A 46,868-nucleotide genomic window follows, 5' to 3' on the forward strand; every position below is an offset into this window, starting at 1 on the left:
CAAACCACCGGTACCACCCGTGACCAGCACCGGACCCTCGACGGGACACACACCGCGTTCGTCCGCACGTTCCACCCGTGCCAGACGCGCGGCCAACAGCTCGCCATCGCGAACCACCAGCTGCGGCTCATCGCAGGACAGCGCGCGCTCAAGCAATGATGCGTCCACCGACTCGGTGTCCACGTCCAACAGCACGAACCGCCCCGGATGCTCCGACTGCGCCGACCGCACCAAACCCCACACCGCCGAAGCCGCCACATCAGCACCCGAAACCGCACCCCGCGTCACGAACACCAGACGCGACCCCGCGAACCGCTCCTCGACCAACCACTCCTGCACCAGACCCAACACGCGCGAAGTGGTGGCGTGAGCGGAGCTGGCCACGTCACCGGCGTCGCCGATTACCGGGACCAGCACCGCATCGGCTGAAACCGTGGTCAGGTCGTGGTGGACGGTGCCCGGAAACCCGAAGCCGTCCGGGCCGAGGACCGCGCACTCCCGCGCGACTTGCTCGGCCGCCGACCGCACGGCGGTCCACCGCAGGCCGAACAACGCGTCGTGTTCCGCGCTCGCGGCCTGCAGGTGATCGGCCGATACCGACCGCACGACCAGCGATTCCACCGACGCCACCGGCACACCGGCGGGATCGGCCAAAGCGATCGACATCGAGCCGTCGGCCCGCTTGGACAGCCGCACCCGCAGTTCCGCGGCCCCGGAGGCGTGCAACGAGACACCCGTCCACGAGAACGGCAGTCCGGCCGCGCCGTCTCCGGCGAGCCCGGCCGCGTGCAGGCAGGCGTCGAGCAGGGCCGGGTGCAGCCCGAAACCGCCGGTCTCCACACCCTCGGGCAGCGAGACCTCGGCGAAGACCTCGTCTCCGTGCTGCCAGGCGGCGCGCAGCCCCTGGAAGATCGGGCCGTACTCGAATCCGGCCTCGGCGAACAGGTCGTAGCAGCCGGACACGTCCACCGGCGCCGCGTCCGCGGGCGGATGGAGACCGTCGTCGAACGGCAGCGCTCGCTCGTCGGACGCGAGAGCTCCGGTGGCGTGTTCCGTCCAGGGGACCTCCGCGGCGTCCGCGGGCCGGGAGAAGACGGTCACCGAGCGGCGGCCCGACTCGTCCGCGGCGCCCACGGAGACCTGCACCTGGGTCGCGCCCCGCTCGGGCAGCACCAGCGGGGCCGCCATCGTCAGTTCCTCGACCCGGTCGCAGCCGACCTCGTCGCCTGCCCGCAGCGCCAGCTCCACCAGAGCGGCGCCCGGAACGAGTACCTGGCCCAGCACGACGTGGTCGGCAAGCCACGGGTGGGAACGCAGCGACAGGCGATTCGCGAAGAGGAACCCGTCCGAGCCCGCGAGTTCCGCGCTCGCTCCCAGCAGCGGGTGTTCCACGTCCACCAGGCCGAACCCGGCGACATCACCGCGCCGGGCCGGCAGCACCGGCCAGTACCGCCGGTGCTGGAACGCGTAGGTGGGCAGGTCGACGCGGCGGGCTCCGCTGCCCGCGAACGCCGGTGCCCAGTCGACATCGACACCGAAGACGTGCAGTCGGGCCAGCGCCGTCAACAACGCCGGTTCCTCGGCGCGGTCCTTGCGGAGCGCAGGAGTCGCCAGCACGTCTTCCGGTACGGAATCCGCTGCCATGGCGGACAGCACGCCGTCGGGGCCGAGTTCCAGGAAGGTGCTCACGCCCGCATCGGCGAGATCCGCGACAGCATCCGCGAAGCGCACGGTTTCCCGCACGTGCCGCACCCAGAACTCCAGCGAGGACACATCACCCGAGGCGATGACGGGAATGCCCGGGGCGTGGAAGGTCAACTCGCTGATCGCATTGCGGAAGTCATCCAGCATCGGATCCATCAACGACGAGTGGAACGCATGGGAAACCTTGAGCCGCGTCGACGTCCAGCGCTCGGCAACGGTGAGCACCGCGGTCTCATCACCGGCCAGCACCACCGACGACGGCCCGTTCACCGCCGCGACCGACACACCCTCCACCAGATGCGGCAGCACCTCAGCCTCACCAGCCTCCACCGCCACCATCACGCCACCCACCGGCAACGCCTGCATCAAACGCGCCCGCGCACTGATCAACGCACAGGCGTCCTCCAGCGAGAACACACCCGCCACATGCGCAGCCGCGACCTCACCGATCGAATGCCCCGCCAAATAATCCGGCCGCAGCCCAAACGACTCCACCAGACGGAACAACGCCACCTCGACCGCGAACAACGCAGGCTGCGCGACCCCGGTCTGATTCAACGCCTCCGGGTCATCACCCCACATCACATCCCGAACACCCGAATCGAGATGCCCCAGCACCGCGTCCAAAGCCTCCGCGAACACCGGGAACCGATCGTAGAGCTCACGGCCCATGCCGAGCCGCTGCGAACCCTGACCGGAGAACAACGCCGCCAACTCGCCCTCGCGGGCCGTGCCGGTGGCGATGTCGGTGATCTCGGCGTCGCTGGCCAGGAGAACCTTGCGGCGTTCGAACTTGGAACGCGCCGTCACCAGGGAGAACCCAACATCGACCGGGGAATCGTCGAGGGCTCGTAGCCGCGCGACCTGCTCCTCCAGCGCCGCCTCGGACTTCGCCGAGACCACCCACGGCACCACCGACGGCACGTCCTGGGACTCGTCCACCGGCTCATCAGCGGCAGCAGGCGGCTGCTCCAGGATCACGTGCGCGTTCGTACCGCTGACACCGAACGACGACACACCAGCACGACGAACACGACCGGTCCCCGGCCACTCCCTCTCCGAAGTCAACAGCTCGACCGCACCGGACTCCCAATCCACGTGCGAAGAAGGCATTTCCGCGTGCAACGTGCGCGGCAACCGGCCCCACTGCATGGCCACGATCATCTTGATCACACCGGCAACGCCCGCGGCAGCCTGCGCGTGCCCCAGGTTCGACTTCACCGAACCCAGCAACAACGGCCGATCCCGATCCTGCCCATAGGTGGCCAGCAACGCCTGCGCCTCGATCGGATCACCCAACGCCGTCCCCGTGCCATGCGCCTCAACCGCATCCACATCCCACGGGGACAAACCAGCACTCGCCAAGGCCTGACGAATCACCCGCTGCTGCGACGGACCATTCGGCGCCGTCAACCCATTCGACGCACCATCCTGATTCACCGCAGACCCGCGCAACGTCGCCAACACCCGATGCCCGTTGCGCTCCGCATCCGACAACCGCTCCAGCACCAGCAGACCCACGCCCTCGGACCAACCAACACCATCAGCCGAATCGCCGAAGGCCTTGCAGCGACCGTCCTGGGACAAACCGCGCTGCCTGGAGAACTCCACGAACGGCCCCGGGGTGGACATCACCGTGACGCCGCCCGCCAGGGCCAGCGAGCACTCACCGCTGCGCAACGCCTGCATCGCCCAGTGCATCGACACCAGCGACGACGAGCACGCCGTGTCCACCGTCACCGCAGGCCCCTCGAAGCCGAAGGTGTAGGCGACGCGACCGGTGGCGATGCTGGGCGAGCTGCCCTGTCCCTGGTGGCCTTCGAAGTCGCCGCCGCCGAGCAGTCCGCTGTAGTCGCTGTACATCAGACCGGCGAACATCCCGGTCTGGCTGCCCCGCAGCGACATCGGGTCGATGCCGGAACGCTCGATCGCTTCCCACGCGACCTCCAGCAACAACCGCTGCTGGGAATCCGTGGCCAGCGCCTCGCGTGGACTCATGCCGAAGAAGTCGGCGTCGAAATCGCCCGCTTCGTGCAGGAATCCACCTGCTCGGGTGTAGGAGGTCCCGGTGTGGTCGGGGTCGGGATCGAAGAGCGTGTCCAGGTCCCAGCCGCGATCGGTGGGGAACTCCGAGATCGCGTCGACGCCGTCCGAGACCAGCTTCCACAGGTCCTCCGGTGAGGACACGCCACCCGGGTACCGGCAGGCCATGCCCACCACCACGACCGGGTCATCGGCGGCGTTCACCAGCACCGGGACGTTCGCGGCCGCCTGCGCGCCCGCGCCGAACAGTTCGTCGTGCAGGTGCTCGGCGAGCACCGCGGAGTTCGGGTAGTCGAAGACCAGCGTGGCGGACAAGCGAAGTCCGGTCGCGGAGCCGAGGCGGTTGCGCAGCTCCACCGCGGTCAGCGAATCGAAACCGGCGTCCTGGAAGGCCCGGGACGGGTCGATCGCCTTGCCGTCGGCGTGCCCCAGCACTGCGGCGACCTCGCCGCGCACCAGGTCGAGCAGCGCGTCCCGACGTTCCGCGGGGTCCAGTCCGCTCATCCGGGCCACCAGCGATTCCGCCGCGCGGGATCCGGCCAGCGATCGGCGCGACCTGGTCCGGATCAGCCCGCGCAGCAGCGANCACCGACGCCCTCGGACCAACCCACACCGTCGGCCGAATCGCCGAACGACTTGCACCGGCCGTCCGGGGACAAACCGCCCTGCTCGGTGAACTCGACGAACGTCGAGGGGGTCGACATGATCGTCGCGCCACCGGCCAGCGCCAGCGAGCACTCCCCCTGCCGCAACGACTGCGCGGCCAGGTGCATCGACACCAGCGACGACGAACAGGCCGTGTCCACCGTCACCGCAGGCCCCTCGAACCCGAAGGCGTAGGAGACCCGGCCGGAAGCGACGCTGCCCGCGGTACCGGTGGTCCAGTACCCGTCCGTGCCCTCGGGCGCATCGACGAGCCCGGCGCCGTAATCGTGGTACATGATCCCGGCGAACACCCCGGCGTCTTGACCGCGCAGCGACACCGGATCGATTCCCGACCTCTCCAACGCTTCCCAGGAGACCTCCAGCAGCAACCGCTGCTGCGGATCCATCGCCAGCGCCTCGCGCGGCGAGATCCCGAAGAATCCCGCGTCGAAATCGGCGGCGTCGTGCAGGAATCCACCCAGGCGGGTGGCGCTGCTCCCGGGGCCGGAATCGAACAGCTTCTCCAGGTCCCAGCCGCGATCCGCCGGGAACGGGGAGACCACCTCGGCACCGTCGACGACCAGTTGCCACAGCTGCTCAGGTGAGCGCACGTCACCGGGATAGCGGCATGCCATCCCGACGATCGCGATCTCCTCGCCCGCCGTCGGGCGCGACGGTGCCGCGAGCGCGGCCTGCGGTCGCTCGCCCAGCAGCTCGGCCCGCAGGTGGCGGGCCAGCGCCTCCGGCGTCGGGTGGTCGAAGGCGATGGGCGCGGGCAGGTCCAACCCGGTGTCCGCGGTCAGGCGGTTGCGCAGCACGATCGCGCTGACCGAGGTGAGGCCGAGTTCGCGGAACGCGCTCCGCGTCGCCGTCGCACCGATGGACGCGATCCCGAGGACTTCCGCGACCGCATCGCACACCAGGCGCAGCAGGTGGGCGTCCTGCTGTTCCGGCGACATGCCGGCCAGCCGTTGCCGCAGCGCCGACCGATCGTTCTCGTCCGCTCCGGTCATGCCCGGTGCGGTCGCGGTGAAGCCGCGCAGCAGGGCGGGCACCGCGCCGGACGAGTCATCGGCGGCTGCGGCCGCGTCGAGAACGACCGCTCGAGCGAGTTCCGAGGGAGCCGCCACGTCGAACATCGCGACGAGCTCCTGGACGGACGGCGCGCCCGCATCGCCTTCGGGATCGGCGGCCAGGAACAGCGCCGGCAGTCCGGCAGCGCGCCGGTGCTGCGCCAGTCCGGTCAGGAAGGCGTGCGCCGCAGCGCGTTCCCCGCGTCCGGCCGGAGCGAGAGCGTCGGAGGCGGTGCCCACCAGCACGAAGGCTGCGAGATCGAGCCGCCGGGTGAGCTCGTGCAGGTTCACCGCACCGTCCACGGCGGAGCGGAACTCGGACGCGGCCGGGTCGCCCGCGTGACCGTCGGTGCAATGCAGCACCGCGGTGATCGGACGCGGCAGCTCGGCCAGCGCGGCGGTCAGCGCGGGCTGATCGGATACGGCGCAGCCGACGATCGACAGTTCGACGCCCGACCCGGACAGCTCGTCCGCGAACTCGGTGGTCGCGTCGTCGGCCACCCCGGCGGGGGTGACGAGCACGAGGTCGCGGGCGCCGTAGGCGGCCACGAGATGCCTGGCCAGCGCGGCCCCGGACGGGCCAGGGACACCGGTGATCAGCACCGCGCCGTTCGGGTCCAGTCCCAGCGACGAATCCCCCGGAACAGCGGACGGCACCCGCACCAGTTCCGGTGCGAGCGCGGTCCCGGCCCGGAGCGCGAGCTGCGGCTCGGCCGAAGCGACCGCAGCGGGCAGCGCATCGATCGATGCCGAGTGGCCGTCGAGGTCGATCAGCGCGAAGCGGTTCGGGTGCTCGGCCTGCAGCGACCGCACCAGACCGGAGACGGGTGCGTGCGCCAGGTCTTGCGCGGACTCACCGGGTGCTGCGGCGACCGCTCCCCTGGTGACCAGCACCAGGCGGGTGTCCGGCAGCCGGTCGACCCACCACCGCAGCAGCTCCGCGACCCGTTGCGTCACCTCGGCGGCAGCCCGGCCGAGCTGCCCGGCCTCCTGATCGTCCGGGCAGCGCAGCACGGCGACCTCGGGCGCGCGGCCCCCGGCGGTGATCGCGGCGTGCAGCGTCGCGGCGTCCGGGTGGACCTCGACGGGCGCGCCCGCAGCGCGGAGTTCGGTGGCCAGGCCGGGGGAATCGGCGCCGAGCAACGCCCAGGAGGCCACCTGCGCAGCCGTGTCCTGCCGGTCCGGCAGCGGGCTCCAGTCCATCCGCAGCAGTGATTCGTGCCTGCTGTCACCGGCCGCCCGCATCCGGGCGGGCAGGTCGAACAGCACGTGCCGGGTGATCTTGCCCGAGGCGGTGCGCGGAACGTGGTCGATCTCGTAGACGCGCTCGGGGACCTTGAAGCCCGACAGCCGTTCCCGGCACGCGGCGAAGAGCCGCGCGGCGTCGAAGCCGGGCTCGCGTGACACGACGAACGCGACCGGTACCTCGCCGAGCACGTCGTGCGGTCTCCCCGCGACGGCCACGTCCGCGACGCCCGGGACGACGCGCAGCACGTCCTCGACCTCACCGGGGTGGATGTTCTCCCCGCCCCGGTTGATCAGTTCCTTCACCCGGCCGGTGATGGTCAAGTAGCCGGACTCGTCCTGCCGGGCCAGGTCACCGGTGCGGTACCAGCCGCCCGGCAGCGCCTGCGCGGTCGCCTCGGGCTGATTGTGGTAGCCGACCATCAGGTTCGGCCCCTTGACCCACACCTCGCCCTCCTCGCCCAGGGCGACGTCGGCGGTGGTCTCCGGATCGACCAGGCGCACCGCGAGACCGGGCACCGGCAGCCCGCAGGAACCGTCGACGCGAGTTCCGGTCTGCCAGTTCACCGCCATCAGCCCGCAGGTCTCGGTGCTGCCGTAGCCGTCGATGAGCGGAACGCCGAAGGCCTCCTCGAAGGACGTCCGCAGCGAGGCGGGGCACACCGAGCCCGCGGTCAGGCAGCGTTCCAGGCCGGTGATCTCGACGTCGTTGCGCTGGGCGGCGTCGAGCAGGTGGTGGTACATCGCGGGCACGCCGGTGAGGAAGGTGAAGCTCTCCTGCTCGAACGCCCGCAGCACCTCCTCGCCCGAGAAGCCGTCCAGGATGCGCGTGGTGGCTCCCACCGCCGTCGCACCGATCACGCACAGCACGTGCGCCAGGCTGTGGTGCAGCGGCAGCGGCCAGAGCACGCGGTCGCGCTCGGAGAGCCCGACGATCGGCGCGTAGCAGGCAGCCACCGACCACAGGCAGCTGCGCTGGGTGGACAGCACGCCCTTCGGCTTGCCGGTGGTGCCGGAGGTGTAGAGCATCCAGGCGACGTCGTCCAGCGACTGGTCGTCCCGGGCCGGGCGCGGTGGCTCGGACTCGACCAGGTCCGCGTAGCGCACGACCGCCGCCGGGGCGTTCCGGGGCAGCGGGTCGCTACCGGTGACGACGATGCGCAGGTGCGGGCGCTCCGGCAGCAGCCCCAGGACCTGATCGAGCCTGCCGGGATCGGTGATCACGACGCGAGCGCCGCTGTCATCGATCGCGTGGGACAGCTCCGCGTCGGCGGAGTGCGGGTTGAACGGGACGGCCACGCCGCTGGCCCGGATCACCGCGAGGTAGCTCACCAGCGTCTCGACGGAGTTGCCGAGGTAGATCATGGCGCGGTCACCGGGCTGCAGCCGGTCCGCCAGGTGCCCCGCGAGGCGCCCGGTGCACCGTTCGTACTCCGCGTAGGTCAGGTCCCGCCGGGGGTCGCTGAACGCGATCTTGTCCGGCATCCGGTCGGCGTGCTCTCGCAACAGCTCGGACAACGGCCGGATGAGTTCGGTACGTAACACGCCGACGACGCTCCCTCGTCCAGTGCGCTGATCGGGTCCGCCGCCGCTCGGGCCGTCGCACCGGCCACGCGAACCGGGACGGTCGGCGCCGGACGACGCTGCTTGTAACCAGCTGCGACGCTAGCCCGATCAGTAGTGAGAAATTCCCTAGCAAGCGCAGGCAGCGCCGCGCGGGCTCGCGAAACTCTGGGAAAACCACGAGATCTCCGCCCCTAGGGTTGACCCCGCAACGCCGTCCGCCCCTCGGACGGCGCGGTGCACGAAGCGTGGACTTCCCGGCGGAACGCGCCGCGGAGCACGACTGGCCCACGCGGGCCGTCCGCGCGACCGACTTCGACCACACCGAGCGGAAGTGAGATGTCGAACCCAACTGTGTGCTCCAGGTCCGAACGCGACACCGACGCGGACGTGGTGATCGTCGGCTGCGGCCCGGTGGGTCTGGTCCTCGCCCTGCTGCTCGCCCACCGCGGGTGGGAGGTGGCCGTGCTGGAGCGCTACGCCGAGCAGTACCCCTTCCCGCGCGTCGTCACCATCGACGGCGAGACGGCCCGGAACTTCGCCGCCGCCGGGATCGGCGATCAGCTGCACGACCTCGGCGAACCGATGGGCGTGTACGAGTTCCGGAACGCTGACGGGCGAACGCTGCTCAGCTTCGACGCGCCCTACCGGCCCGGTCACCAGGGGTGGCCGAAGGCGGCCGTGATGCACCAGCCGTCGTACGAGGCCGCGTTGCGAGCGCACGCGGAAACGCTGCCCAACCTCCGGATGCTCTACGGGCACACCGTCGATCACCTGGAGGACCGCGGCGAGCACGTCGAGGTCCGGGCGACGGGACCGGCGCTCGAGGACGGCCGGATCACCGGCTGCTGGCTGGTGGGCTGCGACGGCGCGAACAGCTTCGTCCGCGAGCGCATGGGCTCCGGGTTCACCGATTTCGGCTTCTCGCAGGACTGGCTGCTCTGCGATGTGGTCTTCAACGAACCGCGCGAGTTCCACCCGACGGACGTGCAGATCTGCGATCCCGCGCGACCGACGACCATCGTGGCCAGCGGCCGCGGGCACCGCCGCTGGGAGTTCATGCTGCTACCAGCCGAGAGCGCGGAGGAGCTCAGCGCGGTCGAGGCCATGTGGCGGCTGCTCGAGCCGCACGGGGTCACGCCGGAGAACGCCACGCTGACCCGCAACATCGTCTACACCTTCGACGCGGGCATGACCGAGGGGTGGCGCCGGGGACGGCTGCTGCTCGCGGGCGACTCGGCGCACCTGATGCCCCCGTTCGCGGGCCAGGGCATGTGCTCCGGCGTCCGGGACGCGGCCGGCCTGGCCTGGCGGCTGGACCTGGTGCTGCGGGAGGTCGCCGCCGAGCGGCTGCTGGACACCTACCCGGCCGAGCGCGCCAAGCAGGTGCGGCGCACCACCGACGCCTCGATCGAGATGGGCAAGCTCGTCTCCGAACTCGACCCGGTGGCGGCGGCCCGGCGCGACGAGTACCTGATCGCCGCGCGGTCCGAACAGGACCAGCCGGAGGCCGCGCCGCCGTCGTTCCCGTTGGAGGACGGGTTCCTCCGCCGCAACATCGGCCGCGCGATCGTCAAACCGGCCGGTGAGCTCATGCCGCAGGGCCAGGTGGCGCGGGGCGAGCAGCGCGGGTTGTTCGACGACGTGATCGGCAACGGCTTCGCCCTGATCACCTCGCTGGATCCGCAGGAGGCGCTGGACGACGAGGGGCGAGCGTTCTTGGAAGATCTCGGCGCGCACCTGGTCCGGGTCCTGCCCTTCGGCTCCGGGCCGAAGCACGCGCGAGCGCACGAGGTGGTCGACGTCGGCGACGTCTACCTCCCGTACCTGACCGCGTTCAACCAGGTGGCGGTGCTGGTGCGGCCGGACTTCTACGTCTTCGGCGGCGCGCGCGACCGCGCCGACGTACCCCGGCTCGTGCGCGAGCTGCGCTCGCAGATCACCGGAGCGCCGATCCAGCGCCGCCCGGCCGCGGGCGCGGCGTCCCGGAGCCGGAACCAGCAGCGGTGACGGGATTCTCGGCCAGCGGCCTCGCAGCACGCGGTGTGGGACTCAGGTCGGGCCGCGGCGGGTTCTCGGACGTCGCAGGGCGAGGACAGCCGCAGCGCCGAGCAGGCCGCTGCCCGAGTCGCGGATCCCGGATCCTGGCGGCGTTCCGAGGTTCCGCTACCGGCACCGCCACGCAGACCCAAACTGACATATCCCCTGAGCGCAGGCGGCTTCGACAGCGGCCGCGAGGAAAACGACAACGGCGGACGCCGGCACGGAGAAAGTGGGCACAGCAATGACGACGAGCACGCAGGATTCGGCCCCCGAAGACCGGGAAGCCACCGCGGAGGACTTCAACTCGGGCTTCCGCAAGCTCAACGACGAGTCGGAGACCAGGCGGGGCGGTCCCGAACCGGAGCAGATCAAGGGCGCGATCTCGGAGATCTACAACGGGGTCGCGTCGTGGTCGGCGAAGGGCGACTTCTGGAACTGGGGCTTGCACGACGAGGAGGTGCTCGCCGAGATCGACTCGCTGCTGCCCGGCTGCTGCCAGCACGACACCGACGGCCTGTCCGAGCAGTTGTACTACCAGGCGCTGCGCGCGGTCCCGATCCCGGTGGACGGCTACGCGGGCAAGTCGGTGCTCGAGGTCGGCTGCGGCCTGGGCGAGGGCCTGAACTTCGCTTCCCGGCTGGTCAACGCCTCGGAGATCGTCGGGATGGACCTGTCGCAGGCGGCCATCGATCGGGCCAACGCCCGGCTGTCGCGGGGCGAGCAGCTGCGCTTCGCGCAGGGCGACGCGGAGTCCCTGCCCTTCCCGGACAGCACGTTCGACGTCGTGCTCAACGTCGAGAGCTCGCACAACTACCCGGATCTCGGCGGGTTCCTCCGGGAGGCCGCTCGGGTGCTCAAGCCCGGCGGCTACCTCTCGCACGTGGACCTGTTCACCGAGCAGTCGAACGCGCACCTGGTGCAGCTCAAGCAGGAGGACTCCGAGCTGGACTGGATCGAGGAGATCGACATCACCGAGCGGGTGCGGGCGGCCATCCGCAAGCGCCTGGAGCCGGGCAGCTTCTACCGGCAGAACTTCTCGGCGAAGAAGCTCCCGCTGAAAACCCGCATCATGATGGGAAGTGGTGGCAGCCACCTCGCGGGAGCCGACTTCGTGGGCCACCGCGATCTCCTCGACCGGGTGCTGGAGGCGACCCGCATCCGTCCCAAGCGGATCCAGACGGAGTACCACAGCTACCGGCACAACGTCGCCCGGAAGAAGGCGTAGGCGACGACGGGTTCGCTCCGCGGTCCGCGTAGCGGTGCGGGGAGCGCAAGCTCGGACGCCGGGGCGCGCACCTGCGGCAGCGGCTCCGCCACAGCTGAAACATCCCCTCGACGGGGCTTGCAGAATGCGCGCGGAGGACTCAGCTCGCGCCGCGGCGGGTGCTCAGACGTCGCCGGGCGAGGACGACCGCAGCGTCGCGCAAGTCGCTGCTCGAGCAGCGGATCCCGCAGCTCGGCGGCGTCCGAGCTTGCGCTCCCGGCGCCGCCACGCGAGTCCCGAACTGGAATATCCCCTAAGGTGCCCGCGCCTATCGTGACGATCGGTTAGCCCGCAAGGATCGCCCGCAAACGGCAGGAGAGGTCTTGACCGACACCACGACCAAGGTCAGCCAGCTTCCGCTGCTCGAACTGACCACGGGCTTCATGCGCTTCAAGACATTCGCCGCCGCGGTGGAGCTGAACGTGTTCACCCGGCTCGCCGACGGGCGCGAGGTCACCGCGGAGGAGTTCGCGGCCGAGATCGGCGTGCAGCAGCGTCCCGCCGACGTGCTGCTGCCCGCGCTGGTGGCGCTGGAGCTGCTGGAGAAGAACGGCGACCGCTACCGGAACTCGCCGATGGCCGAGGAATTCCTGGTGGTGGGCAAGCCGTACTTCTTCGGCGGGTTCGTGCAGTTCTACGACCGCGCGCTCTACCCCGGCTGGGAACAGCTGGTGAACACGCTGCGCACCAACCGATCGATGTTCGTCGACCCGGACGAGCAGGAAACCGTGTTCGCCCCCAACGACTTCATGATGAACTTCTTCTGGGAGGCGATGCACGCGCTGGCCGGCTACACCGGCAAGGCGCTCGCCGAGGTCTACGACTTCGGCGAGCACCAGCGGCTGCTCGACGTCGGTGGCGGCTCGGGCGGCATTCCGATCGAGCTGTGCCGGCGGTCGCCCGGGCTGACCGCGAGCGTCTACGAGCTGCCGCACGTGTGCGGGGTGATCGAGAAGAAGATCGCGGAAGCCGGCCTCGAAGAGGCCATCGACGCCCTGCCGGGCGATTTCAACGTCGACGAGACGCTGCCCGACGGCTACGACGCGATCCTGCTCAGCCAGGTGATGCACTGCGCCGACGAGGAGTCGAACCGCGCGCTGCTGGCGAAGTGCTTCGACGCGCTGGAACCCGGTGGGGCCGTGCTCATCTGCGAGCTGCTGCTCGACTCCGACCGCACCGGCCCGGCCACCGCCGCGCTGATGGGGATGAACATGCTCGTCAGTCACGCTGGCGGCCAGAACTACTCCGAGGCCGAGTACCGGAATTGGCTGGCCGACGCGGGCTTCATCAACCTCGACGTGGTCCGCTTCGACGCGGCTGGCGCCGACGGCGCGGTCGTGGGCCGCAAGCCCGCCTGAGGGGTCCGCGCAGAATGCGGCGGAGCCGCATGCCGGTTTTGGAGAGGAACGCATGACCGATCCGAACACCGCGAGCACTACCGGCACCGAGGTCGATGTGCCGGTGCTCGTCGTCGGGGGCGGTGTCGCCGGGCTGACCGCGTCGATCCTGCTTTCGCTGCAAGGCGTGGACTCGTTGCTGGTCAGCGCCGCGCCGACGACCTCGGACCTGCCCAAGGCGCACGTGCTGCACCAGCGGACCATGGAGATCCTGCGCGACGCCGGGATCGCCGACGCGGTCTACGAGCGCGGCACTCCACCGGAGAACATGTCGCACGCGGGCTGGTACGTCGAGGGCGACGGGGGCCGGGAGCGCGGGCGCTGCGTGGCCAAGATGGAGCTCTGGGGCGCGGGCGGAAACAACCCGGCATGGCTGGCAGCCAGCGCCTGCCGACCGGCGAACCTGCCGCAGATGCGGCTCGAACCGCTGCTCAAGGAGCGGGCCGAGGAGCTCGCACCGGGCCGGGTGCTGTTCGGCCACGAGGTGATCGGATTCCAGCCGGAGGACGGCGGGGTGATCACCTCGGTCCGCGACGGCTCGACCGGTTCCGCCCTCCGGGTGCGCAGCGACTACCTGCTGGGCTGCGATGGCGGGCGGTTGATCGGCCCGTCCCTGGGAATCGGGATCGAGGGCGTGGACGACATCGCGCGCATGGTCTCGGTGCACCTGTCCGCCGACCTCTCGGAGCGGTTGACCGATCCGGAGGTCCTGCTGCGCTGGCTCTGGCTGCCGGAAACCGGCGTGGGCGCCACTCTCCTGCCGATGGGTCCGGATCACTGGGGCCCGAGCTCCGAGGAGTGGGTCGTGCACACCACCCCGGTGACCGATACCGCCGAGGTGCCCGGCGACGACGCGATACTGGCCGATGTGCGCGGCATACTCGGCATCGGCGAGCAGGACCTGCGGGTGCACCGCATCTCCCGCTGGACGATGGGCGGATCGGTCGCCGACCAGTTCCGCCACGGCCGGGTGTTCCTGCTCGGCGATGCCGCGCACCGGTTTCCGCCGACCGGTGGGTACGGCCTGAACTCCGCGGTGCAGGACGCGCAGAACCTCGCCTGGAAGCTCGCGGCCGTGCTGCGCGGCGACGCGGACGAGACGTTGCTGGACAGCTACGAGCCCGAGCGCAGGAGGGTGACGGCGCGCACCGTCCAGCAGGCGATGGACAACATCGTCAACCACCTGCACGCCATCGATGCCCTCGGCATGGGCCCGGACAGCGCTCCGGAGGACAACTGGGAGGCGTTGCGGAGGCTGTGGAGCGGGCGTCCGGAGGACGCGGAGTTCCGGGATTCCGTGCTCGGCATCGTCGCGAGCCAGTCGATGGAGTTCAACGCGCTCAACCTCGAGTACGGCTACGCCTACGAGTCCGAGGCGGTCGTCCCCGACGGCTCGCCGGAACCGCCGAACCCCGACCCGATCCGCAACTACCAGCCCGGCACCCACCCCGGTCACCCGTTGCCGCACGCCCTGCTCGAGGACCGGGACGGCCACCGGGTTCCGATCATGGACCTGGCGCGGCCGGGCCGCTTCCTGCTCATCGCGGGTGAGGACGACGGGTGGACCGCGGCCGCGACCGAGGTCGGCGAGCGGCTGAACCTGCCGCTGGACGTGCTGCGCATAGGGCACGTCACCGGCGACTACCAGGACCCGCGGTCCACCTGGATCGCGCAGCGCGGTGTCACCGCGAGCGGGGCGGTCCTGGTCCGCCCCGACCGGTTCATCGCCTGGCGCAGCCACGACGCGGTGCAGGACCCGAGCGCGGAACTCACCGAAGTGTTCACCCGAATCCTCGGCGGCACCGGTTGATCCGGCGGCGCGGCAGGTACGACCGGAGCACTGCCGAGGACCCCCAAGGAGCCGTTGATGTCAGAACAGTCGACCATCTCGAACGCCGAAGCGGTCGGCAAGCTCTACGACCGCTTCGCGGCGGAGTCCCGCGACCTGTGGCCCGACGAGGCCGACGTCGCCAACTTCGGTTTCGGCGAGCACCTGCACTTCGGCTACTGGGAGACCCCGGACGAGGACGCGCCGCTCGACGTCGCGGCCCTGCGGCTCACCGACATGGTGATCGACCGGATGCGCGTGGACGAGACGCAGCACGTGCTGGACATCGGCTGCGGAATCGGCGGTCCCGCGCTGCGCGCGGCGCGGCGCACGGGCGCGCGGGTCACCGGGATCACGGTCAGCGAGGCGCAGGCCGAGCAGGCGACGGCGCTGTCCGAGTCCAGCGAGCTCGGCGGCAGGCTCGACTTCCGCCTCGCCGACGCGCTGGACCTGCCGTTCCCGGACGCCTCCTTCGACGCCGTCTTCGCGCTCGAATCCATGATGCACATGCCGGATCGGGTCGCGGTGCTCGGCGAGATCGGCCGCGTGCTGCGTCCCGGCGGGCGCCTGGTGCTGACGGACTTCTTCGAACGGGCTCCCGTCCCGGAGGTCCACCGGCCCTTCGTGGACCTGCTGCGCGAGACCTCGTTGATCAGCACGGCGCGGGTGAAGGACTACCCCTCGATGCTCCGCGCGGCCGGGATGCTGTTCGAGGAGATCACCGACATCAGCGAGCACACGACCCGGCGCACCTTCATCGAGATGTCCAAGCCGTGGACGGAGTGGGCGGCGGCCAATCCCGGCGCGAGTCTGGAAGACGCGCTCGAGGCGTCGATCCCGGCCCCGGGAATGATCGACGTGGACGAGTTCGGGTACCTCCTGCTCGTCGCGCAGCGGTCCTGAACGAGCCGTGGCGCGCCCCGAACGACGGGGCGCGCCACCGCTTTTCGCGCTGCTTGATCACCACGTCACCGGAAGCTCCCGCACGCCGTAGGTGATCGCCGCTTCGCGGTACTCGAGCTCGTGCGGCGGCTTGACCAGCCGGAGGCCGGGGATCCTGCGGAACAGGGTCCCGATCGCGACCTGCATCTCGACCCTGGTGAGGAACTTTCCGACGCAGCTGTGCAGGCCGTGCCCGAACGACAGCGAGTACCCGGTCTCGCGGGTGATGTCCAGCCGGGCGGCATCGGGATGGGCGTCGTCGTCGCGGTCCGCCGACGGCAGCAGCAGGATCACCCCGTCACCTGCCGGGATGCGCCGGCCCGCGATCTCCACGTCCTCCTCGGCGACCCGGCCGACGCCCCACTGCATGATGTTCTGGTGCCGCAGCAGCTCCTCGACGGCCGAGTTGATCAGGCTCGGATCGTCCTGGAGCCGGGCCAGCTCGTCCGGGTTCTCCAGCAGCGTCAGCACGCTCAGCGAGATGGCGCTGGTGGAGGTGTCGTAGCCCGCCGACAGCAGCATCATCGCGATGGCGGTGATCTCCTCGCGGGTGATCTCGCCGTTGGCCAGGTGCTCGGCCGCGAGCCGGCCGAGCAGGTCGTCGGTGGGCTTCTTCGCCTTGGCGGTCACGAGCCTGCGCAGGTACTGGAACAGCGAGCTCGCCGCTCCCTTGTTCACCGAGGGGTTCGCGGTCGGCTCGTTGAGCTTGTTGACCCACCGCCCGAACGCCACGCGGTCGCGGTACGGGACGCCGAGCAGTCTGCAGATGACCGACAGCGGCACCTCCTTGGCGTACTCGGTGACCAGGTCCACCGGCCGGTCGAGCGCGAGCATGGCATCGATGCGCTCGTCCACCAGCTCCTGGACGTAGGGCCGCATCTCCTCGGCGCGCTTCCTGGTGAACTGCCCGACCACCATCCGCCGGTAGCGGGTGTGCTCCGGCGGATCGGACTGGACGAACGCCCCCGGCGGCCCGGGCTCCGGGAAGAACAACCTCGGATATCCCCGCGTCACGCGCGAGCTCAGCCGCTGATCGCTGAGCGCGGCGCGCACGTCCTCGTACCTGCTCACCACCCAGGCGAGGTCGCCGTTCGGCGTCCGGACCCGGCACACCGGCTCCTCGATGCGGAGCCGCCGGTATTCGGGCGGGGGTTCGAGCGGATTCGCACCGTCCCTCGACATCGGGAACGGACATCCCGGGGTGGCCGGGAGCGCTTCGTCCATCATGGGCAGATCTGCACCTTGCTCGTCGGCGTGCGATGGCCCGCCTCTCGGTCTGTCGGGCCAAGCGAAGATTCGGGATCACCAGGAACTGTTCAGGTATGCGGCGGAGCCGCTGCTTCGAGCGCGGGACTCAACTCGCACCGCCGCGGGTTCTGACGCGTCGTGCGGCGAGAACAGCCGCGACGCCGCGTAGGACGGCTGCTCAAGGAGCGGATCCCGCAACCGCACGGCGCGTCAGGTTCCGCCACCCGCACCGCCACGCACACCCACACTCGAGCAGCCACGTCGGAAATCCGAAACCGCGGCGCTCACCAGAGGACCGGGAACCGCTCGAGGCCACCGGCGAGCTTCCCGCCCGCGTGCGTCTCGAGCTCGGCCTCCGGCACCGCGAGGCGCAGCTCGGGCATCCGGGAGAACAGGGCGGTGAAGCCCACCGCCATGATGATGCGCACCAGCGGAGCGCCGGTGCAGTGCCGCATCCCGTGCCCGAACGTGAAGTGCGGGTTCGGCGTGCGGGTGACGTCGAACTTCTCCGGGTCGTCGTAGACCCGCGAATCGAAGTTCGCCAGCGAGAAGTCCAGCATCACGAGGTCACCGGCGGCGATGGTCTCGCCGCCGATCTCGATGTCCTCGGCGGCGTAGCGCGGCAGCACCGGGCTGCCGATGGTCGCCCGCATCACCTCGTCCACGGCGCGCGCCATGATCTCCGGGTCGTTCATCGCCAGCTGGCGCTGCTCCGGGTTCCGCAGGAACAGCAGCACCCCGAAGTCGAGGTGGCTGACCAAGCCGGCCAGCCCGGTGAACAGCAGCGTGACCACGTGCACACCGATCTGTTCGTCGGTCAGGCCGCTCTCCGCGAACCGCGTGATCACATCGTCGCCCGGGTCCTCGCGCCTGCGCCCGGCGACCTCGGCGGCGAACCCGAACACCGCGTCCATGCCGCCTTCGGCGTGCTGCTGATCGACCGCACCGACCCGGTCCATCTGCTCCAGCAGCTTCTGGCGGGAGTCCTCCGGGATGCCGATCATGTCGCAGAGCGCGTTCTGCGCGAACACCGTCGAGAAGGTCTCGTGCAGGTCCGCGGGCTGCTCCGACAGCAGGATCTCGTCGATCTTGGCGTGCGCGATGGCCTCCACCCGGGAGCGGCGATCCAGCACGCGGCGGGCCGCGAAGCTCTTGGTGAACAGCGCGCGCTTCTCCTCGTGCGCCCGGCGCTCGGTCTCGACGTCGACGTCGGTCACGAGCATGTCGAGCATCGGGTTGCGCAGGAACCGGGGCGCGTTGGCCGGGTCCGGGTGGTAGCGGGCCAGCCGGTCGTCCTGCAGCAGCTCCTTCACCTCCGCGTGCTGCGTGACCAGCCAGCCCTCATCGCCCGCGGGAGTGCGGATGCGGCACACGGGTGCCTGCGCCTGCAGTTGGAGGCGGACCTCGCTGAACGTCAGGATGGACGGACGTTCAGCGGTCACCAGGGGGAGTTCTTCTCGCGAAGCAGTCATGACGCCTTCCACGTTTCGCACGCTGTCTGGGGTTTCTCGGTTTCCGACGGGCGCGATGCCCGGATCACGTTTCCGCGGGGACGGTGGTGCCGAGCCAGTCCTCGATCACCTCCGCGGTCAGCGCGGAGTCCTCCTTGACCATCGACATGTGGTCGGTCTGCACGACGCGCATCTCGTCGTGCGGCACCGCGACGTCCTGGCTGGTGATGTCGAGCTCCGTACCGCCGACCTCCTTGGCGCAGCGCACCAGCAGCTTCGGCGCGGTCGTCTGCACGCCGATGTCGACGATGCGGACGAACCAGTGCGCCATCGCCGACAGCCGGGCGCTGTTGAGGCTGACCGCGGGCGATTCCATGGTGCTGAAGTAGTTCGCCGTGACCGCGTCGAAGTCCATGCCCTCGTGGCTGTCGTAGCGCAGGCTCAACGTGTCGAGCATGATCACGGCCTCCGGGCGGACTCCCCAGGTCTCCTCCAGCACGCCTGCCGCGAAGTAGGCCAGCGTCCCGCCCGAGGAGTGGCCGACGAGCACGAACGGGTCACCGTCGCTGGCGTGCAGCACGCTCTCCGCGACCCAGCGCGCCGCGGCCTCGCTGTTCGCGGGCAGGGCCTCGCCCGGTTCGAAGCCCACCAGCGGCAACGCCGAGACGTGGCGCTTGTCGCGCAGCTGAGCCGCCAGGCGCGCGTACATGTGGATGCCCGCGGTGGCCCCCGGAGCGCTGATGCAGATCAGCTTGGGCAGGCCCGGACCGTTCGCGAGCGGGACCGGAGCGGGCAGCTCCTCGAGTTCCGCGGGCGTTTCGAACATCGGGCGCAGCAGCGCGACGTGCTTGAGCATCTGCAGGCCCTGCATCACCTTGCCGGAGCCGACCGCCGCCATGAACAGCCCGTGCAGGGTATCTCCCGGGTCCACGGCCTGCCCGGCGCCCTGCACCGCCACGGCGCTCGGCCCGTCCAGCGCGCCGAGTTCGCCGAGCATTGTCTTGGCCAGCTGCGCGGGCGTCTTGCTGTCGAAGACCACGGAGCTGGACGGCTTCACGCTCAGCTGCTCGGACAGCTGGTTGCGCAGTTCCACCGCGATGAGCGAGTCGAAGCCCAGTTCCAGGAAGTCCCGGTCGGCATCGACCGCGCTCGGATCGGAATTCCCGAGCAACGCCGCCGACATGCCGACCACGAGGTCGCGGATCATGCCTTCGCGCTCCCCCGGTTCGGCCTCGCGCAGCCGATCCAGCACGGTGACCGCGGCCTTGCCGGTCGCGCCCGCGCCCGGTTCCTCGGCGTTGAGACCGCGCAGCAGCGGGGCGACCGCTCCGCGCGAGCCCGTTTCGACCTGGGCGGCGACCACCAGGGCCTCGTCACCGGCGACGGCGGCGTCGAACAGCGCGAGCCCCTGCTCGGGTGCCAGCGGCGGCATTCCGGACCGCGTGATGCGGTCCATCGCCGCATCGCTGAGCCCGCCGGTCATGCCGCCTGCCTGGGTCCACGGGCCCCACGCCAGCGAGACTCCCGCGAGCCCGGCGCCGCGCCGATGGGCGGCGAGCGCGTCCAGGTAGGCGTTCGCGGCGGCGTAGTTGCCCTGCCCGGCACCGCCGAGCACGTTCGCCACCGACGAGTACAGCGCGAAGACGGCGAGGCCGAGGTCGCGGGTGGCGCGGTGCAGGTTCCACGCCCCGTCCACCTTCGGCCGCAGCACGGAGGCGAGCCGCTCCGGCGTCAAGGTGTCCACCAGGCCGTCGTCGAGCACTCCAGCGGTGTGCACCACCGCGCCGAGCGGGTGCTCCTCGGGAATCCCGGCCACCAGGGCCGACACCGAGGCGGGGTCGCAGATGTCGGTGGCGGTGATCGTCGTGGTCGCGCCGTGCGCGGCGAGCTCGGCTTCCAGCTCGGCCGTGCCCGGCGCCTCCGGTCCGCGCCTGCTGACCAGCAGCAGATGCCGCACGCCGCACCGCGTCACCAGGTGCCGCGCGAGCTCGGCTCCGAGCCCGCCGGTCCCGCCGGTGATCAGCACCGTGCGTTCGGGGTCCCAGGAGCGCGCGGCCGGTGTCGTCCGCGGCAGCTCGGACAGCCGCGCTGCGCGCACCGAACCGTCGCGCACCAGCACCTGCGGCTCGTCGGAGGAGACCAGCTTCGGCAACGTCGCGGCCGACATCGGCTCGCCGTCCATGTCGACGAGCAGGAAGCGCCCCGGGCTCTCCGACTGCGCCGAGCGCACCAGTCCCCAAGCCGACGCGGCGGCCAAGTCCTCTCCGGTGGCCGCGCCGCGGCTGACGAACACCACCCGCGAGTTGTCGAACTTCGGGTTCGACAGGCACTCCTGGACGAGCCCGAGCACCCGGGTCGTCAACGCGTGCGCGGAGGCGGCGTCCTCGCCGCCCGTCAGCGTCACGAGGAAGACGTCCGGCGCCGTACCGCCGTCGCCGACGGCGTCGGTCAGCTCCTCGCCGTACCCGGTCACGGTCTGCCCCGCGCTGTAGAGCAGGTGCGCGAGGTCGAGCTCATCGTCGCCCACGACGGCCCAGCGCGCACCGCCGGTGGCCGCGGCGATCTCCGCGGGAGTCCAGTCGATGCGGTACAGGGACGGCTGCTGCCCCTGGAACATCCCGCCGAACGGTCCCCTCGGGTCCGCGGTGGACTCCGGCCAGTACCGCTCGCGGTCGAACGGGTAGGTCGGCAGCTCCACCCGCCGCGCCCCGGTGCCTTCGAAGCACGCCTGCCAGTCCACCGGTACACCGGTGACGTGCAGCCGCGCCAGCGCGGTCAGCAGCGCGACCTCCTCCGACCTGCCCTTGCGCAGCGCCGGGACGCAACCGTCGACCATCGCCGAGAGCGCGCCGTCGGGTCCGATCTCCAGGAACGCGGTGGTCCCGCAGTCCCGCAGCGACGTCACGTTGTCGTGGAAGCGCACCGCTTCCCGCACGTGCCGCACCCAGTAGTCCACCGAGGTGACGTCGCCGCCGGCGACGATCGGGATGCGCGGCCGGGAGAACGAGATCCCGCCGATGGCCGCGCGGAACTCGTCCAGCATCGGGTCCATCAACGGCGAGTGGAAGGCGTGCGAGACGCGCAGCCGCTTGTGCTTCCACCGCTGCGCGACTGCGGACACCTCGTCCTCGGCGCCGGCGAGGACCAGCGACTCGGCCCCGTTGATCGCGGCGATGGACACCCCGTCCGGCAGGTGCGGCCGGACCTCCTCCTCGGCGGCCTCGACCGCGATCATGGCGCCGCCTGCGGGCAGCGCCTGCATCAGCCGCGCTCGGGTGGATACCAGCAGGCAGGCGTCCTCCAGCGAGAGGACACCGGCCACGTGAGCCGCGGCGATCTCGCCGATCGAGTGCCCGGCGAGGTGGTCCGGGACGACGCCGAAGGACTCCACCAGCCGGTAGAGCGCGACCTCGATCGCGAACAGCGCGGGCTGGGCGTGCCCGGTCCGCTGCAGCGGTTCCTCCTCGGCGCCCCACATGACCTCGCGCACCGCGGGGTCGAGGTTGGCCAGCACAACGTCCAGCGCCTCGGCGAAGACCGGGAACCGCTCGTGCAGCTCGCGCCCCATGCCGATCAGCTGCGAACCCTGACCGGCGAAGAGCACGGCCAGCGAAGCACCACCGCTCGCGACACCGCGCGCGGCCTCGGCGACACCGTCGGCACCGGACAGCAGCACCGCCCGGTGGTCGAAGGTCGGCCTGGTGCTCAGCGCCGAATACCCAATGTCGACCGGGTTTCCGTCGACGAGCTCGATCCGCTCGATCTGGGCGTCCAGCGCGGTGCCGGACTTGGCCGAGACCACCAGCGGCACCACGCCGCGCGACGCGGTGGGGCCGTCGGCCGCGGGTTCCGCCGTCTCGGGCTCGGGCGCTTCCTGCAGGATCACGTGCGCGTTCGTGCCGCTGACGCCGAACGAGGAAACCCCGGCGCGGCGCGGTTTCTCCCCGCCCGGCCAGTCGGTCGGTTCGGTGAGCAGGCGAGAGCTTCCCGCCGACCAGTCGACGTGCGCGGAGGGCTCGGTGACGTGCAGGGTCTTCGGCAGCACGCCGTTGCGCAGCGCCAGCACCATCTTGATCACACCGGCCACGCCCGCCGCGGCCTGCGTGTGGCCGATGTTGGACTTGATCGACCCCAGCAGCAGCGGTTCCGCGCGGTCCTGGCCGTAAGTCGCCAGCAGCGCCTGCGCCTCGATCGGATCGCCCAGCGTGGTCCCAGTGCCGTGCGCCTCCACCGCGTCCACATCGGACCCGCTCAACCCGGCGCTGGCCAGCGCCGCGCGGATCACCTCGCGCTGGGCGGGACCGTTCGGGGCGGTGAGGCCGTTGGACGCGCCGTCCTGGTTCACCGCGCTGCCCTCGACCACCGCGAGCACCGGGTGACCGTTGCGCTGCGCGTCCGAGAGCTTCTCGACGAGCAGCACACCGATGCCCTCGGACCAGCCGGTGCCGTCGGCGTCATCGGAGAACGCCTTGCAGCGGCCGTCCGGCGCGAGCCCGCCCTGCCGGGTGAAACCGGCGAAGTTCGAGGCCGTGGTCATCACCGTGACGCCACCGGCCAGCGCGAGCGAGCACTCGCCGCCGCGCAGCGCCTGGGCCGCCTGGTGCAGCGACACCAGGGCCGAGGAGCAGGCGGTGTCCACCGTCACCGCCGGCCCTTCGAGACCGAGCGTGTAGGACACCCGCCCGGAGATCACGCTGGCAGCGGTGCCCATTCCGGCGTGCCCGCCGACGTCCTCCTGCGAACCGATGAGCACGTGCCCGTAGTCCTGGCCGTTCGTGCCGACGAACACGCCGGTGCGGCTGCCGCGCAACGAGGCCGGGTCGATGCCCGCGCGTTCGATGGCCTCCCAGGTGGTCTCCAGCAGCAACCGCTGCTGCGGGTCCATCGCCATGGCCTCGCGCGGCGAGATGCCGAAGAAGCCCGGATCGAACTCCGCCGCGTCGTAGAGGAAACCGCCCTGCAGCGTGGAGCTGTGCCCCTCGGCACCGCCCGCGAGGGTGCCGAGGTCCCAGCCGCGATCGGTCGGGAAGCCGGAGATCGCGTCCCCGCCGGAGGACAGCAGTTCCCACAGGTCCTCCGGTGTGCGCACGCCACCGGGGAAGCGGCAGGCGAGGCCGACGATCGCGACGGGTTCGTGCTTGCCCGACTCGACCTCCTCCAGTCGCTGCCGGGCCCGGTGCAGGTCCGCGGTGACCCACTTCAGGTACTCAACGAGCTTCTCTTCGTCGGGCATGGCAGGTGTGCCTTCCTTCTCAAGACCAGGGATCAGCGCTCGGCATCGCGGCCGAGCTCGTTGTCGATGAACGCCAGGACCTCGTCGGTGCTCGCCGACTGGATCCGTTCGGTCACGGCCGCCTCTTCGGTGTGCGCACCGGATCCGCCGTACTGCGCCAGCAGGTTGCGCAACCGCGCGGAAGCACCGGAGCGCGCCACCTCATCCGGATCGCTGGCGGCCAGCAGCGACTCCAGGCGGTCGAGTTCGCCGAGCAGCCCGGCCGCTTCGTCCGCACCACCGCCGAAGAGCTCGGCCGCCAGGAACTCGGCGAGCATCGCCGGTGTCGGGTGGTCGAACACCAGCGTCGAGGGCAGTTTCCGGCCGCTGGCCGCGGCCAGGCTGTTGCGCAGCTCCACCGCGGTGAGCGAGTCGAAGCCCAGCTGGCGGAACTCCTTGTCCGGCTCGACCGCCTCGGGCGAGCCGTGCCCGAGGACACCGGCGGCGTGGCCGCGCACCAGTCCCACCAGGTGCCGCATCCGCTCCTCGGCGTCCAGCCCCGCGAGGCCGTCGGCGAGGTCGGCATCGGACCGGCGACCCGCGGCGACGCGCTTGCCACCGCGCACCAGCCCGCGCAGCGCGGCCGCCACCGGAGCCTGCGCGCGGCCGGTGTTGATCCGCGCCGCTACCAGCAGCGCGTCGTCCCGGCCCGTCGCGTCGTCGAACAGCGCGAGCCCCTGCTCGATCGACAGCGGCGCCATCTCGGACCGGCCGATGCGATCCGCGGCACCGTCGGCGAGACCGCCTGCCATGCCTGCGGACTCGGTCCACGGTCCCCAGGCCAGCGAGGTCGCCACCAGACCGCGGGCGCGGCGGTGCGCCGCCAGCGCGTCCAGGAAGGCGTTGGCCGCCGCGTAGTTGCCCTGACCGGCCGCGCCCAGCACGCCGGAGACCGAGGAGTACAGCACGAAGGCCGCGAGGTCGAGATCGCGCGTCGCCTCGTGCAGGTTCCAGGCACCGTCGACCTTCGGCCGCAGCACTCCGCTCAGCCGCTCGGGCGTCAGCGACTCGACGATCCCGTCGTCGAGCACACCGGCGGCGTGCACCACCGCGGTCAGCGGCCGCTCGACCGAGGACAGCACCCGCAGCAGCGAATCCCGGTCGGCGATGTCGCACGCGGCCACGCCGACTTCCGCGCCGTGCGCGGCCAGCTCGTCGCGGAGTTCGGCGACGCCATCGGCTGCCAGCCCGCGCCGCGACACCAACAGCAGGTGTCGCATGCCGCGCTCGGCGACCAGGTGCCGGGCGAGCTCGGCGCCGAGACCACCGGTACCGCCCGTGATGAGAACGGTGCCGTCCGGATCCCAGGACACCGGTTCGGCGTCCTCGGTCGTGCGGGCGAGACGGCCGACCAGCGCGGCGTCCTCCCGCACGAGCACCTGCGTCTCGCCCGAGTCCAGCAACTCCGGCAGCAGCGGCAGGACACGCGCCGCCGCATCCGGCTCGTCCAGGTCCGCGAGCAGGAAGGTGCCGGGGTTCTCCGACTGGGCCGACCGCACCAGGCCCCACGCGGCGGCAGCGCCCAGGTCCTCGCCGCCGACGGCCCCGCGGGTGACCAGCACCAGGCGGCTGTCCGCGAAGCGGTCGTCGGCCAGCCACTCCTGCACCAGCCGCAACGCGCGGACCGCCACGTCGTGCGCGGCCCCGGCATCCCCGCGGTCGGCGGCACCGGACAGCGGGGCCAGCACGACATCGGGCACCTCACCGTCCCCGGCAACCGCGTCCGCCAGCCCCGTCGCCGAAACGACCTGCGCACCTGCGGCTTTCAACGCCGCGCCCGCGCCGGCCTCGTCGGCCCCGAGCACGGCCCAGCGAGTCCCCTCGGCGGTGCCGTTCGCCGGCTCCCGCGTCGGCGCGGGAACCCAGTCCAGCCGCAGCAGCGAGTCCCGCTCGGCAGTCGCGGAGAGCGGAGCTCCCAGCGCCGCCGATTCGACGGACAGCACCGGCGCTCCCTCGGCGTCGACCGCGGTCAGGCTCAGAGATTCGCCGCGCACCGTCGTGCGGGTCCGCAACGCGGTGGCCCCGACCGCGTGCAGCGACGCGCCGTGCCAGGACAGCGCGACCAGCTCCTCGCCAGCTGCCGCCCCGACGGCTGCGGTCAGCAGCGCCGGGTGCACGCCGCAGGCCCCGGCGCCGGAGGTCTCCTCCGGCAGCACGACCTCGGCGTAGATGTCGTCGCCGACCCGCCACGCGGCCGGCACGTGCTCCGGATCGGGCACCTCGACGGGCATCGCGTTCTCCGGCGGCCACTGCTCCCCGGTGAGACCGGTCGTGTCGACCGCCGCCGGCTCGCCGCGCACCAGCACTCCACCGGCGTGCTGCCGCCACGGCTGGTCGTCCGAACCCCGCGAATGCACCGAGATGCGCCGGCGCCCGCCGTCATCGGCGGGATCGACCCAGACCTGCACCACGCCAGGCACCAGCGGTTCGGTGACGGTGAGTTCCTCGACGCGCTCGCAGCCGACGTGCTCGGCCGCGGCGAAGGCGAGCTCCAGGAACGCAGCCTCCGGGAGAGCCTCGGTCAGCCGGTTGGTGAACGCGACCGCTTCCGAGCCCGCGACCGCCATCACCGCGCCCAGCAGCGGGTGCTCGGCCGGTGCCAGACCGAATCCTGCGGCATCGCCTGCCGATTCGGCGGGGGTCGGCCAGAAGCGCTCGCGCTGGAAGGGGTAGGTCGGCAGGTTCACGCGTCGCGCGCCGGTACCGGCGTACAACCGTTCCCAGTCGACGCGCACACCGGTGACGAACAACCGGGCGAGCGCGGTCAGCACGCACGTCTGCTCGTCGCGGTCCCGGCGCAACATCGGAACGCAGCCCTCGACCAGGGCCGACAGGGCACCGTCCGGGCCGATCTCCAGGAACGCGTCCGCCCCGGCGGTCTCCAGCGCGGCGACGCCGTCGGCGAAGCGCACCGCCTCGCGGGCGTGCCGCACCCAGTACTGCGGCGAGCACAGCTCGGCTCCACCGGCGATCTCGCCGCTGAGGTTGGACACCACCGGGATCTGCGGCTCGGCGAAGGTCAATCCCGCTGCCGCGGCGCGGAATTCGTCCAGCATCGGCTCCATCAGCGGGGAGTGGAACGCGTGGCTGACCGGCAGCCGCCGCGTCCGGTGGCCCTTCTCGGCGAAGCGATCGGCGATGTCCTGCACGGCGTGCTGCGCGCCGGAGACCACCACCGAGCCCGGGGCGTTGACCGCCGCGATCGCGGCGTCGTCGCTCAGGTGCGGTGCCACCTCGTCCTCGCCCGCCTGGATCGCGACCATCGCACCGCCGTCCGGCAGCTCCTGCATGAGCCGCGCCCGCGCCGACACCAGCGCGCAGGCGTCCGCCAGCGACAGCACGCCCGCGACGTGCGCGGCCGTGATCTCACCGACCGAGTGCCCGCCGACGAAGTCCGGTACGACGCCGAAGGATTCGACGAGCCGGTAGAGCGCGACCTCGACGGCGAACAGGGCGGGCTGCGTGCTGCCGGTCCGGTTCAGCGCATCGGAGTCCTCGCCCCAGATCACCTCCCGCAGCTGCGGGTCGAGCGAGGCCAGCACGTCGTCCAGCGCTTCGGCGAACACCGGGAAGCGCTCGTAGAGCTCGCGCCCCATCCCGAGGCGCTGACTGCCCTGGCCGGAGAACAGCACCGCGAGCGATCGGCGTCCGGCCGCCGCCCTCGCGATCTCCGCGCCGTCCAGCAGCACCGCGCGGTGCTCGAACGCCGAGCGCCGCAGCAAGGAGTACCCGACGTCCACCGGATCCTGCTCGACGGCGGTGATGCGCTGGATCTGATCGTCGAGCGCGTCCGCCGTCTTGGCCGAGACGACCCAGGGCGCGGGAACCGGCCGCGTCCGGTCGGCGTCGATCCTGCTCCGCTCGGTCGCGACGCCTTCCAGGATCACGTGCGCGTTGGTGCCGCTGATGCCGAACGACGACACCCCGGCGCGCGGCGGCCGGTCACCGGACGGCCACTCGGCTGCCCCGGTCAGCAGCCGCACCGCGCCCGCCGACCAGTCGACGTGCGCGGAGGGCTCGGTGACGTGCAGGGTCCTCGGCAGCACGCCGTTGCGCAGCGCCAGCACCATCTTGATCACGCCAGCGGCACCGGCGGCCGCCTGCGCGTGGCCGATGTTCGACTTCATCGAGCCCAGCAGCAGCGGCTCGTCGCGGTCCTGGCCGTAGGTGGCCAGCAGCGCCTGCGCCTCGATCGGATCGCCCAGCGTGGTGCCCGTGCCGTGCGCCTCCACCGCGTCCACATCGGACGCGTTCAACCCGGCGCTGACCAGCGCCTGCCGGATCACCCGCTGCTGCGACGGACCGTTCGGCGCGGTCAAGCCGTTGGACGCGCCGTCCTGGTTGACCGCCGAACCGCGCAGCACCGCCAGCACCTCGTGCCCGTTGCGCTGCGCGTCGGACAACCGCTCCACCGCCAGCACACCGATGCCCTCCGACCACGCGGTGCCGTCGGCGCTGTCGGAGAACGGCTTGCACCGGCCATCCGCGGCGAGTCCGCCCTGCTGGGTGAACTCCATGAACGCGCCCGGTGTCGACATCACCTGGACACCGCCCGCGAGCGCCAGCGAGCACTCCCCGTTGCGCAGCGCCTGCGCGGCGAGGTGCAGCGCCACCAGGGCCGAGGAGCACGCCGTGTCGACCGTCATCGCGGGGCCTTCGAGGCCGAAGATGTAGGACAACCGGCCGGAGATGACGCTCGGCGAGGTACCGGTGCCCGAGTAGCCCGCCATGCTCGCCTGCGACCCGAGCACGAGGTGTGCGTAGTCCTGGCCGCTGGCGCCGACGAACACGCCGGTGCGGCTGCCGCGCAACGCGACCGGGTCGATGCCCGCGCGTTCCAGGGCTTCCCAGGACAGTTCCAGCGTCAGCCGCTGATGCGGGTCCATCGACACCGCCTCGCGCGGCGAGATGCCGAAGAAGGCCGGGTCGAACTCGGCGATGCCCGAGACGAATCCCCCGCACGAGGTGCTGCTGTGCCCGGGGCCGTCGCCGGTGAGCGCGGCGAGGTCCCAGCCGCGGTCGTCCGGGAACGGGCCGATGGCGTCGCGCTCCTCGGTCAGCAGCTCCCACAACGCCTCCGGCGTGTCGACCCCGCCCGGGAAGCGGCAGCTGAGCCCGACGATCGCGATCGGCTCGTCGCTGACGTCGGAGTCCGCGACGGCTTCCTCGCCGAGTTCCGGGTCCGCGCCGAACAGCTCGGCCAGCAGGAAATCGGCCAGCGCCTGCGGTGTCGGGTAGTCGAAGACGAGCGTGGCGGGCAACGTCAGCCCGGTCGCGGTGCCGAGCCGGTTGCCCAGCTCGACCGAGGTCAGGGAGTCGAAGCCCAGCTGGCGGAACTCCCGCTCCCCGTCGATCGCGTCCGCCGAGGCGTGCCCCAGCACGGCGGCGGCCTCGCCGCGGATCAGGTCCAGCAGGGCTCGTGCGCGCTTGGCCGGGTGCGCGCCGCGCAGCTGCGCGGGTTCCCCTGGCCGGTCGCCGCCCGCCGCGGCGGTGCGCCGGCCACCGCGCACGAGGTTGTGCAGCAGCGGCGGCAGCATCCCGGTGGCGGAACCGGTCTTGATCCGCGCGGGCACGACGAGCGGCTCGTCCGCGGCCGTGGCGGCGTCGAACAGCCCGAGCCCCTGCTCGACCGGCAGCGGCGGCATGGTCGATCGCTCGAGGCGCTGCAGCGCGCCCTCGTCCATGGTGCCGGTCATGCCGACCGTCGAGGCCCACGCTCCCCACGCCAGGGACACCCCGGGCAGGCCGAGGCCGCGCCGGTGCGCGGCCAGCGCGTCCAGGTAGCTGTTGCCGGCCGCGTAGTTGCCCTGGCCGGGCGTGCCGAGCAGGCCGGAGACCGAGGAGTACAGGACGAACGCGGCGAGGTCCTGCTCGCGGGTGAGCTCGTGCAGGTGCCACGCCGCGTCCGCCTTCGGTCGCAACGCGGTGTCCAGCCGCTCCGGCGTCAACGAGGCGATCGCGCCGTCGTCGAGCACACCGGCGGTGTGCACCACCGCGGTCAGCGGTCGCCGCACGGCGTCCAGCACCCGCGCGAGCTCGTCGCGATCGCCGACGTCGCAGGCCTCGATCTCCAGTTCCGCACCGTGCCCGGCGAGCTCGTCCCGCAGCTCCGGCGCCCCCGCGGCGTCCGGGCCGCTTCGGCTGAGCAGCAGCAGGTGCCGCACGCCCCGTTCGGTGACGAGGTGCCGCGCGAGCTCACCGCCCAGGCCGCCGGTACCGCCGGTGATCAGCACGGTTCCGTCCGGATCCCACTCGGCGGGTACCGTCAGGACGATCTTGCCGATGTGCTGGGCCCGGCTCATGAAGCGGAAGGCCTCGCGCGCCCGGCGCACGTCCCAGCTCGCGGTGCGCAGCGGTTCCAGCGCACCCTCGCCGAACAGCACCAGCAGCTCGGCCAGCATCTCCCGGATGCGCTCGGGATCGACCCAGCCCAGGTCGAACGCCTGGTACCGGATCCCGGGCAGCTCGGCCGGGTCCCGCAGATCGGTCTTGCCCATCTCCAGGAAGCGGCCGCCCTCGCCGAGCAGCCGCGACGAGGCGTCGATGAACTCCCCGGAGAGGGCGTTGAGCACGACGTCGACGCCCTGGCCGAAGCGCTGCTCGAACTCGGTGGTGCGCGAGGAGGCGATGTGGTCGTCGGGAATCCCGAAGCCGCGCAGCACGTCCCACTTGCCCTCGCTGGCGGTGGCGAACACCTCGGCACCGAGGTGCTTGGCGAGCTGGATGGCCGCCATGCCGACGCCCCCGGCCCCGGCGTGGATCAGCACCTTCTCGCCCGGTCGCACGCCGCCGAGGTCGACGAGCGCGTGGTAGGCGGTGAGGAACACCAGCGGCACGGACGCGCCGGCCTCGTAGGACCAACCGTCGGGCATCCGCGCGAGGTAGCGCTCGTCGACCACGCCCGCCGGGCCGAAACCGCCGAAGACCATGCCGAAGACCCGGTCACCGACCCGCAGGTCCGTCGCTTCCGGACCGGTCTCCACCACGACGCCTGCCGCTTCGGCACCGAGAGCACCTGCCTCGCCGGGGTACATGCCCAGCGCGTTGAGCACGTCGCGGAAGTTCAGGCCCGCACCGCGCACGGCGACCCGCACCTGGCGGCCCGCAAGCGGTTCCAGCACCTCCGGGCAGGGCGCGAGCTCCAGCCCGTCGAGACTGCCCTTGGCGGCGATGTCCAGCCGCCACGGAACCCCGGCCGGCGGCACCAGCGCGTCGCCCGATGCCAGCCGCGCCAGCCGCGCCGCGTGAGCGGTGCCGTCGCGGAGGACGAGCTGCGGTTCGCCGGTGGCGAGCGCCCCGGGCGGCACGGTCGCGTCCGCCTCCGCGTCGACCAGCTGGAAGCGGCCGGGCTGCTCGGCTTGCGCGGAGCGGACGAGGCCCCACACCGCGGCGGCCCCGAGATCGGTCACCGGCTCGTCGGCGATGGCGACCGCACCGCGCGTGATGAAGGCGAGCGGCTTGCGCGCCTGCTGGAGCAGTTCGAGCACGCGGGCGGTCTCGGCGTGCGCCGAATCGGCGTCCGCCCCACCGGAGATCTCGACCAGTTCGATCTCCGGATCCGCCGCGGCGTCGTCGATCGCGACCGGCAGCCACTCGACGCGGAACAGCGAGTCCTGCTCCGCCGCGGCGACGGCGGGCCGGTCGGTCGACGGCGTGCGCACGGCCAGCGAGGCCGCGGACAGCACCGGCGCGCCCTCGACATCGGCCGCCGCGACGGAGACCGTCCCGTTGCCCGCGGGAGACAGCCGGACCCGCAGCCGCGACGGTCCGATCGCGTGCAGGGACGCTCCGTTCCACTCGAACGGCAGGCCCTGCCCCGCACCGTCGACGAACGCGATCCCGTGAAGCGCCGAGTCCAGCAGCGCCGGGTGCACCCCGAACGAGCTCGCGTCCTCGACCGACTCGGGCAGCGCGACCTCGACGAACACGTCCGGTCCGCTGCGCCAGGCCGACTTCAGCCCGCGGAACACCGGCCCGTAGGACAGTCCGCCGTCGGCCAGCGTGGCGTAGAAGTCCGCCAGGTCCAGCTCTTCCGCGCCCGCCGGGGGCCACTCGGTGGCGTCGAACTCCGCGGTGTGCGCGCCCGCGACGAGCGTGCCCGCCGCGTGCTTGGTCCACTCCTCCGCGTCCGCCCGGCGCGAGTGGATGCTCAGCGCGCGCCGATCCGCTTCGTCCGGCGCGGTGACCCGCACCTGCACGTCAACGGCCTCGCGTTCGGCCAGCACCAGCGGGACCACGATGCTGAGGCCGTCCACCCGGTCGCAGCCGACCATGTCGCCCGCGCGGATCGCGAAGTCGAGGAAGCCGGTGCCGGGGAACAGCACCGACCCGCCGACCACGTGATCGGCCAGCCAGGGGTGCGTCGCGGGCGAGATCCTGCCGGAGAGCACCAGTTCGCCGGATCCCGCCACGGGCACGGCCGCGGCCAGCAGCGGGTGACCGGCGCGCGCGAGCCCGAGCGCGGACACGTCGCCGCGCCCGGTGGCCGGGGTCCTGGGCCAGAACCGCTCGTGCTGGAAGGGGTAGGTGGGCAGTTCCACCAGCCGCGCGCCGGTTCCGGTGAACCACCCGCTCCAATCCACCGGCACGCCTTCGGCGTGCAGGCTGGCGAGCGCGGCGGCCGCCGCGGCCTCCTCGCCCCGGTCCTTGCGCAGCATCGGGTGCGCGCCGTCGACGAGGACCGAGAGCACTCCGTCCGGCCCGAGTTCCAGGAACCGGCTCGCCCCGGACTCGCGCAGCGCCGCGATGTTGTCCGCGAACCGCACCGCGTCGCGCACGTGGCGCACCCAGTACTCCGGGGACGTGACATCGCCGGAGGCGACCACCGGGATGCTCGGTTCGGCGAAGGTCAACCCGCTGATCGCCGCGCGGAAGTCCGCCAGCATCGGCTCCATCAACGGCGAGTGGAACGCGTGCGAAACCTCCAGGCGCCGCGACTTCCACCGCTGCGCCAGCTCCAGCACCTCGTCCTCGGCACCGGCGAGCACCACCGAGGCCGGGCCGTTGATCGCCGCGATCGACACCCGCTCCGTCAGGTGCGGCAGCACCTCGGCCTCCGATGCCTGCACCGCGACCATCGCCCCACCGGCCGGCAGCGCCTGCATCAGGCTCGCCCGCGCCGAGACCAGCGTCGCCGCGTCCTCCAGCGACAGCACACCCGCCACGTGCGCGGCGGTGATCTCGCCCACCGAGTGCCCCGCGAGGAACCGGGCCCGGACGCCGAACCACTCGGCCAGCCGGTACAGGGCAACCTCGATCGCGAACAGCGCGGGCTGGGCGCATCCGGTGCGATTCAGCAGCTCCGCGTCATCACCCCACATGACCTCGCGCAACCCCGGATCGAGGTGCAGCAGCACCGCGTCCAGGGACTCGGCGAAGACCGGGAACCGCTCGTAGAGCTCGCGCCCCATTCCGAGGCGCTGGCTGCCCTGTCCGGAGAACAGCACCGCCAGCGCTCCCTCGGAAGCCACTCCCCTGGCGATCTCCGCGCCGTCCAGCAGCACCGCGCGGTGCTCGAACGCCGAGCGGTGCAGCAGCGAGTACCCGATGTCGAGCGGGTCCTCCTCGACCGCGCGGATCCGCTCGACCTGCGCGTCCAGCGCGGCCTCGGACTTGGCGCCGATCGGCAGCGGGACCGGGCCCGTCCACCGGCCGCGCGGAGCGGGTTCGCGGTCGGCCGATTCGAGGATCACGTGCGCGTTGGTGCCGCTGATGCCGAACGACGACACGCCCGCGCGCCGCGGCCGTTCCGCGAGCGGCCATTCGGTGGCCTCGGTCAGCAGCTCGATGTCGCCGGACCAGTCGACGCGCGACGACGCTTCGGACACGTGCAGGGTCTTGGGCAGCGTTCCGCGCCGCATCGCCATGACCATCTTGATCACGCCCGCGACCCCGGCCGCGGCCTGCGTGTGGCTGAGGTTGGACTTCACCGAACCGACCAGCAGCGGGCGCTCCCGCCCGTGCCCGTAGGCGCCGACCAGGGCTTCCGCCTCGATCGGATCGCCGAGCGCGGTCCCGGTGCCGTGCGCCTCCACGGCGTCCACATCGGACGGATCGAGCCCACCCCCGGCCAGCGCCTCCCGGATGACGCGCTGCTGCGCGGGTCCGTTCGGTGCCGTCAGGCCGTTGGACGCGCCGTCCTGGTTCACCGCGGAACCGCGCACCACCGCCAGCACCGGATGCCCGTTGCGCTCGGCGTCGGAGAGCCGCTCCACCACGAGCATCCCGACGCCCTCGGACCAGCCGGTGCCGTCCGCGTCGTCGGAGAAGGCCTTGCACCGGCCGTCCTCGGCGAGGCCGCCCTGCCGGGAGAAGCCCGCGAAGCTGGTGGGCGTGGCCATCACCGTCACGCCACCCGCGAGCGCCAGCGAGCACTCCCGCCCGCGCAACGAGCGCGCGGCCATGTGCAGCGACACCAGGGCCGAGGAACAGGCGGTGTCGACCGTGGCCGCGGGGCCTTCCAGGCCCAGCACGTAGGACAGCCGCCCGGACATCACGCTGGCCGCGAGCCCGGTTCCGGCGTGGCCTTCCAGGTCCTCGTCGGAGGCCATCACGACGTGCTGGTAGTCCTGCCCGTTGGTCCCGACGAACACACCGGTCCGGCTGCCCCGCAACGACGTCGCGTCCACACCCGCGCGCTCGATCGCCTCCCAGGACGTCTCCAGCAGCAACCGCTGCTGCGGATCCATCGCCAGCGCCTCGCGCGGCGAGATCCCGAAGAACTCCGGATCGAAGTCGGCGACACCGGAGAGGAAACCGCCCCGGTCCGTGGAGCCGCCGAGGTTGGCCAGGTCCCAGCCGCGATCGGCGGGGAAGGCGCCGATCGCGTCCCGGCCCTCGACCAGCAGCCGCCACAGGTCCTCCGGCGAGTCCACATCGCCCGGGAAGTGGCACGCCACTCCCACGATCGCGATGTCCTCGGTCTCCACCGCTAGCACGCCGGTGCCGGACATCGCGGGCACGTCCTCCGCGTCGTCCTCGCCGAGCAGCTCCGCGGCCAGGAACTCGGCGAGTCCCCGCGGCGTCGGGTGGTCGAAGACCAGCCCGGTGGGCAGCGTCAGCCCGGTGACCTCGGTCAGCCGGTTTCGCAGGTCCACTGCGGTCAACGAGTCGAATCCCAGGTCGCGGAACGCCTTGTCGGCGCTGATCGCCGCCGCGTCGGCGTGGCCGAGCACCGCGGCCGCGTGCCCGAGCACCAGGTCGAGCACCGCTTCGACGCGGTCGGTTCCGCTGGTGCCGCGCAGGTTTCGCCGCAACTCCGCGGCAGCCGACCGGCCGTCCCCGCGGCTCGCCGCCAGCTCCGCCAGCACGCCGCGCGCTTCCGGGAGTTCCGAGAGCACCAGGCTGGGACGCAGCCCGAGCAGCGCGCCGAGCACCTGCGGGCGGTTCAGATCGGCGATCACCACCGCGGGAGCGGATTCCGCGATCGACCGGCGCATCGCGGCGACCGCGAGAGCGGGGTCCAGAGTGGACGCTCCAGCCTGCCGGATCCCCTCGGAGACCCTGGCTTCGTCGGCCATGCCGCCGCCCGACCACGCGCCCCAGGCGATCGATGTCGCGACCAGCCCGTCGGCGTGCCGCCGCTGCGCGATGGCGTCCAGCACCGCGTTCGCCGCGGCGTAGTTCGCCTGGCCCGGGTTGCCCACCGCGCCCGCGGTCGAGGAGAACAGCACGAACGCGGAGAGGTCGAGCTCGCGGGTCAGCTCGTCGAGCACGATCGCGGATTCCACCTTGGCGCGGAACACCTCCGCGAACCGATCGGGCGTGAGCCCTTCCAGGACACCGTCGTCGAGCACGCCAGCCGCGTGCACGACCGCGGTGAGCCCGGACAGCCCGGACAGCAGCGCGGCAACCGCGTCGCGGTCGGCGACATCGCAGGCCGCGGCGGAGGCCTCGGTGCCGAGCGCGCGCAGTTCCGCGCACAGCTCGGCGGCCTCCGGCGCGTCCGGACCGCGACGACTGACCAGCACGATTCGCTCCGCACCGCGGCCGGCGAGATCGCGAGCCACGTGCGCGCCCAGCGCGCCGGTGCCACCGGTGATGACCACGGTTCCCGAGGGCTCCCACTCGGAGTGCTCGGGCCGCCGCGGTGCGGCGACGATCCGGCGGCCGAACGCTCCGGCGGCCCGGATCGCGACCTGGTCCTCACCGGAGCCACCGGCGATGACCGCGGCGAACCGCGCCGCCGCGCGCTCGTCCAGGGGCTCCTCGGGCAGGTCGACGAGGCCGCCCCAGCGGCGCGGGTGCTCCAGCGCAGCCACCCGGCCCAGTCCCCAGACACCGGCCTGCCACGGGTTGGTCACGGCATCCGAGCGGCCGACCGAGACGGCCCCGCGCGTCACCGACCACAGCGGTGCGCTGATCCCGGCGTCGCCGAGCGCCTGCACCAGCGCTGCGGTGCCGACCACCGGTGTCGCATCTCCCGGGTCGTCCACCGCCAGCAGCGACACGACGCCGCCGAAGCGCACGTCCGGTGCGGCGATCCGCTCCTCGAGGTGCCCGCGGTCGGTGGAATCGACCGCGACGCAGGTGACGTCGGGTTCGAGGGCGGCGATCACCGCCGACGCCCACAGGTCGCCGACCGCCCGCCGGGGCAGCACGACCAGCAGCGGACCCGACCGGTCCGGGGTCAGGCCGGTGAGCGGCTGCCAGGTCTCGCGGTGCCGCCAGGAGTCCACCACCGACTGCGCCCGGCGCCTGCTGCGCCACGCCGACAGCGCGGGCACCACGGCCGCGACGGTCTCGTCGTCGAGGTCCAGCGTCGCCGCGACCGATTCCAGGTCCTCGCGCTCGACGGCCGACCAGAACTGGTCGTCGACCGGTTCCGCGGTCGCGACCTCGGCGAGCTCTGGCCAGAAGCGCTCGTGCTGGAAGGCGTAGGTCGGCACGTCGACCGCCCGGCCGCCCGCGTAGACCGGCGACCAATCGACCTCGGCACCGCGGACGTGCAGCCGGGCCAGCGCGGTCAGGAACGCGGTCTCCTCGTCGCTCTCCCGGCGCGCGGTCGCGATCGCGTCCCCGACCAGCGCGGCCAGCACTCCGTCCGGACCGACCTCCAGGAAGGTCGTGGCGCCCGCTTCGCGCAGCGAGGTGATGTTGTCGGCGAAGCGCACGGTCTCGCGCACGTGCTGCACCCAGTGCTCCGGCGAGGTCACGTCCCCTGTGGTGACCACGGGGATGCGCGGCTCGTGGAAGGTCAGTCCGCCGATCGCAGCGCGGAAGTCCGCCAGCATCGGCTCCATCAGCGGCGAGTGGAAGGCGTGCGAGACCGGCAGCCGGGTCGTCCTGCGGCCCCGATCCGCGAGAACCGCCGCGATCTCCAGCACGGCTCCGGCCGCGCCGGAGATCACGACGGAGTCGGGTCCGTTGACCGCCGCGATCGACGTCTCGGGGGTCAGCAGCGGGCGGACCTCGTCCTCGGTGGCGTTGATGGCGACCATCGCGCCGCCTGCGGGCAGCGCCCGCATCAGCTCGGCGCGCGCCGTCACCAGCGCGGCCGCGTCCGCCAGCGAGAGCACCCCGGCCACGTGCGCGGCCGCGATCTCGCCGATGGAGTGCCCGGCGAGGAAGCGGGGCCGCACGCCGAACGACTCGATCAGCCGGTACAGCGCGACCTCGAACGCGAACAGCGCGGGCTGGGTGTGGCCGGTGTCGTTCAGCAGGTCGGCGTCCTCGCCCCACATGACCCCGGCCACCGCGTCGTCCAGGTGTCCCAGGACCTCGTCCAGCGCCGCCGCGAACACCGGGAACCGTTCGCCGAGCTCGCGTCCCATGCCGAGGCGCTGGGAACCCTGCCCGGAGAACAGCATCGCGATCGAGGGCTCGGCGGCCTCGCCCCTGGCGAGCTGCGCGCCGTCCAGCAGCACCGCCCGGTGCTCGAACGCGCTGCGGTGCGCGAACAACGAGTACCCGATGTCCAGCGGGTCGCCCTCGGTCGCCAGCACCCGCGCGACCTGCTCGTCCAGCGCGGCCTCGGACCTGGCGCTGACCAGCAGCGGAACCCGTCCTGCGGGGCGCGCGGCGGTCTGGCCGTCCTCGGCCGCGACCCCTTCCAGGATCAGGTGCGCGTTGGTGCCGCTGAGCCCGAACGACGACACGCCGCTGCGGCGCGGCCGCTCCTCCTGCGGCCAGGGCGTGGGCGCGGTCGCCAGCTCGACGGCCCCGGCGGACCAGTCGACGTGCGAGGACGGGTCCGTGACGTGCAGCGTCTCGGGCACCACGCCGTGCTGCATCGCCAGCACCATCTTGATCACGCCGGCCACGCCGGCGGCGGCCTGGGTGTGCCCCAGGTTCGACTTGACCGCACCGAGCAGGAGCGGGCGCTGCCGCTCGCGCCCGTAGGTGGCCATCAGGGCCTGCGCCTCGATCGGGTCGCCGAGGGTGGTGCCGGTGCCGTGCGCCTCCACCGCGTCCACATCGGACGGATCGAGCGCCGCGTTGGCGAGCGCCTGGCGGATCACTCGCTGCTGCGCGGGACCGTTCGGCGCCGTCAGGCCGTTGGAGGCGCCGTCCTGGTTGACCGCGGAGCCGCGCACCGCGGCGAGGATGCGGTGGCCGTTGCGCTCGGCGTCCGAGCGCCGCTCGACCACGAGCGCGCCGACGCCCTCGGACCAGCCGGTGCCGCCCGCGTCGTCGGAGAACGCCCGGCAGCGCGCGTCCGACGCGAGACCGCCCTGCGCGTTGAACCCGGCGAAGTTCATCGGGGTGGACATCACCGTGACGCCGCCGACGAGCGCGAGCTCGGACTCACCGGAGCGCAGCGACTGCGCGGCGAGGTGCAGCGCCACCAGCGAGGAGGAGCACGCCGTGTCCACGGTCAGCGCGGGCCCCTCCAGGCCGAACGCGTAGGACAGGCGCCCGGAGATGACCGCGGCGGCCAGTCCGGTGCTGGAGTGCCCCGCGATCTCCTCGCGGGAGCGGAGCACGAGGTTGGTGTAGTCCTGGCCGTTCGTGCCGACGAACACCCCGGTCCGGCTGCCGCGCAGGCCGGCGGCGTCGATGCCCGTTCGCTCGACGGCCTCCCAGGCCACCTCCAGCAGCTGGCGCTGCTGCGGGTCCATCGCCACGGCCTCGCGCGGCGAGATCCCGAAGAAGCCCGGGTCGAAGTCCGCGGCTCCGTCCAGGAACCCGCCCTCGGCGGTGTCGCCGGAGACGAGCGGATCCTGCTCCCAGCCGCGATCGGACGGGAAACCGGAGATGGCGTCGGTGCCGTCGGCGAGCAACCGCCAGAAGTCCTCGGGGCTGCGCACACCACCGGGGAACCGGCAGCTCATGCCGACGATGACGATCGGGTCGTCGGTGGTCTCGGCTCGCTGCGCGGCGACTTCGAGCTCGCCGTGCGCGCCGAGGAGCTCGGCGAGCAGGTGCTCGGCCAGCGTCGACGGGGTCGGGTAGTCGAAGGTCAGCGTCGCGGGCAGGCTCAGCCCGGTCGCGGTGGCCAGCCGGTTGCGCAGCTCGATGGCGGTGAGCGAGTCGAAGCCCAGCGCGCGGAACTCCTTGTCCACGCCGACGTCGGCCCCGGAGGCGTGCCCGAGCACCACCGCGGCCTCGGTGCGCACGACCTCGGTCACTCGGCGGAGTCGTTCCTCGCCGGGCAGACCTGCCAGCCGCTGCGCGAGCCCGCCCGGCGCGGTGTCGCGTCCGCTGGCCGCGGCCCGCCTGCCCGGCCGCGCCAGGCCGCGCAGGATCGCCGGGACATCGCCGGTGGGACGGCTCGTGCCGGTCGCCAACGGCACCAGCAACGACTCGTCGGAGGCGAGCGCGGCGTCGAAGAGCGCGAGTCCCTGCTGCACCGACAGCGTCGGCATCCGCCGCGTGTCCTGCAGCGCGGAGGTCATGCCCGCAGTGGCCTCCCAGGCGCCCCAGGCCAGCGACAGCGCGGGCAGGCCGAGCGCGCGCCGGTGCGCGGCGAGCGCGTCCAGGTAGCTGTTCGCCGCCGCGTAGTTGCCCTGGCCCGCGGAGCCCATCACCCCGGACACCGAGGAGTAGAGGACGAACGCGGCGAGGTCGTCCTCGCGGGTGAGCTCGTGCAGGTGCCACGCGCTGTCCACCTTGGCGCGCAGCACGGAGCTCAACCGCTGCGGGGTCAGCGACCCGATCACGCCGTCGTCCAGCACGCCGGCGGTGTGCACGACGGCGGTCAGCCGCACCGGTGCCAGCAGCTCCGCCAGCGCGTCCCGATCGGCGACATCGCACGCCGCCACCGTCACCTCGGCACCGCGTTCGACCAGTTCGGCCCGCAGATCCCGAGCTCCGGGGGCGTCCAGCCCGCGGCGGCTCACCAGCAGCAGGTCGCGCGCGCCGCGTTCCACGACGAGGTGACGTGCCAGCTCGGCGCCGAGGCCGCCGGTGCCACCGGTGATCAGCACCGTGCCGTCCGGGTCCCAGGCGCGCGGCGTCCAGGCGCGCGCGGCGTCCCCGTGCTGCGCAGCGCGCGCGAGACGACCGACCCGGGCTTCGCCTGCGCGGACCACGACCTGGGTCTCGCCCGCGTCCAGCAGGGCGGGCAGACCCGGGAGCGCGGCGGCGGATTCGGCGGAGTCGTCGAGATCGACGAGCAGGAAGCGGCCGGGGTTCTCGGTCTGCGCAGCGCGCACCAGGCCCCAGGCCGCGGCCGCGGCCGGGTCGTCGCCGGCGACCGCACCGCGCGAGACGAAGACGACCCTGGAGTCGGCGAAGCGCTGGTCGGCCAGCCACTGCTGCAGCAGTCCCAGCACCTCGGCGGTCAGCTCGTGCGCCGTCTCGGGCTCGGCAGCGCCGACGAGCGGGACGACGAGCACGTCCGGCGCTTGCTCCGGAACCGCCTCCGCGGCCCGGATTCCGAGCCCGAACGCGTCCTCGCCGAGCAGCGCCCAGTCGCCGCCGGTGATCTGCTCGACCGGCTGGGCTACCCAGTCGAGCCGGAACAGCGATCGAAGGTCCGCGCCCGCGGCCAGTTCCGGGACGGGAGCGTGCACGGCTGCCTCGGCCGAGAGAACCGGCGCACCGGTGACGTCGACCGCGGCGACCGACGCCCCGCCATCCGCGAGGGACAGGCGCACGTGCAGCACCGACGCGCCCGATGCGTGCAACGACACGTCCCGCCAGTCCGTCGGAATGCCCTGCGCGCCGAGGAACTTCGCCGCGTGCAGCGCCGCGTCGAGCAGGGCCGGGTGCAGCCCGAAGGCGTCGCCGTCGGTCACCTCGTCCGGCAGCGCGACCTCGGCGAACACCTCGGTTCGCCGCGCCTCCGACGAGGTCCGGCGCCACACCGCGCGCAGCCCGCGGAACACCGGGCCGCGCGCCACCTCCACGGACTCGTCGTGCAGGCCGTCGATGTCCACGACGGTCGCGCCGCGCGGCGGCCACTCCGCGCGGCCGAACTCCTCGATCCCGGGTGCCCCGACGGTTCCGGCGGCGAGGACACCAGCGGCGTGCAGCGTCCACTCGGGTTCTTCGCCGGGGCGGGCGTGCAGCCGCAGCTCGCGGCGGCCGTCCTCGTCGGGTTCGCCAACGCGCAACTGGACCTGCACCGGGACGTCGTCCGGCAGCACCAGCGGTGCGACCCGGCTCAGCCGCTCGACGCGGTCGCAGCCGATCCGGTCGCCCGCGTGCGCGGCCAGCTCCAGCACGGCCGAGGCTGGCAGCAGCGCTCGGTCGTCGACCAGGTGGTCGGCCAGCCACGGGTGCGCGGACAGCGACAGGCTGCCGGTCAGGATCAGCTCGTCGGAGCCCGCGACGGTCATGGCCGCGCCGAGCAGCGGGTGATCGGCGGAGGAGAGCCCGAGACCGGTGGCGTCACCGGTGCCGGCGCTCACCGAAACCGACGGCCAGAAGCGCTGCCGCTCGAACGGGTAGGTCGGCAGGTCCACCCGGCGGCCGCCGGCGTGCAACGACGACCAGTCCACGTCGACGCCGGTGACGTGCAGCCGCGCCAGCGCGGTGATGAACGCGACCTCCTCGCCCCGATCCTTGCGCAGCGCGGGGATCGCCCCGTCGACGAGCGCCGAGAGCACGCCGTCCGGGCCGATTTCCAGGCAGGCCGCCGTGCCCACCGAGGCCGCGTTGTCCGCGAAGCGCACGGTCTCGCGCACGTGACGCACCCAGTACTCCGGGGACGTGACATCGCCGGAGGCGGCGATGGGAATCGCCGGCGTCCCGAAGGTCAAACCGCTGATCGCCGCGCGGAAGTCCGCCAGCATCGGCTCCATCAACGGCGAGTGGAACGCGTGCGAGACCTCCAACCGCCGCGACTTCCACCGCTGCGCGAGCTCCAGCACCTCGCCCTCATCGCCGGCGACGACCACCGACTCAGGACCGTTGACCGCCGCGATCGACACCCGCTCGCTCAGATGCGGCAGAACGTCGGCCTCGGCCGCCTGAACCGCGACCATCGCCCCGCGTTCCGGCAGCGCCTGCATCAGGTTCGCCCGCGCCGAGACCAGGGCGGTCGCGTCCTCCAGCGACAGCACACCCGCCACGTGCGCGGCGGCGATCTCACCGACCGAGTGGCCGACCAGCCGGTCCGGGACGACGCCGAACGACTCGACGAGCCGGTACAGGGCAACCTCGATCGCGAACAGCGCGGGCTGGGCGCATCCGGTGCGGTTCAGCAGCTCCGCGTCATCACCCCACATGACCTCGCGCAGCTGCGGGTCGAGGTGTTCGAGCACCGCGTCCAGGGACTCGGCGAAGACCGGGAACCGCTCGTAGAGCTCGCGTCCCATGCGGACGCGCTGGCTGCCCTGGCCGGAGAACAGCACGGCCAGCGACCGCCTGCGCGCCTCGCCCCTGGCGATCTCCGCGCCGTCCAGCAGCACCGCCCGGTGCTCGAAGCTCGCGCGGCCGGTCGTCAGCGAGTACCCGATGTCCAGCGGGTTTCCCCGCTGCGCGCGGATCCGCTCGACCTGCGCGTCCAGCGCGGCCTCGGACCTGGCGCTGACCGGCAGCGGAACCGGGCCCGCGGGCTGTCGGGAGTCCTGCGGCTCGGCGCCTTCGGCCGCTTCCAGGATCACGTGCGCGTTCGTTCCGCTCACGCCGAACGACGACACGCCCGCCCGCGCCGGGTTCTCACCCGACGGCCACTCGGTCGGCTCGGTGACCAGCTGCGCAGCGCCCGCCGACCAGTCCACGTGCGAGGACGGCCTGGAGACGTGCAGGGTCCGGGGCACCACGCCGTGCCGCATGGCCATGACCATCTTGATCACACCGGCCACGCCCGCGGCCGCCTGCGCGTGCCCGAGATTGGACTTGATGGTGCCCATCAGCAGCGGCGTCTCGCGGTTCTGCCCGTACGTGGCGAGCAGGCTGCGCGCCTCGATCGGGTCGCCCAGCGGCGTGCCGGTCCCGTGCGCCTCGACGACGTCCACATCGGATGGTTCGAGGCTCGCCTGGTCCAGCGCCTGGCGAATGACCTTTTGCTGCGCGCGGCCGTTCGGCGCGGTGAAGCCGTTCGACGATCCGTCGGAGTTCACCGCCGAACCGCGCACCACCGCCAGCACCGGGTGCCCGTTGCGCTCGGCGTCGGACAGGCGTTCCAGCAGCAGCACTCCGACGCCCTCGGACCAGCCGGTGCCGTCGGCGTCGTCGGAGAAGGCCTTGCACCGGCCGTCGCCCGCCAGCCCGCCCTGGCGGCTGAACTCCACCAGCGAACCCGGCGTGCACATCACGTTCACGCCACCGGCGAGCGCCAGTTCGCACTCGCCCGCGCGCAGCGCGTGCGCGGCGAAGTGCAGCGCGACCAGCGAGGAGGAGCACGCCGTGTCCACCGTGGCGGTCGGGCCCTCCAGCCCCAGCTCGTAGGAGATCCGGCCGGATTCCGCGCTGGCGGCGATGCCGGTGCCGATGTCGCCGGTCGCGTCGGCCATCGAGCGGATCAGCAGGTGCTGGTAGTCCTGCCCGTTGGTCCCGACGAACACGCCGGTCCGGCTGCCGCGCAACGACGTCGGGTCCACACCGGCGCGCTCGATCGCCTCCCAGGACGTCTCCAGCAGCAACCGCTGCTGCGGGTCCGTGGTCAGCGCCTCGCGCGGCGAGATCCCGAAGAAGCCCGGGTCGAACTCCGCGATTCCGGGCAGGAATCCACCGCGCACGCTGACGCTGTTGCCGCGCTCGTCGACACCGCCGCCGCCGAGGGCGGCCACGTCCCAGCCGCGGTCGGCCGGGAACTCGGAGGTCGCGTCCCGGCCGGAGGAGACCAGCTCCCACAGGTCCTCCGGCGAGTCGACACCACCGGGGTAGCGACACGAGATGCCCACGATGGCGATCGGCTCGGTGGCCGCGGCCACCAGTTGCCGGTTCTGCCGCCGGAGGCGGTCGGTCTCCTTCATCGCGGCGCGCAGCGCCTCGACGACCTTATCGCTGGAGTCGTTCATCATCAGCTCCGTCAGTCCTGCCCGTCGAGTGCGGCTTGCACCAGGTCATCGACGGACATCGAGTCGATGCCGTCAGCGTTGGACGCCTCGGCGCCGGCCGGCGCGCCTTCGTCGCGGCCGATCAGCTGGAGCAGCGGCTCCAGCACGCCGATCTCCCGGAGCTGCGAGAGGGGAACCTTCCCGAGCAACCGGCGGATCTCGGTCTCCTCGTCGTCCACGTCGGGCTCGCCGCCGGGCAGCAGCTCGCCGAGCACGTGCTCGGCGAGATCGGCCGGTGTGGGGTAGTCGAAGACGAGCGTCGAGGCGAGGCTCAGACCGGTGGCGGCGCTCAGCTGGTTGCGCAGCTCCACCACCGCCAGCGAGTCGAACCCGAGGTCGCGGAACGGCCGGTCGGCCCGAACCACCTCGACGTCCTGCTGGCCCAGCACTCCGGCCGCGCGAGTGCGCACCAGGTCCAGCACCACCTCGCGGCGCCGCTCGGGCGCGAGCCCGAGGATCTGCTCCCGCAGCGCGGCCTCCGGCTGCGCGCTCGCCTGCTCCGCCGGGGCGTCGTCCCCGATGAGCTCGCGCAGCAGCGGGTTCGGACGAACGCCGCGCCCGGACCGTCCCGTGTCCACGGCCGCGACGACCGCCGTCGGTTCGCGCTCCGCGACGAGCTGCCGCAGCGCGGTGCAGGCCAGTTCCGGCTCCATCGGCACGATGCCGGCCCGCTGCGCGCTCTGCTCGGCCTCGGCGGAGCCGGCCATGCCGCCACCGCCCCAGGCGCCCCAGGCGATCGAGGTCGCCGCGAGACCGCTGGCCCTGCGGCGTTCGGCCAGCGCGTCGAGCACCGAGTTCGCCGCCGCGTAGTTGGCCTGGCCGGGGCTGCCCACCGACGAGGAGGCCGAGGAGAAGAGCACGAACGCCGTGAGGTCCGCGGTCAGCTCGTCGAGCAGCAGCGCCGGGTCCACCTTGCTGCGGAAGACGTCCTGGAACCGCTCCGGCGTCATCCGGTCCAGCACTCCGTCGTCGAGCACGCCCGCGGTGTGCACCACCCCGGTCAGCGTTCCCGGGACGGCGGCCAGCAGCGATTCCAACGCGGGGCGGTCTGCGACGTCGCAGGCCGCGATCGTGACGCCGACGCCCATCCCCTCGAGCTCGTCGCGCAGCTCGTCGGCTCCGGGCGCGTCCGGACCGCGCCTGCCGACCAGCACGAGGTGTTCCGCGCCTTCGCGGGCCAGCGTGCGGGCGACGTGGCCGCCGAGCGCGCCGGTACCGCCGGTGATCAGCACGGTGCCGGACGGTTCCCACGCCTGCTGCGGTTTCGGCGCTGGCGCCTGCACGAGCCTGCGGGCGAACGCGCCGCTGGGACGCACCGCCACCTGGTCCTCGCCGTCGAGCCCGGCCAGCACCGCGCGGAACAGGCCCGCGGCCCGATCGTCGAGCTCGGCGGGCAGGTCGACGAGGCCGCCCCAGCGCTCCGGGTGCTCCAGCGCCGCGACCCGGCCCAGGCCCCACACGGCGGCCTGCGTCACGTCCTCGACGCCGTCGGCGCGGTCGGTGGACACCCCGTGGCGCGTGACGCACCACAGCGGAGCGGTGATGCCCGCGTCACCGAGCGCCTGGATCAGCGTCGTGGTGCGCAGCACGCCCTCCGGCGCCGATCCGGTGCCCGGCCGCGCCAGCGCCAGCAGCGAGACCACGCCGTCGAAATCGCGCCCGTGCGGCTGCAGGTCCCGGGAGATCGCCTCCCGGTCGGCCTCGTCGACCTCGACCCGGACCGCTTCGGCACCGAGCGCGTCGACCGCCGCCGCGACCCACTCGTCGGCGTAGTGCGGGACGACGGCCAGCCACCGCCCGGTCGGCTCGCCGGAGTGGGCGCTGCCCAGCGGCTTCCAGTCGATCCGGTGCCGCCAGCCGTCCACCTCCGCGAGGTCCTGGCACTGCTTGCGCCAGTCGAGCAGGGCTGGCAGCACCTCGGAGAGCGCGCCGCCGTCGACCTGGAGCACGTTCTCCAGGGACTGGAAGTCCTCGCCCTCGACGGCGGCCCAGAACGCCCGATCGTCGGCATCCGGCGCGGCCGCGACTGCGGGCTGGGACACCCTGTCCGGCCAGTAGCGCTGCCGCTGGAAGGCGTAGGTGGGCAGATCGACCCGCCGCGCACCGGTCCCCTCGAAGTAGGCGGACCAGTCCACGCGCGCCCCGCCGACGAACAGCCGGCCCAGCGCTGCGGCGAAGGAGTTCTGCTCGTCGCGGTCCCGGCGCAGCACCGGAACGCTGCCCTCGACCAGGGCCGAAAGCGCTCCGCCGGGGCCGATCTCGACGAACCTGGTAGCCCCGGCCTCGCGCAGGGCTTCCACGTTGTCGGCGAAGCGCACGGTCTCCCGCACGTGCCGCACCCAGTGCTCCGGCGAGGTCACATCGCCGGAGACGACCACCGGGATCTCAGGCTCGTGGAAGGACAAGCCCTCCACGACCGCGCGGAAGTCCGCCAGCATCGGGTCCATCAGCGAGGAGTGGAAAGCGTGCGAGACGTCCAACCGCCGCGACTGCCAGCGCTTCGCGAGGTCCAGCACCTCGTCCTCGGTGCCCGAGACCACCACGGAATCCGGACCGTTGACCGCCGCGACCGACACACCACCAGTCAGATGCGGCAGCACCTCGACCTCGGAGGCCTGCACCGACACCATCGCGCCACCGGCGGGCAACGCCTCCATCAGACGGGCACGGGCCGAGACCAGAGCCGCCGCATCCTCCAACGAGAACACACCCGCCACATGCGCAGCCGCGACCTCACCGACCGAATGCCCCACCAACTGA

10 protein-coding genes and 3 pseudogenes are annotated in these 46,868 nt (G+C 72.5%); 5 read left to right on the forward strand and 8 right to left on the reverse strand.

The genetic code is table 11. The features are described 5' to 3' along the window. The 3 genes and pseudogenes from ABD289_RS17785 to ABD289_RS17790 form a co-directional block, all read right to left on the reverse strand. Positions 1-4,260: type I polyketide synthase (locus ABD289_RS17785; RefSeq protein ID WP_425564718.1), on the reverse strand; the 4,260-nt coding region annotated here is incomplete at its 3' end. Between the two features lie 74 nt (positions 4,261-4,334). Beyond that, positions 4,335-5,303: pseudogene (locus ABD289_RS25370) on the reverse strand (acyl carrier protein); the annotation flags it as partial. 291 nt (positions 5,304-5,594) lie between these two features. Further along, positions 5,595-8,255: pseudogene (locus tag ABD289_RS17790) on the reverse strand (AMP-binding protein); the annotation flags it as partial. Between the two features lie 357 nt (positions 8,256-8,612). Here ABD289_RS17790 and mhpA point away from each other — a divergent pair. The 5 genes from mhpA to ABD289_RS17815 all read left to right on the forward strand — a co-directional run bounded on the left by mhpA (position 8,613) and on the right by ABD289_RS17815 (position 15,708). Then, on the forward strand, positions 8,613-10,283 hold the full coding sequence (mhpA, locus tag ABD289_RS17795) for a bifunctional 3-(3-hydroxy-phenyl)propionate/3-hydroxycinnamic acid hydroxylase MhpA (RefSeq protein WP_344133702.1): 1,671 nt from the start codon (positions 8,613-8,615) through the stop codon (positions 10,281-10,283). 274 nt (positions 10,284-10,557) lie between these two features. Further along, entirely contained in the window at positions 10,558-11,541 is a 984-nt protein-coding gene (locus ABD289_RS17800; protein ID WP_344133705.1) for a class I SAM-dependent methyltransferase, read from the forward strand. A 362-nt stretch (positions 11,542-11,903) separates the two neighbouring features. Further along, positions 11,904-12,938 carry a methyltransferase gene (locus ABD289_RS17805; RefSeq protein WP_344133708.1) on the forward strand — a complete coding sequence of 345 codons (1,035 nt, stop codon included), beginning with the start codon at positions 11,904-11,906 and terminating at the stop codon, positions 12,936-12,938. A gap of 52 nt (positions 12,939-12,990) precedes the next feature. Further along, positions 12,991-14,787 (forward strand): FAD-dependent monooxygenase, encoded by a 1,797-nt coding sequence (locus tag ABD289_RS17810; protein WP_344133712.1) that lies wholly within the window; start codon positions 12,991-12,993, stop codon positions 14,785-14,787. 57 nt (positions 14,788-14,844) lie between these two features. Then, a complete protein-coding gene (locus tag ABD289_RS17815; protein ID WP_344133715.1) occupies positions 14,845-15,708 on the forward strand; it encodes an SAM-dependent methyltransferase in 864 nt (287 codons plus the stop codon). Between the two features lie 57 nt (positions 15,709-15,765). Here ABD289_RS17815 and ABD289_RS17820 read toward each other — a convergent pair whose 3' ends face one another. The 5 genes and pseudogenes from ABD289_RS17820 to ABD289_RS17840 form a co-directional block, all read right to left on the reverse strand. Next, a complete protein-coding gene (locus ABD289_RS17820) occupies positions 15,766-16,974 on the reverse strand; it encodes a cytochrome P450 (RefSeq protein WP_344133718.1) in 1,209 nt (402 codons plus the stop codon). Between the two features lie 305 nt (positions 16,975-17,279). Next, a complete protein-coding gene (locus ABD289_RS17825; RefSeq protein ID WP_344133721.1) occupies positions 17,280-18,467 on the reverse strand; it encodes a cytochrome P450 in 1,188 nt (395 codons plus the stop codon). Positions 18,468-18,531: 64 nt separating this feature from the next. After that, a pseudogene (locus tag ABD289_RS17830) lies at positions 18,532-23,679 on the reverse strand (SDR family NAD(P)-dependent oxidoreductase); the annotation flags it as partial. Between the two features lie 32 nt (positions 23,680-23,711). After that, positions 23,712-44,069 (reverse strand): type I polyketide synthase, encoded by a 20,358-nt coding sequence (locus ABD289_RS17835; protein WP_344133729.1) that lies wholly within the window; start codon positions 44,067-44,069, stop codon positions 23,712-23,714. Positions 44,070-44,080: 11 nt separating this feature from the next. Next, positions 44,081-46,868, reverse strand: a 2,788-nt coding sequence (locus ABD289_RS17840) for an SDR family NAD(P)-dependent oxidoreductase (RefSeq protein ID WP_344133731.1), incomplete at its 5' end; no start/stop codon positions are given.

Origin of the sequence: Saccharopolyspora halophila, assembly GCF_039531955.1 — a bacterium.
GTDB classification, from domain to species: Bacteria; Actinomycetota; Actinomycetes; order Mycobacteriales; family Pseudonocardiaceae; genus Saccharopolyspora; species Saccharopolyspora halophila.

Bases quoted from the DNA above. Each gene is read 5' to 3' on its own strand.
- mhpA (WP_344133702.1), top strand. From the start codon at position 8,613: ATGTCGAACCCAACTGTGTGCTCCAGGTCCGAACGCGACACCGACGCG.
- ABD289_RS17800 (WP_344133705.1), top strand. From the start codon at position 10,558: ATGACGACGAGCACGCAGGATTCGGCCCCCGAAGACCGGGAAGCCACC.
- ABD289_RS17810 (WP_344133712.1), top strand. From the start codon at position 12,991: ATGACCGATCCGAACACCGCGAGCACTACCGGCACCGAGGTCGATGTG.
- ABD289_RS17815 (WP_344133715.1), top strand. From the start codon at position 14,845: ATGTCAGAACAGTCGACCATCTCGAACGCCGAAGCGGTCGGCAAGCTC.
- ABD289_RS17820 (WP_344133718.1), bottom strand. From the start codon at position 16,974: ATGATGGACGAAGCGCTCCCGGCCACCCCGGGATGTCCGTTCCCGATG.
- ABD289_RS17825 (WP_344133721.1), bottom strand. From the start codon at position 18,467: ATGACTGCTTCGCGAGAAGAACTCCCCCTGGTGACCGCTGAACGTCCG.
- ABD289_RS17835 (WP_344133729.1), bottom strand. From the start codon at position 44,069: ATGAACGACTCCAGCGATAAGGTCGTCGAGGCGCTGCGCGCCGCGATG.